This window comes from Bacillus sp. SSR7 (genome assembly GCF_055902415.1).
Genome location: NZ_JBVVXV010000022.1, coordinates 1 through 57671, shown reverse-complemented (window position 1 = coordinate 57671; position 57671 = coordinate 1). Strand labels below are relative to the sequence as shown.

58 protein-coding genes and 3 pseudogenes (1 of these 61 running past the window's edge) are annotated in these 57671 nt (G+C 37.7%); 51 read left to right on the top strand and 10 right to left on the bottom strand.

Annotated elements, in window-relative coordinates; all coding sequences use genetic code 11:
• Together AC0NJG_RS26565 and map are read right to left on the bottom strand one after the other, a co-directional pair.
• Positions 1 to 1306, bottom strand: the 5' portion of a protein-coding gene (locus AC0NJG_RS26565) for a M28 family metallopeptidase (protein WP_474063637.1). 92 nt of this gene lie to the left of the window's left edge; only the first 1306 of its 1398 coding nucleotides appear in the window; the start codon lies at positions 1304 to 1306; its stop codon lies beyond the left edge, outside the window.
• Positions 1307 to 1743: 437 nt separating this feature from the next.
• Complete coding sequence (map, locus tag AC0NJG_RS26560) at positions 1744 to 2538, bottom strand: type I methionyl aminopeptidase (protein ID WP_098857976.1); 795 nt, start codon at positions 2536 to 2538, stop codon at positions 1744 to 1746.
• Positions 2539 to 2695: 157 nt separating this feature from the next.
• On the opposite strand from map, the gene AC0NJG_RS26555 reads away from it, so the two are divergent.
• The 4 genes from AC0NJG_RS26555 to AC0NJG_RS26540 are packed head-to-tail and all read left to right on the top strand — an operon-like array spanning position 2696 to position 6059.
• A complete protein-coding gene (locus AC0NJG_RS26555) occupies positions 2696 to 3598 on the top strand; it encodes an ABC transporter ATP-binding protein (RefSeq protein WP_474063636.1) in 903 nt (300 codons plus the stop codon).
• A complete protein-coding gene (locus tag AC0NJG_RS26550; RefSeq protein WP_001202426.1) occupies positions 3595 to 4329 on the top strand; it encodes an ABC transporter permease in 735 nt (244 codons plus the stop codon). The genes AC0NJG_RS26555 and AC0NJG_RS26550 overlap by 4 nt, the downstream gene beginning before the upstream one ends.
• A complete protein-coding gene (locus tag AC0NJG_RS26545; RefSeq protein WP_048552867.1) occupies positions 4330 to 5460 on the top strand; it encodes a sensor histidine kinase in 1131 nt (376 codons plus the stop codon). It abuts the gene before it with no gap.
• The gene (locus AC0NJG_RS26540; RefSeq protein WP_000619255.1) at positions 5457 to 6059 is read left to right on the top strand and encodes a response regulator transcription factor; all 603 of its coding nucleotides are present in this window, start codon (positions 5457 to 5459) and stop codon (positions 6057 to 6059) included. Before AC0NJG_RS26545 ends, AC0NJG_RS26540 begins: the two co-directional genes overlap by 4 nt.
• 31 nt (positions 6060 to 6090) lie before the next feature.
• Here AC0NJG_RS26540 and AC0NJG_RS26535 read toward each other — a convergent pair.
• Positions 6091 to 6637 (bottom strand): annotated as a pseudogene (locus AC0NJG_RS26535) (M4 family metallopeptidase); the annotation flags it as partial.
• Positions 6638 to 6805: 168 nt separating this feature from the next.
• Here AC0NJG_RS26535 and plcR point away from each other — a divergent pair.
• Entirely contained in the window at positions 6806 to 7663 is an 858-nt protein-coding gene (gene plcR, locus AC0NJG_RS26530) for a transcriptional regulator PlcR (RefSeq protein WP_048552869.1), read from the top strand.
• An 88-nt stretch (positions 7664 to 7751) separates the two neighbouring features.
• On the top strand, positions 7752 to 7898 hold the full coding sequence (papR, locus tag AC0NJG_RS26525; RefSeq protein WP_000734741.1) for a quorum-sensing peptide PapR: 147 nt from the start codon (positions 7752 to 7754) through the stop codon (positions 7896 to 7898).
• Positions 7899 to 7915: 17 nt separating this feature from the next.
• Here papR and AC0NJG_RS26520 read toward each other — a convergent pair whose 3' ends face one another.
• The 3 genes from AC0NJG_RS26520 to cls all read right to left on the bottom strand — a co-directional run bounded on the left by AC0NJG_RS26520 (position 7916) and on the right by cls (position 12902).
• A complete protein-coding gene (locus tag AC0NJG_RS26520) occupies positions 7916 to 10594 on the bottom strand; it encodes a DUF4084 domain-containing protein (RefSeq protein WP_474063635.1) in 2679 nt (892 codons plus the stop codon).
• 128 nt (positions 10595 to 10722) lie between these two features.
• Positions 10723 to 11676 (bottom strand): UV DNA damage repair endonuclease UvsE, encoded by a 954-nt coding sequence (uvsE, locus tag AC0NJG_RS26515; protein WP_474063634.1) that lies wholly within the window; start codon positions 11674 to 11676, stop codon positions 10723 to 10725.
• A 32-nt stretch (positions 11677 to 11708) separates the two neighbouring features.
• On the bottom strand, positions 11709 to 12902 hold the full coding sequence (cls, locus tag AC0NJG_RS26510) for a cardiolipin synthase (RefSeq protein ID WP_087995306.1): 1194 nt from the start codon (positions 12900 to 12902) through the stop codon (positions 11709 to 11711).
• Positions 12903 to 13208: 306 nt separating this feature from the next.
• Here cls and AC0NJG_RS26505 point away from each other — a divergent pair, with 306 nt between their 5' ends.
• The 8 genes and pseudogenes from AC0NJG_RS26505 to pyrG all read left to right on the top strand — a co-directional run bounded on the left by AC0NJG_RS26505 (position 13209) and on the right by pyrG (position 23124).
• Positions 13209 to 15320, top strand: coding sequence for a (Fe-S)-binding protein (locus AC0NJG_RS26505; protein ID WP_001086788.1), 2112 nt, complete (start codon positions 13209 to 13211; stop codon positions 15318 to 15320).
• Positions 15321 to 15329: 9 nt separating this feature from the next.
• Positions 15330 to 16611, top strand: a pseudogene (locus tag AC0NJG_RS26500) (acetyl-CoA C-acetyltransferase).
• Positions 16612 to 16660: 49 nt separating this feature from the next.
• A complete protein-coding gene (locus AC0NJG_RS26495; RefSeq protein ID WP_474063633.1) occupies positions 16661 to 17512 on the top strand; it encodes a 3-hydroxybutyryl-CoA dehydrogenase in 852 nt (283 codons plus the stop codon).
• A 72-nt stretch (positions 17513 to 17584) separates the two neighbouring features.
• Positions 17585 to 18715 (top strand): acyl-CoA dehydrogenase, encoded by a 1131-nt coding sequence (locus tag AC0NJG_RS26490; protein WP_001011168.1) that lies wholly within the window; start codon positions 17585 to 17587, stop codon positions 18713 to 18715.
• Between the two features lie 21 nt (positions 18716 to 18736).
• The gene (acdA, locus tag AC0NJG_RS26485; protein ID WP_000545533.1) at positions 18737 to 19876 is read left to right on the top strand and encodes an acyl-CoA dehydrogenase AcdA; all 1140 of its coding nucleotides are present in this window, start codon (positions 18737 to 18739) and stop codon (positions 19874 to 19876) included.
• A 65-nt stretch (positions 19877 to 19941) separates the two neighbouring features.
• Entirely contained in the window at positions 19942 to 20571 is a 630-nt protein-coding gene (locus tag AC0NJG_RS26480; protein WP_000238599.1) for a TetR/AcrR family transcriptional regulator, read from the top strand.
• A gap of 154 nt (positions 20572 to 20725) precedes the next feature.
• A complete protein-coding gene (gene rpoE, locus AC0NJG_RS26475) occupies positions 20726 to 21259 on the top strand; it encodes a DNA-directed RNA polymerase subunit delta (RefSeq protein ID WP_087955180.1) in 534 nt (177 codons plus the stop codon).
• A 257-nt stretch (positions 21260 to 21516) separates the two neighbouring features.
• On the top strand, positions 21517 to 23124 hold the full coding sequence (pyrG, locus tag AC0NJG_RS26470) for a CTP synthase (protein ID WP_000170453.1): 1608 nt from the start codon (positions 21517 to 21519) through the stop codon (positions 23122 to 23124).
• A 31-nt stretch (positions 23125 to 23155) separates the two neighbouring features.
• Here the strand turns inward: pyrG and AC0NJG_RS26465 are convergent, their stop codons facing one another.
• A complete protein-coding gene (locus AC0NJG_RS26465) occupies positions 23156 to 23680 on the bottom strand; it encodes a DUF2529 domain-containing protein (RefSeq protein WP_474063632.1) in 525 nt (174 codons plus the stop codon).
• A gap of 201 nt (positions 23681 to 23881) precedes the next feature.
• On the opposite strand from AC0NJG_RS26465, the gene spo0F reads away from it, so the two are divergent.
• From spo0F to AC0NJG_RS26390, 15 genes are all read left to right on the top strand, one after another.
• Entirely contained in the window at positions 23882 to 24250 is a 369-nt protein-coding gene (gene spo0F / locus AC0NJG_RS26460; protein WP_000398594.1) for a sporulation initiation phosphotransferase Spo0F, read from the top strand.
• Between the two features lie 210 nt (positions 24251 to 24460).
• Positions 24461 to 25318, top strand: coding sequence for a class II fructose-bisphosphate aldolase (locus AC0NJG_RS26455; protein ID WP_001131850.1), 858 nt, complete (start codon positions 24461 to 24463; stop codon positions 25316 to 25318).
• 331 nt (positions 25319 to 25649) lie between these two features.
• Positions 25650 to 26939, top strand: coding sequence for a UDP-N-acetylglucosamine 1-carboxyvinyltransferase (gene murA, locus AC0NJG_RS26450; RefSeq protein ID WP_000413260.1), 1290 nt, complete (start codon positions 25650 to 25652; stop codon positions 26937 to 26939).
• Between the two features lie 116 nt (positions 26940 to 27055).
• The gene (gene glpX, locus AC0NJG_RS26445) at positions 27056 to 28021 is read left to right on the top strand and encodes a class II fructose-bisphosphatase (protein ID WP_000442333.1); all 966 of its coding nucleotides are present in this window, start codon (positions 27056 to 27058) and stop codon (positions 28019 to 28021) included.
• A gap of 318 nt (positions 28022 to 28339) precedes the next feature.
• On the top strand, positions 28340 to 29611 hold the full coding sequence (gene rho / locus AC0NJG_RS26440; protein WP_001053898.1) for a transcription termination factor Rho: 1272 nt from the start codon (positions 28340 to 28342) through the stop codon (positions 29609 to 29611).
• Positions 29612 to 30134: 523 nt separating this feature from the next.
• Entirely contained in the window at positions 30135 to 30380 is a 246-nt protein-coding gene (locus tag AC0NJG_RS26435; protein WP_000643437.1) for a type B 50S ribosomal protein L31, read from the top strand.
• A 108-nt stretch (positions 30381 to 30488) separates the two neighbouring features.
• A complete protein-coding gene (locus AC0NJG_RS26430) occupies positions 30489 to 31073 on the top strand; it encodes a thymidine kinase (RefSeq protein WP_000280861.1) in 585 nt (194 codons plus the stop codon).
• Between the two features lie 260 nt (positions 31074 to 31333).
• On the top strand, positions 31334 to 32401 hold the full coding sequence (gene prfA, locus AC0NJG_RS26425; RefSeq protein ID WP_029441082.1) for a peptide chain release factor 1: 1068 nt from the start codon (positions 31334 to 31336) through the stop codon (positions 32399 to 32401).
• Positions 32401 to 33252: a peptide chain release factor N(5)-glutamine methyltransferase gene (gene prmC, locus AC0NJG_RS26420; protein WP_071725956.1), complete on the top strand. Its 852-nt coding sequence runs from the start codon at positions 32401 to 32403 to the stop codon at positions 33250 to 33252. The genes prfA and prmC overlap by 1 nt, the downstream gene beginning before the upstream one ends.
• Positions 33253 to 33364: 112 nt before the next feature.
• Positions 33365 to 34231 carry a stage II sporulation protein R gene (gene spoIIR, locus AC0NJG_RS26415; RefSeq protein WP_088326497.1) on the top strand — a complete coding sequence of 289 codons (867 nt, stop codon included), beginning with the start codon at positions 33365 to 33367 and terminating at the stop codon, positions 34229 to 34231.
• A 49-nt stretch (positions 34232 to 34280) separates the two neighbouring features.
• On the top strand, positions 34281 to 34739 hold the full coding sequence (locus tag AC0NJG_RS26410; protein ID WP_474063631.1) for a GNAT family N-acetyltransferase: 459 nt from the start codon (positions 34281 to 34283) through the stop codon (positions 34737 to 34739).
• Between the two features lie 108 nt (positions 34740 to 34847).
• Positions 34848 to 35891 carry an L-threonylcarbamoyladenylate synthase gene (locus tag AC0NJG_RS26405; protein ID WP_048552893.1) on the top strand — a complete coding sequence of 348 codons (1044 nt, stop codon included), beginning with the start codon at positions 34848 to 34850 and terminating at the stop codon, positions 35889 to 35891.
• A gap of 74 nt (positions 35892 to 35965) precedes the next feature.
• Positions 35966 to 36514 carry a manganese efflux pump MntP gene (locus AC0NJG_RS26400; RefSeq protein ID WP_071725954.1) on the top strand — a complete coding sequence of 183 codons (549 nt, stop codon included), beginning with the start codon at positions 35966 to 35968 and terminating at the stop codon, positions 36512 to 36514.
• Positions 36515 to 36533: 19 nt separating this feature from the next.
• Positions 36534 to 36662 carry a hypothetical protein gene (locus AC0NJG_RS26395; RefSeq protein ID WP_001094280.1) on the top strand — a complete coding sequence of 43 codons (129 nt, stop codon included), beginning with the start codon at positions 36534 to 36536 and terminating at the stop codon, positions 36660 to 36662.
• Between the two features lie 83 nt (positions 36663 to 36745).
• The gene (locus AC0NJG_RS26390; RefSeq protein ID WP_000197486.1) at positions 36746 to 37024 is read left to right on the top strand and encodes a DUF3935 domain-containing protein; all 279 of its coding nucleotides are present in this window, start codon (positions 36746 to 36748) and stop codon (positions 37022 to 37024) included.
• Between the two features lie 317 nt (positions 37025 to 37341).
• Here AC0NJG_RS26390 and AC0NJG_RS26385 read toward each other — a convergent pair whose 3' ends face one another.
• Both AC0NJG_RS26385 and AC0NJG_RS26380 read right to left on the bottom strand, forming a co-directional pair.
• Complete coding sequence (locus tag AC0NJG_RS26385) at positions 37342 to 37953, bottom strand: flavin reductase family protein (protein ID WP_000949041.1); 612 nt, start codon at positions 37951 to 37953, stop codon at positions 37342 to 37344.
• Between the two features lie 159 nt (positions 37954 to 38112).
• Entirely contained in the window at positions 38113 to 38499 is a 387-nt protein-coding gene (locus tag AC0NJG_RS26380) for a DoxX family protein (RefSeq protein ID WP_087955177.1), read from the bottom strand.
• Between the two features lie 387 nt (positions 38500 to 38886).
• On the opposite strand from AC0NJG_RS26380, the gene AC0NJG_RS26375 reads away from it, so the two are divergent.
• The 19 genes from AC0NJG_RS26375 (at position 38887) to AC0NJG_RS26285 (ending at position 53349) form a co-directional block, all read left to right on the top strand.
• Complete coding sequence (locus AC0NJG_RS26375; protein WP_000473666.1) at positions 38887 to 39384, top strand: PTS sugar transporter subunit IIA; 498 nt, start codon at positions 38887 to 38889, stop codon at positions 39382 to 39384.
• Between the two features lie 246 nt (positions 39385 to 39630).
• Complete coding sequence (locus AC0NJG_RS26370; protein ID WP_087955176.1) at positions 39631 to 40071, top strand: low molecular weight protein arginine phosphatase; 441 nt, start codon at positions 39631 to 39633, stop codon at positions 40069 to 40071.
• Positions 40072 to 40167: 96 nt separating this feature from the next.
• Complete coding sequence (gene rpiB / locus AC0NJG_RS26365) at positions 40168 to 40611, top strand: ribose 5-phosphate isomerase B (protein ID WP_000869919.1); 444 nt, start codon at positions 40168 to 40170, stop codon at positions 40609 to 40611.
• 66 nt (positions 40612 to 40677) lie between these two features.
• Positions 40678 to 41250 (top strand): TIGR01440 family protein, encoded by a 573-nt coding sequence (locus tag AC0NJG_RS26360; protein ID WP_087955175.1) that lies wholly within the window; start codon positions 40678 to 40680, stop codon positions 41248 to 41250.
• A gap of 216 nt (positions 41251 to 41466) precedes the next feature.
• Positions 41467 to 42708 carry a serine hydroxymethyltransferase gene (gene glyA, locus AC0NJG_RS26355; protein WP_140168593.1) on the top strand — a complete coding sequence of 414 codons (1242 nt, stop codon included), beginning with the start codon at positions 41467 to 41469 and terminating at the stop codon, positions 42706 to 42708.
• Between the two features lie 271 nt (positions 42709 to 42979).
• Positions 42980 to 43609, top strand: a complete 630-nt coding sequence (gene upp, locus AC0NJG_RS26350; RefSeq protein WP_000517539.1) for a uracil phosphoribosyltransferase — start codon at positions 42980 to 42982, stop codon at positions 43607 to 43609.
• A gap of 378 nt (positions 43610 to 43987) precedes the next feature.
• Complete coding sequence (locus tag AC0NJG_RS26345) at positions 43988 to 44101, top strand: DUF4024 domain-containing protein (protein WP_000232961.1); 114 nt, start codon at positions 43988 to 43990, stop codon at positions 44099 to 44101.
• A gap of 26 nt (positions 44102 to 44127) precedes the next feature.
• Positions 44128 to 44352, top strand: coding sequence for an AtpZ/AtpI family protein (locus AC0NJG_RS26340; RefSeq protein WP_001171223.1), 225 nt, complete (start codon positions 44128 to 44130; stop codon positions 44350 to 44352).
• Positions 44352 to 44744 (top strand): ATP synthase subunit I, encoded by a 393-nt coding sequence (locus AC0NJG_RS26335; protein WP_000567600.1) that lies wholly within the window; start codon positions 44352 to 44354, stop codon positions 44742 to 44744. Before AC0NJG_RS26340 ends, AC0NJG_RS26335 begins: the two co-directional genes overlap by 1 nt.
• 7 nt (positions 44745 to 44751) lie before the next feature.
• The gene (gene atpB, locus AC0NJG_RS26330; RefSeq protein ID WP_000399870.1) at positions 44752 to 45471 is read left to right on the top strand and encodes a F0F1 ATP synthase subunit A; all 720 of its coding nucleotides are present in this window, start codon (positions 44752 to 44754) and stop codon (positions 45469 to 45471) included.
• A 56-nt stretch (positions 45472 to 45527) separates the two neighbouring features.
• Complete coding sequence (gene atpE / locus AC0NJG_RS26325) at positions 45528 to 45746, top strand: F0F1 ATP synthase subunit C (RefSeq protein WP_000052064.1); 219 nt, start codon at positions 45528 to 45530, stop codon at positions 45744 to 45746.
• A gap of 129 nt (positions 45747 to 45875) precedes the next feature.
• Positions 45876 to 46382, top strand: coding sequence for a F0F1 ATP synthase subunit B (gene atpF, locus AC0NJG_RS26320; RefSeq protein WP_001142617.1), 507 nt, complete (start codon positions 45876 to 45878; stop codon positions 46380 to 46382).
• On the top strand, positions 46379 to 46921 hold the full coding sequence (atpH, locus tag AC0NJG_RS26315) for a F0F1 ATP synthase subunit delta (protein WP_000064683.1): 543 nt from the start codon (positions 46379 to 46381) through the stop codon (positions 46919 to 46921). The genes atpF and atpH overlap by 4 nt, the downstream gene beginning before the upstream one ends.
• An 11-nt stretch (positions 46922 to 46932) precedes the next feature.
• Complete coding sequence (gene atpA, locus AC0NJG_RS26310) at positions 46933 to 48441, top strand: F0F1 ATP synthase subunit alpha (RefSeq protein ID WP_000027518.1); 1509 nt, start codon at positions 46933 to 46935, stop codon at positions 48439 to 48441.
• A gap of 223 nt (positions 48442 to 48664) precedes the next feature.
• Positions 48665 to 49525: a F0F1 ATP synthase subunit gamma gene (gene atpG / locus AC0NJG_RS26305; RefSeq protein ID WP_000157696.1), complete on the top strand. Its 861-nt coding sequence runs from the start codon at positions 48665 to 48667 to the stop codon at positions 49523 to 49525.
• Positions 49526 to 49889: 364 nt separating this feature from the next.
• Positions 49890 to 51299 (top strand): F0F1 ATP synthase subunit beta, encoded by a 1410-nt coding sequence (atpD, locus tag AC0NJG_RS26300; RefSeq protein ID WP_001032602.1) that lies wholly within the window; start codon positions 49890 to 49892, stop codon positions 51297 to 51299.
• 20 nt (positions 51300 to 51319) lie between these two features.
• Positions 51320 to 51721 (top strand): F0F1 ATP synthase subunit epsilon, encoded by a 402-nt coding sequence (gene atpC, locus AC0NJG_RS26295; protein WP_000847211.1) that lies wholly within the window; start codon positions 51320 to 51322, stop codon positions 51719 to 51721.
• Between the two features lie 130 nt (positions 51722 to 51851).
• Positions 51852 to 52646 (top strand): DUF975 family protein, encoded by a 795-nt coding sequence (locus tag AC0NJG_RS26290; RefSeq protein ID WP_000578817.1) that lies wholly within the window; start codon positions 51852 to 51854, stop codon positions 52644 to 52646.
• Between the two features lie 49 nt (positions 52647 to 52695).
• Positions 52696 to 53349, top strand: coding sequence for a DUF975 family protein (locus AC0NJG_RS26285; RefSeq protein WP_087955173.1), 654 nt, complete (start codon positions 52696 to 52698; stop codon positions 53347 to 53349).
• Positions 53350 to 53423: 74 nt separating this feature from the next.
• Here AC0NJG_RS26285 and AC0NJG_RS26280 read toward each other — a convergent pair whose 3' ends face one another.
• A complete protein-coding gene (locus AC0NJG_RS26280) occupies positions 53424 to 56153 on the bottom strand; it encodes a putative bifunctional diguanylate cyclase/phosphodiesterase (RefSeq protein WP_087955172.1) in 2730 nt (909 codons plus the stop codon).
• A 268-nt stretch (positions 56154 to 56421) separates the two neighbouring features.
• Between AC0NJG_RS26280 and nuoA the strand changes: the two genes are divergently transcribed.
• The 3 genes and pseudogenes from nuoA to AC0NJG_RS26265 all read left to right on the top strand — a co-directional run.
• Positions 56422 to 56790, top strand: a complete 369-nt coding sequence (gene nuoA, locus AC0NJG_RS26275; RefSeq protein WP_016718997.1) for an NADH-quinone oxidoreductase subunit NuoA — start codon at positions 56422 to 56424, stop codon at positions 56788 to 56790.
• Positions 56781 to 57299: an NADH-quinone oxidoreductase subunit NuoB gene (gene nuoB, locus AC0NJG_RS26270; protein WP_087955171.1), complete on the top strand. Its 519-nt coding sequence runs from the start codon at positions 56781 to 56783 to the stop codon at positions 57297 to 57299. Before nuoA ends, nuoB begins: the two co-directional genes overlap by 10 nt.
• Positions 57296 to 57671, top strand: a pseudogene (locus AC0NJG_RS26265) (NADH-quinone oxidoreductase subunit C); the annotation flags it as partial. The gene nuoB and the pseudogene AC0NJG_RS26265, both read left to right, overlap by 4 nt.

The following is a 57671-nucleotide window of genomic DNA, read 5'->3' as shown; positions in this document are numbered from 1 at the left end:
GTGAAATATTCTCAAATACGTTATCTTGAGGTGTGTGATATACCTTTTCGATATGATAGATTAATGGATTCCAACTATCGACACCCATCCAAATAAATAGAGCTGCAGGAATCCCAACTTCAGCAAACGGTACGTGATCACTAGAGCCAAATTTCCCTTGCAGTACGAGGTCATTATTTAATTGTTTGCCTGCTTGTAAGGCTGCGTCTGTTACAAGGTTTGGAGAACCGTTAGGCGTCATAGCATATAAATTTTTTGCTTTATCGTAATTTGTAGCAACCATGTCTGCGTTAAAGACACCTAAAATTCGGTCACGCTCTTTTTGGGATAGACTATTAACATAATAATCAGAGCCAAGTAAGCCAGTTTCCTCAGAACCAAAAGCAATAAAACGAATTTCTTTATCAGTTTCTACATTTTGAAAAGTACGAGCTAATTCTAATACTAATCCTGTACCAGAAGCGTTGTCGTTTGCTCCAGGTGCTCCAACGACACTATCGTAGTGTGAACTTACAACGACAGCTTTTTCATTACCTGTACTATTTTTGGGTTTCTTTTTAGCGATGACGTTTAATGATGTTAAATTAGATTCATGTCTCGCTTTGAGGGAAAGGATTGTTGCCCCTTTTTTAGCGATTTCTTCTTTAAATGCATTTCCTTGTGCATAAGCAAGACCAAAGACAGGGACAGATTGCTTTTTCGTTAGGCGAGGGTTGAAAGTTTGTCCATAGTTTCCACGACCACCAATTAAGCTATATAAAAGAACACCTTTTGCTCCTTTGCTAACAGCATTTTCAACTTGTTTATTATAGTCCGCTACTGTTGTTCCTCTTTCGAATAGGACAATTTTTCCGTTTACTTCATTTGGAATATCCTCTAATTTTGTCCCACCTTGAACAAAGATAAGAGGGGCTGTAACAGCCTCTGTAGAAATTAGTGCGTTAGGGGCAGCACCAGCTTGCCAATTACGCTTTGTGGATAATGGTGATTCAATAAATCCGACGTATTGATCCGGCACTTGGAATGGTTGATATTCTACTTCATAGCCCATTGATTTAAGCTTCATACCAACGTAGCGAGATGCCCATTCCTCAGATTTTGTTCCACCGGGGCGAGGACCAATTGTTTCGGATAAGAAACGGATGTGTTCGATAGCGCGGCTTGCATCAACTTGTTTTGTGATAGGTGAAGTCTGTGTGATTTCTGACGTGGAATCAGCTTTGACTTGTCCAATCGGAGCTAAGCTAACAGCGAGTGATACAGCAAGCAAAGAGCTTACTATTTTTTGTTTCAAAGATTTTTTCATTTTTTTCCTCTCCTATTCTTCTATTCTCTCTGACTGACAAAAGAAGACGGATAATGACTTCATTTTACCTTTACCTTTATTTAATTTCAATATTCTGACATTGAGAAATAAAAAAACGCTATATGCACATTTGCATATTTTTGACGGAGATATGTATGCTATCATTTTAAACGAAGGTTCGCTTTCTGTTTGGAAAGCTCCTACATTGCATGAATCTAGTGTACCCAAACTTTAGATTATGTAGGGAAAAGAATCCCATAGGGTTTCTTTTCTCATGTTTGAATCATGTGATGATAAATATGTTTCCGCATTTCATACTTATTATCAGTGATATATGTAAGGCATCCATATGAAAATACGAGGCTGTTCAAAGGTTTTCCGTACTTTTGGACAGCCTCACCCCGTTAAAAGGACGATACTTTATGTATCGTCCTTTTTTATACTTCTGTTAAAATAATCGGTTCGCCGCGTGTTACGACAACTGTATGTTCGCATTGTGCAACAAGGCTTTTATCAGGTGTAACGAAAGTCCAACCATCATCGCCACGTTCGATAATATGGTCAGCTTTCATAGAAATGAATGGCTCTACAGCGATAACAAGACCGTCTTTTAGAAGCGCATTATCCATTGGGTCAAAATAGCTTAAAATGTGGTTTGGTGCTTCATGTAAGCTAAGACCAATACCGTGACCAGTTAAGTTTTGAATAACATTGTATCCATTTTTATGTGCAAAGTTTGAAACGGCACGACCAATTTGGTTTTGTTTTGAACCAGCTTTCACCTTTTTCATTGCTGCCCAAAAGGCATCAACAGCTGCTTGGCAAAGCTTTTCTTTTGCTTCATCTTCTCCAAGTACAAATGAAATACCTGTATCTGCATAATAACCATCAAGTGCTGCAGATACGTCGACATTTACAAGGTCGCCTTCTTTTAATACACGATCACCTGGAATACCGTGAGCAACTTCTTCGTTTACACTGATGCAAGTTACGCCAGGGAAATCATATTCTTTTTCAGGTGCAGAAATAGCACCATGCTCATCTAATACTTTTTTACCGATCAAATCAAGCTCTTTCGTTGTCATACCTGGCTTCGCTTCTTTTTTCATTTCTTCACGTGCAAGCGCAACGATGCGGCCGATTTTTCGTAAGCCTTCTAAATCTTGTTCATTACGAATAATCATGAAAACCACTGTCCTTCCTCGAATATATATCTTATCCGATTGTATCATGTTTATTTTCATCCTGCTACTTGCTTGCAGTATGCGTATTGATTCCTCTCATAAAGAATACATGACAATTGTCATATCGATGTCATGACGCATCATACTGTTTCCTAAGTTTTCCAAGTAATACAATGTAAATATAAGAAACAGCGGGGGTGGAGAGATGGAAAAGATTATTGAAGTAAATAGTGTTTCTAAAACATTTAAATATAAAAAAGCAGTAAATAACGTTTCATTTCATGCGAATAAAGGAGAAATCGTAGCACTGCTTGGGCCGAATGGTGCAGGGAAAACGACGACGATGTCGATGATGCTTGGATTAAAGGATCCGACGGAAGGAACGGTTTCTACATTTGGAAAGAGTCCAAAGCATAGAGATGTTCGTAATAGAATCGGCGCGATGCTACAAGAAGTAAGTGTCATTGATAGCATTACAGTGGAAGAGGCAATTGAGTTATTCCGCAGCTATTATACGAATCCGATAGCGAAAGAAACGTTGCTACAGTTATCGAATTTAAAATCAGAGAGAAAGCAAAGATGCGAGAAATTATCAGGTGGTCAAAAGAGAAGGTTAAATTTTGCACTCGCACTTGCAGGAAATCCAGATTTGTTATTTTTAGATGAGCCGACAGTCGGAATGGACATTACGTCTCGAAGAACGTTTTGGGAAACGATTCGAAAGTTAGCAAGTGAAGGGAAAACGATTATTTTAACGACGCATTATTTAGAAGAAGCAGATGTATTAGCAAATCGTATTTTATTATTTGCGAATGGAAAGATTATCGCAGACGGTACGCCAGATGAGATGAAAGCGACGATTTCCCGAAAAACAATTACATTTTATTCGAAGGAAAGTATTCCTGCAAAATTACTAAAAGAATTACCAAATGTAACAGAAGTACAATCAAAAGAAGGACACTTCACTTTAGCAACAGAAGATACAGATGCAACGTTAAGAGCAATTTATGAAAAGAACTTACCTGTAACAGATGTTTCTGTTGAACGTGGAAGCCTTGATGAAGCATTTGAACAGTTTATCACAAATCAGGAGGGGGAAATCGCATGAGAGCTTTATGGATGCAATGCAAAATAGAAATCTTACGTACGTTTCGTAATAAATTGTTTATCTTTTTCTCATTATTAATGCCAGTTATGTTCTATTACATTTTCACAAATGTGGTTCAAGTGCCACAAAACGGAGATGCGTGGAAAGCACATTATTTAATCTCAATGGCAACGTTCAGTATTGTAGGGACAGCACTTTTTAGTTTTGGTGTGAGAATTTCTCAAGAAAAAGGGCAGGGTTGGACACATCTTTTAAAAATTACACCACTTCCAGAGGGAGCATATATAACAGCTAAAATCATCGCTCAAACTGTAGTGAATGCTTTTTCAATCTTAGTTATCTTTATCGCAGGAATATTAATTAATCATGTTGAGTTAACAGTAGGGCAATGGATTGGAGCTGGGTTATGGTTGTTGTTAGGTGTGACACCATTTTTAGCGTTAGGGACAGTAATAGGTTCTATTAAGAAGGCGGATGCTGCTGCGGGCTTAGCGAATATTTTAAATATGTGTTTAGCAATTCTTGGTGGTCTATGGATGCCGATCGAAGTATTTCCGAAAATATTAAGATCTATTAGTGAATGGACACCAACATATCATTTTGGAAGCGGTGCATGGGATATTGTAGCTGGAAAATCAATTGGTTGGGAAAACATCGCGGTATTAGGAGGCTATTTCCTTATATTTGTTGTAGTATCAATATATATAAGAAAAAGACAGGAAGCGGTATAAATGATAGAGAAGAAGAGGATTGAGATTTTTCCGAAACATATGGGATTCTTTCCGTATATGTTTCTTGTGTATTTATTATTTCCAATTTACCATTTAGCGCAAGTGTCAGGATGGAAGCTTGTGCTAGGGAGCGGTATGTTGATACTTTTTATTATCACATACCGTCAACTTTATTTTGTTCAGAAGACGTTTGTTTTGTGGGCATGTATACAGATGGTGCTCATCTATTTATTTGCTTTATTTTATAATCCCTTCATGATATTCTTTGGCTTTTTCACGGCAAGTGCGATGGGATTTGCACCAAGTAAGAAAGTATTTCGGATATTACTATGTTTGTTAGTTGTAATGCTTGGAGCATTTGTATTTGTAAATATGAATCAACTAACACCGACAAGTTTAGTAAATATCGTTCCGATGTTTATTTTAATGCTTCTTACACCATTTGGTATGCGCAATTTTAATCAGAAAAAGATGTTAAGAAATCAATTAAACGAAGCGAACGAGCAAATTAAGGACTTAGTAAAACGTGAAGAGAGGCAGCGTATTGCAAGGGATCTTCATGATACGTTAGGGCATACGCTATCTCTTATTACGTTGAAAAGTCAGCTTGTTGAAAAGCTAATCGTCAAAAATCCAGAGCGCGCAAGTGCGGAAGCGAAGGAGATTACACAAACATCTCGAACTGCTTTAAAACAGCTAAGGGAATTAATTTCTGATATGCGCATGATTACGGTAGAAGAAGAGCTTGAGCAAATAAAAGCGATCTTACAAGCTGCTAATGTTGAATTAGAGATCAAACAAGAAACGAGTGCAAGTTCGCTATCACCCATTGAACAAAATATTTTAGGAATGTGTTTACGTGAAGCTGTTACGAATGTTGTAAAGCATAGTAAGGCAACGCGGTGCATAGTTTCTGTACTAGAATCACAAGGTGAATTGATTTTGACAGTAGAAGATAACGGAATCGGTTTAGCGGATCAAAATCACGATGGGAATGGTATTCGTGGTATGAAGGAGCGAATCGCTCTTATTGATGGATTTGTTGAACTGGGTACGATTAATCCAGGAACACTATTAACAGTAAAAGTTCCAGTTGTTATTAGAACAGGAAAAGATGAGGTGAAGGCATGATTCGAATTATTATTGCAGAAGATCAGCGAATGCTTCGTGGTGCGTTAGGAGCCCTACTTGATCTAGAAGATGATATTGAAGTAATTGGGCAAGCAGCGAACGGAGAAGAGGCGCTGAAACTAATCGAATCGTTAAAACCTGATGTAAGCATTATGGATATTGAAATGCCAATTCAAAGCGGATTAGATGTTGCAGAAACGTTGAAGAAAGAAAAATCGGCATGTAAAGTAATGATTTTAACAACATTTGCGCGCCCTGGATATTTTGAACGAGCAATGAAAGCTGGTGTGCACGGATATTTATTAAAAGATAGCCCAAGCGAGGATTTAGCTGCATCGATTCGCAACGTAATGAAAGGTAAACGAGAGATCTCTCAAGATTTAATGTTCGGTTTATGGCAGGAGCAAAATCCGTTATCAGATCGTGAAAAAGAAGTATTGCTACTTGCGAAAGAAGGAAAGACAGCAAATGAAATTGCAAAGACACTTTATCTTTCACCTGGTACAGTACGTAATTATATTTCTGAAGTATTAACGAAGCTTGATGCGAAAAATAGAATTGAGGCAATTACAATTGCGGAAGAAAAGGGATGGATATGAAAAGAAGTTTACCTATGAATGGTAAACTTCTTTTTTTCTTGTACACAACAGTTTCATTAGAGAATTCCGTCTCGGTTGAATGGCTTGGAAGTTGAAGTGTAGTACGTAATGAAGATTTTACTTCATTTTTCGACAAAAAATTTGTTATAGTTAGATTAAGTTGTTGGTCTAAATTTTGGACCACTTTGCCACTAATAGTTGTAATTACTCCATTTTTATCTACTTTTACAATGAAATCTTGACTATATATTTTATAGTTTTTGTAAGTTTGTGCAAGGCGAACTTCGCTTTGATTTTCTTTTGTATCTTTATTGGTAGGTTGGGAATCTACATTCATTTCAGCTGTCACTCACTCTTGTTGAGCTTTAGCCTCGTTTATCTCACCTTTTAACTACTTTTTCGTTATATTTTTTCATATTATTTTGAGGTTGTGTTAATTTTTAAATTGTTAAACTAGGCTGAGCAATGTCGATTTTTACTTTATTTTTGTCTAATTCTTGGGTGTGAATGGCTTCTGCTAATAAAGGATAAAGAAGAGCGAATGTAACGAAAGCATAGGTAAGTTATCTATAATTTATCTATAAAACTCCGAATCTATTACTATAAGTGAGATGAATTGTATGGAAAATTTGCCGAATCTTATATATATTATGCATTATTTCATATCAAAAATTGTCGAATTCACATTATTGTAGTGGTATGACAACTTAACAAATTAGATTGTTCTAATGGGATGGTGAGTAAGTATGCACGCAGAAAAATTAGGAAGTGAAATTAAGAAAATTAGGGTAATGAGGGGATTAACACAAAAACAGTTATCCGAGAACATATGTCATCAATCGGAAGTGAGCCGAATTGAATCGGGTGCAGTGTACCCAAGTATGGATATATTGCAAGGTATCGCAGCGAAATTACAAGTTCCCATTATTCACTTTTATGAGGTACTTGTTTATTCTGATATTGAAAGAAAAAAGCAGTTTAAAGATCAAGTCATTACGCTATGTAAGCAAAAAAAATATAAAGAGATTTATAATAGAGTATGGAATGAGCTGAAAAAGGAAGAATATCATCCCGAATTCCAGCAGTTTCTTCAATGGCAATATCATGTAGCAGCTTACATATTGAAGAAGATTGATTACGAATATTGTATTTTAGAATTGAAAAAATTGTTAAACCAACAATTAGCTGGAATAGATGTATACCAAAACCTCTATATAGAAAATGCAATCGCAAATATTTATGCTGAAAATGGCTATTTTAAGAAGAGTATTGAGTTATTTGAAGGTATATTGAAACAATTAGAGTCATTGCATGATAATGAAGAATTCGACGTGAAGGTAAGATATAATCATGCAAAAGCATTATACTTAGATAATCAATATGAACAAGCCTTATATCAAGTGAATAAGGCGATTGAAATATCTTGCCGAATTAATAGTATGGCATTAATTGGGCAGCTGTACTATCAAAGAGGTGAATGTCTAGAAAAGTTGGAGTATGATGAGGCAGAGATTGAAGATACATATAAGAAAGCAAGTTTCTTTTTTGATATATTAGAAATGCATGCATATAAAGAGGCAATTGTAAATAAAATCAATCAATGAATAACCCCAAAAAATGGATATGCATAATTGCATACGGCATGGATAAATTTTCATGATATATTAAAAGAAAAAATGTGGGTGATGGAATATGAAAAAATTACTTATTGGTAGTTTATTAACGTTAGCAATGGCATGGGGTATTTCATTAACAGATACAGCTTTAGAGAAAAGCCAAGTAATTTCTCATAATGATCAAGAGGTACAATTAGCTTCGGACCTACCTTTTGAATATTAAAAAAACAACCGTCTTACTTAGACGGTTGTTTTTTTGTGGAGTAACCTCCAAACGTCTTTACTAGAAACAGGCTTGCTAATAAAGAATCCTTGAATGTGGTCACAGTTTTGTTCATATAAAAACTTCCATTGTTCTTCGGTCTCTACACCTTCTGCAATAACTTCTAAATTTAGTTCTTTTGATAGTGTAATAATGGAAGAAATAATCGCTTCTTCTAAAGGGCTAGTTGTAATTCCGCAAATAAATTCCCGAGCAATTTTTAATGTATTGATTGGATATTTTGTTAAATAAGCTAAAGAACTATAACCAGTTCCAAAATCATCAATTGAAATTTGAATACCGAGATTTTGAAGCTGTTCTAATTTTGTAACTACAGATTGATTTTGATTAATAGCGATACTTTCTGTAATTTCAATATCTAGTGCTTCTGGTTTTAACTCTGTTTCCTCTAAAACCTTTGAAATAGTTGGTATTAAATTTGCATGGTTAAATTGAACAACAGATAAATTTACACCGACTTTTAAGTGAGAAAAACCTTGATTATGCCATCTTTTTGCTTCTAAGCAAGCGGTACGCAAAATCCAATTTCCAAGTTCAATAATGAATCCAGTTTCCTCTGCTAGCGGAATAAATTGGGCCGGGGATACGATACCAAGCTTTGGATGTTTCCAACGAAGTAATGCTTCAAAACCGATAATTTGTTTTGTTTTTGTGCTTACTTGCGGCTGGTATTCAAGGAAAAATTCATTTTGTTGTAATGCTTTTGCAAGTTCGCCTTCTAAAAATTGGATTTCATTTTGAGCAATACTTATTTCTTTTGAGAAGAAAACAAATCGATTTTTTCCATTTGCCTTCGCGCGATACATAGCCATATCAGCATTTTTCATTAATTCTGTTACATCTGTTCCATAATCAGGGTACATTGCAATTCCGATACTCGGTGTAATAGACAGTTCTTCGCCTTGAATGAAGAATGGTTTGTTTAAAATATTTAAAATCTGTTCAGCAATAAAAGCCGCACTTTTTTCTGAGTACATATCTGGTAATAGAATTGTAAACTCATCTCCGCCTTGGCGAGCAACGACATCCTTTGAACGTAAGCAACTGCGTAATCGTTTTGCTACTTCAATTAATAATAAGTCTCCGACGTCGTGTCCAAGTCTATCGTTAATTTTTTTGAATCGATCTAAATCAAGGAACATGACGGCAACATCATTGACGCTAGTTTGAGCTGTATTTAAAATGTTTTTTAAATCTTTTTCAAACTTTCGGCGATTTGGTAATCCAGTAAGTGCATCATGAAAGGCTAAATGTTCTACTTGTTTTTGTTTTTCATATAAAGTTGTAATATCACGTGCTATGCCGAACATCCCAACAACTTCTTTGTTTATGAAAGTAGGAATGAGGGTAATGTGAAGGTAATAGTAATAGCCTTCTTTTTCTTTTGTGCGAACTTCTAAAGTTTGTGGTCTACCTTCTGTTGTTATTTGTAAAGCTTTCTTTAGTAGATCATGGTCTTTTGAGTCAATAAAGTGTAGAAGAGAATAGCTTTCTACTTCACAATAGTAGGCGGTAAATAGGCTTTCACAAGCTGTATTAGATTGTTGGAAAATACCATGCATATTTAAAGAGAAAACGGCATCAGGATGATCTTCGAATAAAGATTTATAGCGTTGTTCACTCTTTGATAACGCAGATGCACCCTCTTCTACTTTACCTTCTAGTTGTGTAGTCAACTGCTCGTATGTATCGATTAGTGCCTGATTATCTTTCCACATATAAAGTTGTCGTAAAAATAATAAGATGAGAGATAATACTAGACCGATCAACATGAACTTATCATCCCAAGGTTGAAAGATAATAAAAGAAAAAGTAATGATTACACTAAAATAAGGTAATATAAAGCGTACATAATCAAACCGGTAATATTTTGCTTTCGTTTCATGCTGTATTGGTTTATTTAAAATATATAGTATGGATGACAAACCAATTAATAAAATCGAAGCAGTATGTATTAAGTAAGAGACTTCAGAAGAAGTTTCCATCCCTGCGTTTAATTGAAAGAGATGTATATATCCGTATACAAGTATGATAGTAAAGCCGATAATTAATGAGATTCTACTAGCAGAATATTGTTCTCGTCTATATAGACTAATAACGGCGTAAATGACTAATGATTGTGCAATAAAGTATCCAATTAAAACCCAATGATCTATTGTTAACATACGAAAGCTTGAACGGTCCAAAATAAAAGTTAAGGTAAAATAAATATTCATAATAATGATAAAGATGCTATCGAATGAAAATTGAGCTAGGCCTCTAATGGAGTAATGTTTTATGAACTTTATAGCAAAGCCAGAAAAGAGCAAAATATATTGTACGATAAAAAAGGGTAATGCCGTATATGAGAATATGACTTGGTCATATATAGAAAGTGAATGAAGAAATAAAGTTATCTCCATTGTCAATCCACATAGGCAAGTGCATAGTAATAAAACCCAAAATAATTTATCACCGCGCTTCATTTTCTTAATAGCTTTATATAAACAATAGCAAGAAAAGAGTGCAGCAAAACAAAATAAGAAGAGAATTCCAATTTCTTTTATATTCAAGTTCTTAGGAATAAGAAATATCCAAAGAGAAAATATAATTATATATATCATAACAAAGTGTACATATTTTTTTTGATTGATCATATTATGACTCCGTTTCAATAAAGTTGAATCACAGGTGGAAAATGCTAATTCCAATCATAGCATATAAAATAGGGTGTTTTTTACTAAAAAAATTACTTTTTTTGAAAAAAATAGCTCAACATTACAATTTACCATTGTAATGTTGAGCTATTTATTCTTTTTATTCCTCTTATAGCGGATAATTCATGTATGAATTGCAGCATCGCTAAATCTTTCTGTTTACTTTCAATCATAATATCGAAATTATGATTGATTTTTTTTGCAACGTGTAAGAAAGGTTTAATAAACTCTAAATCAATATATTCCGCGTGAGCCCTAAATTCTTTTTTTGATTTAGGGGAGGAAATATGAACTTTAGGAAGGATATTTGTATGTGCCCAAGTTTCAAAAATTGCAGGAAGTAACTCTTCTAACGGTTCTTCGCAAAGATTTGCCATGTGATGATGATAATCAAATACAAATGGAACCTTTTCTTTTTGGCAAATAGATAAAGTTTCAGCAGTTGTATATGTTTTATCATCATTTTCAAGTGTCATTTGCCTCTTTATATGTGCAGGAAGTTTTTTTATGTTTTCATGGAAACGTTCAACCGCTTTTTCTTTATTTCCGTAGGCACCACCTACGTGGATGTTAATATAAGAAGAATCTGCAATTCCTATTGCATCTAATACTTTATAGTGATAAGTCATATCTGTAATAGCGTTAGTTGTAATGTGTGGCTTATCGCTTGTAAATAGTGTAAATTGATTTGGATGAAAACTTACTCGTAAATTATGTTCTTTAATTAATGCCCCAATTTTACGCCAAAGCGGTGTGAACAAACCGATGTAATCAAACTCGACTTCGGGATGTGTTGCAAGTGGGACGATGGAAGAAGATAAGCGATATAATGGAATTTCATGCGCTATATTGTAATGAAGAATACGTATTGTATGCTCAAGATTCTGCCGCGTAACATCGTATAATTTATCTTCTCGTTCTTGTTTACTAAGCTTTTGAAAGCTTGTAAATGTCATCGTTTTAGCCGGAGAACAGTCCCAGAGTGCCATTGCATGTGAGACATATCCGAAACGTATAATCATAATGAATACATCTCCTTTATGCATTATCTTTCCTATAGAAAGAAAGCAAGTATTGTTCCTATCCATTCTTTGCCTCTATTAATGAGGGAATTCGGACTAACATCTTTCAAGGAAAGTAATGACGCATTTTCTAAATCTTCGTGGAATTTATTTTTTACTGTTTGTATAAAATGTTCATCATATAAAAGGCAGTTGATTTCATGGTTAATATATAAACTTCTCATATCAAAGTTTGCAGTTCCGATATCACAGATGTAGTCATCAACTATAATAACTTTAGCGTGAAAAAAACCTTGTTGAAATGCGTAAATATTACAGCCAGCTTGTATTAACTTTCGGCAATATGGGAATTTTGCTTCTCGAACAAGGGGGTGATCCGCTTTTTCTGGAACGAGAATCGTGATTTGAACCCCGCGTTGTCGCGCTTTTAATAATGCATTCATAATTTTTCTTCCAGGAATGAAATATGGTGTACCGATAAAGAGTTCTTTTTCTGCGCTTTCAATTAAATATAAAAATGTATTTTGCAAGTAGGCCCCATCAGTAGGGATAAAACGATGCAGAATGGTTCCTGGTTGTTGCTTAGGAAAATAAAGAGATGCCTCTAATAAATTTTGATCTGTATCGTCCAGCCAATCATGTAAAAATTGCTTTTGTAAATCTTGTATTCCTTCTCCTGTAAGACGTAAGTGATAATCGCGCCATAATCCTAATTTTTGATTATGCCCTAAATATTCTTCTCCAATATTAAATCCACCAATATAACCAATTTTCCCGTCGATAACTGTAATTTTTCTATGGTTTCTTTGATTTGCAGAAAAGAAAGGAAAAGGAAACTTTACTTTGTGACAAAATGAAAAAGAGACACCATGTTTTTGTAGGGATCGAATGGCCTCATTTGATAAATGATGGCTTCCCAATCGATCGAGTAGAAGTCTTACTTCAATTCCTTCCTTTGCCTTATCAATAAGTAACTTTAAAAATTCCCGGCTGATTTTATCGTTTTTTACAATGAAGAACAAAACGTGCACATGGTGTTTCGCCTGTTTTATATCAGTAAATAGAGCGTCATACAAATCTTTTCCGTATGTATAAAGGTGAAAATCACTTTGACGTAAAGGGAAAGAACGAGAACGTACACGCTTTAAATGAATAATTCTCCCATAAGAAAGATCAATTACAATCCAGAGAGTGCTACCTACTAATAAGAGAGATAAGAAGAACATGAGTAAATTCCCTCCTTCACGGTCTTTTCACCATTTGTTTTTTATAAATCAAACATTCATTTTATCCTGTTATTTGTGGCCTAATAATTAGTAAGGAGTAAATAACTTCTACTGATTAAAGTTTCACTTTATAGTTTCACCGAAATAAACAGCTTTATTAAAAAATATGTTGTTGTATAACAAAAAACTGTTGACTGAATGCTCACTCATTATATAATGAAGGTAGGGGATAAAATTCAGAAAATTATATGTTTTTGAAGATTCTAAAAAAGAAAGAGGGCTTACAAAGAGAGGGGTAGCATAAAAATGAATAGCTTACTGATCATGAATTGGCTGGCTGCCATTGCTGTTATTGCTTATGCGGGATATTTGTTTGTGTATCTTATACGAACGAGGATGGCCTACATACAGTTAGGAAAAAAGATTGAATTTGACCGTCGTTTTAAAGAGCGTTGGGATCTCCTTAAGGTCAATGTTTTCGGTCAAAAAAAGCTGCTGAAAGATAAAAAGAGCGGCATTATTCACGTTATGTTCTTTTATGGATTTATTCTTGTCCAATTTGGAGCAATTGACTTCGTTTGGAAAGGACTCGCACCAGGATCACATCTTCCACTTGGACCACTATACCCTGCATTTACATTCTTCCAGGAAATTGTCACACTTGTTATTTTAATTGCAGTCTTTTGGGCTTTTCATCGACGTTATGTTGAGAAGCTAGTTCGTTTAAAACGTAATTTCAAATCAGGCCTTGTTCTTATCTTTATCGGTGGCTTAATGATTTCTGTGCTACTCGGTAATGGGATGGGAATTATATGGCATGGCGAGGAGCTTTCATGGAGTGAGCCAATCGCTTCTGCAATCGCTTACGTTTTCTCAGGGATAAATGAAACCGCAGCCATTTCTGTGTTCTATTTCTCTTGGTGGGTGCATTTACTAATTTTGTTAACGTTTTTAGTTTATGTTCCACAATCGAAACACGCGCATTTAATTGCGGGACCAGCTAACGTTTTCTTCGGCCGTCTTTCAAATCCAGGGAAACTTGAAAAGATTGACTTTGAAGATGAAACACAAGAAACATTTGGTGTTGGTAAAATCGAAGACTTTAGACAAAATCAGCTTATTGATTTATACGCTTGCGTAGAGTGTGGTCGTTGTACAAATATGTGTCCGGCAACAGGAACAGGGAAAATGTTATCGCCGATGGATTTGATTTTAAAACTTCGCGATCATTTGACTGATAAAGGAGCTGCAGTGACATCAAAAGCACCGTGGGTTCCGGTAGTTGCTTTTAATAATACACAAGGAAATCAGTTAGCGATGATGGCAGCTGGGAAAGGACAACAAGAATCTGCAGCCACAACACTCGCTTACGATCCGAGTTTAATCGGAGATGTTATTACAGAAGAAGAGATTTGGGCTTGTACAACGTGTCGTAACTGTGAGGATCAGTGTCCGGTTATGAATGAGCATGTTGATAAAATTATTGATTTACGCCGCTATCTTGTTTTAACAGAAGGAAAGATGGATGCGGAAGCGCAGCGTGCGATGACAAACATCGAGCGTCAAGGGAATCCGTGGGGTCTAAACCGTAAAGAGCGTGAAACTTGGCGCCAAGGTGATGATGAAGTAACGGTTCCAACTGTAAAAGAAAAATCGAAAGCTGGAGAGGAGTTCGAATATTTATTCTGGGTTGGTTCAATGGGGTCATATGATAATCGTAGTCAGAAGATTGCGATTTCGTTCGCGAAGTTGATGAACGAAGCAGGCATTTCATTTGCGATACTCGGTAATAAGGAAAAGAACTCTGGAGATACACCGCGCCGCCTTGGAAATGAATTTGTCTTCCAAGAGATGGCGACAAAAAATATCGAGGAATTTGAAAAAGCAGGAGTGAAGAAAATCGTTACGATTGACCCTCATGCTTATAACACATTTAAAAATGAGTATCCGGACTTTGGCTTGCAAGCAGAAGTCTATCATCATACAGAACTGCTAGCTCAGTGGGTGAAAGAAGGACGCTTAAAACCGGTTCACGCTATTGAGGAAACAGTTACGTACCATGATTCCTGTTACTTAGGAAGATACAACGAAGTATACGAAGCGCCACGAGACATTTTGAAAGCGATTCCTGGTGTGAACCTTGTAGAAATGGCACGTAACCGTGAAACGGGAATGTGCTGTGGAGCAGGTGGTGGCTTAATGTGGATGGAGGAAACAACAGGTTCTCGCATTAACGTTGCTCGTACAGAACAAGCATTAGCTGTACAGCCATCCATTATCGGTACAGGATGTCCTTATTGCTTAACGATGATTAGTGATGGGACGAAAGCGAAAGAAGTTGAAGAGAAAGTTCAAACTCTCGATGTAACAGAGATTTTAGAACGCTCAGTGATTGGACAGAAGAAAGAAGCAATCTAGTTTGTAGGAATGCATACAACTTTAGAAAGAGGTGCAATTATTGCACCTCTTCTCAACGTAGGAACACCGAGCGCACGCTCAGTGATAAAAAGAAATGGGGGAAAGAAATATGAGTAAAACAGTTATTTTAAGTGCTGCAAGAACACCGGTTGGGAAATTTGGTGGATCTTTAAAAGATGTAAAAGCAACAGAACTTGGAGGGATTGCAATTAAAGCGGCGCTTGAAAGAGCAAATGTTGCTGCTAGTGATGTTGAGGAAGTTATATTCGGAACGGTTATTCAAGGTGGGCAGGGACAAATTCCATCGCGCCAAGCGGCGAGGGCTGCTGGAATCCCTTGGGAAGTGCAGACGGAAACAGTGAATAAAGTTTGTGCATCGGGGCTTCGTGCGGTTACGTTAGCGGATCAAATTATTCGTACTGGTGATCAATCATTGATTGTAGCTGGTGGTATGGAGTCGATGAGTAACAGTCCTTACATTTTAAGAGGAGCAAGATGGGGATACAGAATGGGCAACAACGAAGTCGTTGATTTAAACGTTGCTGACGGTTTAACATGCGCATTTTCAGGTATACACATGGGTGTTTATGGCGGAGAAGTTGCGAAGGAAGATGGAATTTCTCGCGAAGCGCAAGATGAATGGGCATATCGTAGCCACCAGCGTGCGGTTTCAGCACATAAAGAAGGACGGTTTGAAGAGGAAATCGTGCCAGTAACGATTCCGCAAAGAAAAGGCGATCCTATTGTCGTTGCAAAAGATGAGGCGCCACGCGCGGATACAACAATTGAAAAGTTAGCAAAATTAAAACCTGTATTTGATAAAACAGCGACAGTGACAGCTGGTAATGCACCAGGCTTAAACGATGGTGGTGCTGCACTTGTATTAATGAGCGAAGAGAGAGCGAAGCAAGAAGGAAGAAAGCCGTTAGCGACAATTTTGGCACATACAGCAATTGCAGTGGAGTCTAAAGATTTCCCGAGAACGCCAGGTTATGCAATTAACGCATTGCTTGAAAAAACAGGAAAGACAATTGAAGACATCGATTTATTCGAGATTAATGAAGCATTTGCAGCAGTAGCAATTGCAAGTACAGAGATTGCGGGAATTGACCCAGAAAAATTGAATATAAATGGCGGCGCAGTGGCGATGGGGCATCCGATTGGAGCAAGCGGAGCGCGCATTATCGTTACACTAATCCATGCACTGAAGCAACGCGGCGGCGGAATTGGTATTGCTTCGATCTGTAGCGGTGGTGGCCAAGGTGATGCAGTGATGATTGAAGTTCACTAATTAAAGTTCGAGGGTATAAAATTTATTAACAATTAAGGGGGAAGAAAAAATGGGTGTACAAAACATTGTTGTAATTGGTGCAGGGCAAATGGGATCAGGAATTGCACAAGTATGTGCAATGGCAGGATATGACGTGAAGGTACAAGATTTAAAGCAAGAGCAATTAGATAGAGGATTGGCTATCATTACGAAAAACTTAGCGCGCCAAGTAGAAAAAGGACGCATGAAGGAAAAAAAAAAGAAACCGACATTAAATCGTCTTACAGTAACGCTTGATTTAGATTGTGTGAAAGAAGCGGATCTTATTATTGAAGCAGCTGTTGAGAAAATGGATATTAAAAAGAAAATCTTTGCGAATCTAGATGAAATTGCTCCAGAACACGCAATTTTAGCGACGAATACGTCATCTCTGCCAATTACAGAAATTGCAGCGGTAACGAAGCGTCCGGAAAAAGTAATCGGTATGCACTTTATGAATCCAGTTCCAGTTATGAAGCTTGTTGAGATTATTCGTGGTTTGGCTACCGATGATGCGGTATATGAAGCAATTGAAGATATTACGAAAAAAATTGGGAAAGTACCAGTTGAAGTGAATGATTTCCCAGGTTTTGTATCAAACCGCATTTTGCTACCGATGATTAACGAAGCAATTTATACGTTATATGAAGGTGTAGCGACGAAAGAAGCAATTGATGAAGTCATGAAGCTTGGTATGAACCATCCGATGGGGCCTTTGACACTCGCTGATTTTATCGGTTTAGATACGTGTTTATACATTATGGAAGTGTTGCATGAAGGATTAGGAGATAGTAAATATCGCCCATGTCCGTTATTACGTAAGTATGTGAATGCAGGATGGTTAGGGCGTAAAACAGGTCGTGGATTCTACGTTTACGAATAAATGCCCCTTTGTTACAAAATAGTGGTCTTACCAAATTATTTAAAGGATATATAGCAAATGGAGGCGGAATATATGAACTTTCGTTTTAATGAAGAGCAGCAAATGATGAGGAAAATGGTTCGGGATTTTGCACAGAAGGAAATAGCTCCCTTTGTTCCTAGTATGGAACAAGGGGTATTCCCAAAAGAGATTTTGCAGAAGATGGGTGAGCTTGGGTTAATGGGAATTCCAGCGCCTGCAAAATACGGTGGGGCAGAAATGGATTTTATTTCTTACATTTTAGCCATTGAAGAAATTTCAAAGGTAAGCGCAACGGTTGGTGTAATTTTAGCTGTACATACGTCAGTTGGAATGAACCCGATTTTATATTTCGGAACAGAAGAACAGAAAGAGAAATACGTTTCTAAACTTGCGACTGGTGAATATTTAGGTGCATTTGCATTAACAGAACCAAATGCAGGATCGGATGCAGGAAGTTTGAAATCAAGAGCTGTGAAGAAAGGCGATCATTACATCATTAATGGATCGAAGGTGTTCATTACAAATGGTGGTGAAGCAAGTACATATATTGTATTCGCTTCTACAAATCCAGAGGCAGGAAAGAGTGGGATTTCTGCATTCATAGTAGAGAAAGATACACCAGGCTTAATTATCGGTAAAGATGAGCATAAAATGGGACTACTCGGTTCTCGCACTGTACAACTTACGTTCGAGGATATGAAGGTACCGGCTGAGAATTTACTTGGTGAAGAAGGACAAGGATTTAAGGTAGCGATGGCGAATTTAGATGTTGGACGAATTGGAATTGGGGCGCAAGCATTAGGGATTGCTGAAGCGGCGCTTGCATGTGCGATTGATTATGCGAAAGAACGTGAGCAATTCGGAAAGCCAATTGCGGCGCAGCAAGGGATTGGCTTCAAACTTGCAGATATGGCAACTAGCGTAGAAGCGGCGCGATTACTTGTATATAGGGCGGCATCGCTAAGAGCGCAAGGATTACCATGTGGTAAAGAAGCATCTATTGCGAAATTATTCGCTTCTAAAACAGCTGTTGAAGTTGCAATTGAAGCAGTACAAGTATTTGGTGGTTACGGTTATACGAAAGATTATCCAGTAGAAAGATTTTTCCGTGATGCGAAAATCACGCAAATATATGAAGGAACGAGTGAAATACAGAAACTTGTTATTAGCCGGGCTTTATAAAAGCACAAGGGGGAGACGGGCATGCATTTTAAACTATCAGAAGAACATGAAATGATAAGAAAAATGGTTCGGGACTTTGCTAAGAACGAAGTAGCACCGACAGCAGCTGAACGTGATGAAGAAGAGAGGTTTGATCGTGCGCTATTTGATCAAATGGCAGAGCTTGGTTTAACCGGAATTCCGTGGCCTGAAGAATACGGCGGAATTGGAAGCGATTACTTGGCGTATGTAATTGCTATTGAAGAATTATCACGCGTATGTGCTTCTACAGGTGTAACATTGTCTGCACATACTTCACTTGCTGGTTGGCCAATTTTTAAATTTGGAACAGAAGAGCAAAAGCAAACGTTTTTACGACCGATGGCTGAAGGAAAGAAAATTGGTGCATACGGCTTAACGGAGCCAGGGTCTGGATCGGATGCTGGTGGAATGAAGACAATCGCCAAAAGAGACGGAGACCATTATGTTTTAAATGGATCGAAAATATTTATTACAAATGGCGGTATTGCCGACATTTATGTTGTATTCGCGTTAACTGATCCTGAATCAAAGCAGCGTGGTACGAGCGCGTTTATTGTGGAAAGTGATACACCAGGATTCTCAGTTGGGAAGAAGGAAAGCAAGTTAGGGATTCGCTCTTCACCAACAACTGAAATTATGTTCGAAGATTGCCGTATTCCTGTAGAAAATTTACTAGGGGAAGAAGGACAAGGGTTTAAGATAGCGATGCAAACATTAGATGGTGGCCGTAACGGTATTGCGGCGCAAGCGGTTGGCATTGCACAAGGGGCTTTAGATGCTTCAGTAGAATATGCAAGAGAGCGTCATCAGTTTGGGAAGCCGATAGCGGCGCAGCAAGGGATTGGCTTTAAACTTGCAGATATGGCAACGGATGTGGAGGCGGCGCGTCTTCTAACATATCAAGCAGCTTGGCTGGAATCAGAAGGACTTCCTTATGGTAAAGAGTCGGCGATGTCAAAAGTATTTGCAGGTGATGCAGCGATGAAGGTGACGACTGAAGCGGTACAAGTATTTGGTGGTTACGGTTATACGAAAGATTATCCAGTAGAGCGATACATGCGAGATGCAAAGATTACACAGATATATGAAGGAACACAAGAGATTCAAAGGCTCGTAATTTCTCGTATGTTAACGAAGTAGGATCAAAGGCGTAGGTATTTTCCTACGCTTTTTCCTTCCAATAAAATAATAGAGAGGTGAAGGGGATGGTTAAACATAATGTGCACGCATCAGTGAAAGATGAGAAATTAGTTGCGTTAAGACGTGAACAAATGATTAAAGGTGCAGTGCAATTGTTTAAGCAAAAAGGATTTCCGCGTACAACAACGAGAGAGATTGCAAAGGCAGCTGGATTTAGTATTGGAACGCTTTATGAATACATTCGTACAAAAGATGATGTTTTGTATTTAGTTTGTGATAGTATTTATGAACATGTAAAAGAAAGATTAGAGGAAGTAGTTTGTACAGAAAAAGGAAGTATAGAAAGTTTAAAGATAGCAATAACGAATTATTTTAAAGTGATGGACGAATTGCAAGAAGAAGTATTAATAATGTATCAAGAGGTACGCTTTTTACCGAAAGAATCACTCCCGTATGTATTAGAAAAGGAGTTTCAAATGGTAGGAATGTTTGAGAATATTTTAGAACAGTGTACGGAAAATGGAACATTTACATTAAATAAAAAAGAAATACAGCTTCTTGCGCATAATATTTTTATACAAGGACAGATGTGGGGATTTCGACGTTGGGCGTTGCAAAAGCTATATACGCTCGAAGAATATACAGAAATGCAAATTAGGTATGTATTACAAGGGGCCCATATGCTTCCGAAATAAGGAATGCACAAATTATAATTTTACTGCCCTATAAAAGTTTCCCGTTTTTTTTGTAGCATATTTGTGCGACTTTTGTTTATAATGAATAGTATGGATTTTTTTAAGCAGGCCGTTATATATAAGGTTATATTTGATGAAAGGAAGTGCCGCATAAGTGGATTTTAAGCAATATTCACCAGAAGAGCTAAAAGAATGTTCAATGATTGAAGTTGTACATAGCGTTTTAGGGGATAAAAAACAAGCAACGACATTCAACGAGTTGGTTCAAGAAATCGCTCAAGTGCTGGGACTATCTCAAGAGCAAGTTAATGCGAAAATCGCACAATTTTATACAGACTTAAACATCGATGGACGTTTCATTAATTTAGGAGAAAATCGTTGGGGGCTACGCAGCTGGTACCCATACGAGCAAATTGATGAAGAAATCTTGCCTCAACCAAAACCGAAGAAGAAACGTAAAGTTGAAGAAGACGGTTTTGACGACTACATTGAAGAAGATGAAGATGACTTTGATGATGTAGACGGAAATGAAGACGAAGATGAAGATGTAGAAGATTTGGACAAGGTTCTTGAAGACGAAGACGGAGACGACGATGATCTTGATGATTTAGACGAAGATGAAGATGACTTCGCTGAAGAAGAACTTGAGTATGATGAAACTGAAGAAGAAGAAGAGGAAGAACTGTAGTTCTTGACTTTTCATTATCGTCCATGTAGAATCATTTTTGGGCTCTTTAAAAAAGGACGATAATACTTTTAAAGTGTAAATATAAAAGAAAATTGCTCCCTACTTATTACTTTATGTGATGAGGGGAGCAATTTTCTTTTTTGTTTTTTGTTTAGAAAATAAAAAGAGTCTAACAATAAGATGGATACAGTGTTATCTACATACGTTGCGCTTTGCAACGGTGATTATATAACAGCAAAATAGAAGGGAGCTTTTTCATGACTAAGTATATTTTTGTAACAGGCGGTGTAGTATCGTCTCTAGGAAAAGGTATTACAGCAGCATCTCTTGGAAGACTTTTAAAAAATCGTGGTTTAAACGTAACGATTCAAAAGTTTGATCCATACATTAACGTAGACCCAGGGACTATGAGCCCATACCAACACGGTGAGGTATTCGTAACAGATGATGGTGCAGAAACTGACTTAGACCTTGGTCACTATGAGCGTTTCATCGACATCAATTTAAATAAATACAGCAACGTAACAACAGGTAAAATTTACTCTTCAGTTCTTCAAAAAGAGCGTCGTGGTGAATACCTAGGAGGAACAGTTCAAGTTATTCCTCACATTACTAACGAAATTAAAGAGCGCGTATACCGTTCTGGTCGCGAAACAAACGCGGACGTTGTTATTACAGAAATTGGTGGAACTGTTGGTGACATCGAGTCTCTACCATTCTTAGAAGCAATCCGTCAAATTAAGAGCGACATCGGTCGTGACAATGTAATGTACATTCACTGTACGTTAATCCCGTACTTAAAAGCAGCGGGTGAAATGAAAACAAAACCAACGCAACATAGCGTTAAAGAGCTTCGCAGCTTAGGTATTCAACCAAATATTATCGTTGTTCGTACAGAAATGCCTGTTTCTCAAGATATGAAAGACAAGCTTGCATTATTCTGCGACATTGATACAAAAGCAGTTATTGAAGCACGCGATGCAGATACTTTATATGCAGTTCCATTATCTCTTCAAGAGCAAAATATGGACCAAATCGTTTGCGATCACTTAAAATTAGACAATCCAGCTGCAGATATGACAGAGTGGACTGCGCTAGTTGAAAAAGTGCGTAACCTTTCTAAGAAAACAAAAATCGCTCTTGTTGGTAAATACGTAGAGCTTCAAGATGCATACATTTCTGTTGTAGAAGCACTTCGTCATGCAGGTTACTCTTTCGACACAGATGTAGAAGTGAAATGGGTAAATGCTGAGCACGTAACAGCAGAGAACGTACAAGAATTAGTAGGAGACACAGATGGTATCCTTGTACCAGGTGGCTTCGGTGATCGTGGTGTAGAAGGTAAAATCGTTGCAATTCAATATGCTCGTGAAAACAAAGTTCCATTCCTAGGAATTTGCTTAGGTATGCAACTTGCATCAATCGAATTCGCACGTAACGTATTAGGATTAGAAGGAGCTAACTCTTCTGAAATTAATCCTGACACACCTTATGCAATCATCGACTTATTACCAGAACAAAAAGATGTAGAAGACTTAGGTGGTACACTTCGTCTTGGCCTATACCCATGTAAGCTTGCTGAAGAAACAAATGCTTACAATGCTTACAATGAGCCGGTTGTATATGAGCGTCATCGTCATCGTTATGAGTTCAACAATCAATTCCGTCCGGATATGGAAAAAGCAGGATTTGTATTCTCTGGTACAAGCCCAGACGGCCGTTTAGTTGAAATCGTTGAATTAAAAGATCACCCTTGGTTCGTAGCAGCACAGTTCCACCCAGAACTTGTTTCTCGTCCAAACCGTCCACAACCATTGTTCCATGACTTCGTAAGAGCATCTATTACGAATAAAGAGAGCAAGTAATAAAAAAAGCGCCTGAAATAGGGCGCTTTTTTTAATATTCATTTAACATTTCATCGATTGTAAATTTGATCCCGTGATATGCAAATAAAGCTATCATTAAGCTGGGGAATCCGTAGCGATTACCTTCATCGTCTGGAATAAGCCCTTTTAACAATTTTGTATCAATATGTACATCTGTATATTGTTCTAGTGATTCAGTACCTTCTTGAATAGCAGAAATGCCGACAATAGAGTGTCCATCTGCTTGAAGTTTTTTTGCTATTGCTACAACTTCTTCATCTGTTGAAAAACGGCTGATAAGAAGTACACGATCTGCAGAAGTTACTTCTACTTCTTTATTATTTTCAAATAATCGTTTTGCTTGCTTCATTGGTTCAGCACCGAATAGCGCTTCAGCAATAACGCCCTCCATTTCATTTGTACCATGTAAATAAATGAAACCTTCGCCAACTAATGCTTGAGCAAGTAGACGGGCGCTATCTTCTATATTCATTTCCTCTTTTTGAGAAACTCTGGAGAAATAACCGCTTAATTGGGTTGAAAAAATTTTTAACATAATGTTACTCCCTTCGTACGTGTTTACCGGCTTTCATTATAGTTTATTTTTTTAGAAAGGTGAAATCGAAGGTGGCATAACAAAATGGGAAACGGTAAAATAAGAAAGAAATAGGAAGGAATTTGGTAAAGAATAGCGAAAATTAATCGTTAAGATATAAGAAGCTTTAAATCTTGTACTTACACAGAAAGGTTGGGAGTTATGGAAGGGAAAATTTTAATCGTTGATGATCAATATGGCATTCGTGTGTTATTACATGAAGTGTTCCAAAAAGAAGGTTATCAGACATTCCAAGCAGCGAATGGATTTCAAGCTTTAGATATCGTGAAAAAGGATAATCCAGATTTAGTTGTGTTAGATATGAAAATTCCAGGTATGGACGGTATAGAGATTTTAAAGCATGTAAAAGAAATTGATGAGAGTATTAAAGTGATTTTAATGACTGCTTATGGAGAGCTTGATATGATCCAAGAAGCAAAAGATTTAGGTGCTTTAATGCATTTTGCTAAACCATTTGATATTGATGAAATTCGTCAAGCGGTGAGAAATGAGCTCGCTGTAGAGGCTTAAAAATGAATTTTTTATAAAAAATATGGAAAAAAGCGTTTACATGGACTATTGTGCAGGTGAATACGGTTGAGTTTTTGAGTACAAGTTGTTATCCTATTGAGTGTAGAAAAAAGTCCGGTATGTAGATATACATATTTTACCTTATTCTGGTCATACTACCAGCGATAAGAACTTATCGGATACAAAAAACGTTTTTTAGGAGGATTCACCATGCCTTTAGTTTCTATGAAAGAAATGCTAAACAAAGCACTAGAAGGAAAATACGCAGTTGGTCAATTCAACATGAACAACTTAGAGTGGACTCAAGCTATCTTAGCTGCTGCGGAAGAAGAAAAATCTCCTGTAATCCTAGGTGTATCTGAGGGTGCAGCTCGTCATATGACTGGTTTCAAAACAGTTGTAGCTATGGTTAAAGCTTTAATCGAAGAAATGAACATCACTGTTCCTGTAGCGATTCACCTTGACCACGGTTCAAGCTTCGAAAAATGTAAAGAAGCAATCGATGCAGGTTTCACATCTGTAATGATCGACGCTTCTCACCACCCATTCGAAGAAAACGTAGAAACTACTAAAAAAGTAGTAGAATACGCACACGCTCGTAACGTATCTGTTGAAGCTGAGCTTGGAACAGTTGGCGGACAAGAAGACGACGTAATCGCTGAAGGCGTAATTTACGCTGACCCAGCTGAGTGTAAGCACCTTGTTGAAGCAACAGGTATCGATTGCCTAGCTCCAGCTTTAGGTTCTGTACACGGTCCTTACAAAGGTGAGCCTAACTTAGGATTCGCTGAAATGGAACAAGTTCGTGACTTCACTGGCGTACCTTTAGTATTACACGGTGGTACTGGTATCCCAACTGCTGATATCGAAAAAGCTATCTCTTTAGGTACTTCAAAAATCAACGTAAACACTGAGAACCAAATCGAGTTTACAAAAGCTGTTCGTGAAGTATTAAACAAAGACCAAGAAGTTTACGATCCTCGTAAATTTATCGGACCTGGCCGCGACGCTATCAAAGCAACTGTTATTGGTAAAATTCGCGAATTCGGTTCTAACGGTAAAGCGTAAGAATAAAATTCCGTTTTGGAAACCGTCTACTCTTTTAGACGGTTTCCTTTCGTTGTATAATGAAAGCGTGAACAAGTCTAAAGATTTTATCATTTTGTTTTTGAAATAGAAAATAATGTGCATAGTCCTATTAATAAATGTGATAACGTATCTAAATTGATAAAGTAAATTCGATAAATAGTTAATCTTTATCTTTTTGTATTACAGGAGAAATGAAGATAATGGTTTCCTATTTATTGAGTTTTGGGATGGAAAAGTAATTGAGATTCTTAAGGGGGAGCTTTCTATAAAAATATAGAAAGTAAATACATTCACAAGAAGGGAGCTCAATATGGAAAAATTGCTAATTGAAGGCGGAAGAGCTTTAAATGGAACAATTCGCGTGAGTGGTGCAAAGAACAGCGCCGTTGCACTAATTCCAGCGACAATTTTAGCAGATACTCCAGTAACTATTGGTGGTGTCCCTAATATTTCGGACGTGAAAATGTTAGGAGACTTACTAGAGGAAATTGGAGGGAGAGTGACTTATGGGCAGGAGGAAGAGATGGTAGTCGATCCTTCTAACATGGTTGCAATGCCTTTACCAAATGGAAAAGTGAAAAAATTGCGTGCTTCTTATTATTTAATGGGTGCGATGCTTGGCCGTTTTAAAAAAGCTGTTATTGGGCTTCCAGGTGGATGTCACTTAGGACCGAGGCCGATTGATCAGCATATTAAAGGGTTTGAAGCGTTAGGTGCACATGTTACGAATGAACAAGGTGCTATCTATTTAAGAGCAGATGAACTACGAGGGGCACGTATTTATTTAGATGTTGTTAGTGTAGGAGCTACGATTAATATTATGCTAGCAGCCGTACGAGCGAAAGGTAGAACTGTTATTGAAAACGCAGCGAAAGAACCAGAGATTATTGATGTAGCTACACTGTTAACTAGCATGGGAGCACGTATTAAAGGTGCTGGTACAGATGTAATCCGAATTGATGGTGTGGATTCACTGCACGGTTGTCATCATACGATCATTCCAGATCGTATTGAAGCGGGTACGTATATGATTTTAGGTGCTGCGTCAGGAGGAGAAGTAACAGTTGATAATGTTATTCCTCAGCATTTGGAGTCAGTTACCGCAAAATTAAGAGAAGCTGGTGTCCAAGTTGAAACGAATGATGACCAGATTACAGTGAACGGTGATAGAAGATTAAAAGTAGTTGATATAAAAACGCTTGTATATCCAGGTTTCCCAACCGATTTACAACAGCCGTTTACAACACTTTTAACAAAGGCGCATGGAACGGGGGTTGTAACGGATACGATTTATGGCGCACGTTTTAAACATATTGATGAATTACGTCGTATGAATGCGCAAATTAAAGTAGAAGGTCGGTCAGCTATCGTAACTGGTCCTGTTTTATTACAAGGTGCAAAAGTGAAAGCGAGTGATTTGCGAGCTGGAGCAGCCCTTGTTATTGCAGGATTAATGGCGGATGGAATTACAGAAGTAACCGGACTTGAGCATATCGATCGTGGTTATGAAAATATAGTAGACAAGCTTAAAGGGCTTGGTGCAAACATTTGGCGAGAACAAATGACAAAGCAAGAAATTGAAGAAATGAAGAACGCATAAGTGATACTTCCGCGAGGGGGAAGCGAAGCATCACTACTTGCGGAAGTACACTTTATAGAAAAACACGGTTCACAAAATACGGCAGAAATATAAAGGCTTAAAGGAGAGGGATTATCGTGGAAAGAAGTTTATCTATGGAGTTAGTACGTGTAACAGAGGCTGCAGCTTTATCATCAGCGCGTTGGATGGGACGCGGGAAAAAGGATGAGGCAGACGGTGCAGCAACATCAGCTATGCGTGATGTATTTGATACAATTCCGATGAAAGGTACAGTTGTAATTGGTGAAGGTGAAATGGATGAAGCACCAATGTTATATATCGGAGAAAAATTAGGTACAGGATATGGTCCGCGTGTAGACGTTGCAGTTGATCCTTTAGAAGGGACAAACATTGTAGCAGCTGGTGGATGGAATGCTCTTGCTGTTATTGCAATTGCAGATCACGGTAATTTGTTACATGCTCCTGACATGTACATGGATAAAATCGCGGTTGGCCCAGAAGCGGTTGGGGCGGTCGATATTGATGCGCCTATTATCGATAACTTACGTGCAGTTGCGAAAGCGAAAAACAAAGATATTGAAGATGTTGTAGCGACAGTTTTAAACCGTCCACGTCATCAAGCAATTATTGAAGAAATTCGTAAAGCTGGTGCTCGCATTAAATTGATTAATGATGGAGACGTAGCTGGCGCAATCAACACCGCATTTGATCGTACAGGTGTAGATATTTTATTCGGCTCTGGTGGTGCGCCTGAGGGTGTGTTAGCAGCAGTTGCATTAAAATGTTTAGGTGGAGAAATTCACGGGAAATTATTACCACAAAACGACGCTGAATTGGCGCGTTGCAAAAAGATGGGCATAGACGACATCAACCGCATCCTTCGCATGGAGGACTTAGTAAAAGGTGACGATGCAATCTTCGCAGCAACAGGCGTAACAGACGGAGAACTATTACGCGGCGTTCAATTTAAAGGTAGCGTAGGAACAACACAATCTCTTGTTATGCGTGCGAAATCAGGCACAGTACGCTTCGTAGACGGACGTCACAGCTTGAATAAAAAACCGAACTTGGTTATTAAATAAAAAGTGTAAGCGGCTCGTTCAGAATCGCAGGCTATTTGGAGCTCTCGACCTTGAAGCGCTCTTTACTTCGAGTGAGAGATTGAAATGACCGGAGATTCTAGCTGATGAAACTAGATTAAATAAAAAGCGAAGACAAATTTTCTTGTCTTCGCTTCTTGTATTTGTGTTTCAACGTATTGATTAAAACTAGATAAAAGGGTTACAATAGTGAATATTACCCTACTTGAACTTATTGCCTTTCATTATTAATTATTTGCCTTCCGTATTTTTTCCCTTTACCCATGTGAAAAGAGAATAACGTTAAAGTGTGGTGTCTGAATGAATTTGTCAATTGCAGCATTAGAAAACATGAAATTAAAAGAGTTATACGAGCTTGCGAAAGAATTTAAAATTTCGTATTATAGCAAATTAACGAAAAAAGAGTTAATCTTCGCCATTTTAAAAGCTCGAGCAGAAAAAGAAGGTTTCTTCTTCATGGAAGGCGTATTAGAAATTATTCAATCAGAAGGATTTGGATTCCTACGTCCTATCAACTACTCTCCAAGCTCAGAAGATATTTATATCTCAGCTTCGCAAATTCGTCGTTTCGATTTACGTAATGGAGACAAAGTTTCTGGTAAAGTACGACCTCCGAAAGAAAATGAACGCTATTTTGGATTATTACAAGTTGAAGCTGTAAACGGAGATGATCCAGAGTCAGCAAAAGAGCGTGTGCATTTCCCTGCATTAACACCATTATACCCAGATCGCCAAATGAAATTGGAAACGGAACCGAAAAAGTTACCGACACGCATCATGGATTTAATTGCACCAGTTGGATTTGGACAACGTGGTTTAATTGTCGCGCCTCCAAAGGCTGGTAAAACTAGTCTATTAAAAGAAATCGCACACAGTGTTACAACAAATCATCCGGAAGCTGAATTAATTGTCCTTTTAATTGATGAGCGTCCAGAGGAAGTAACAGATATTGAACGTTCTGTTAAAGGAGATGTTGTAAGCTCTACTTTTGATGAAGTACCAGAAAATCATATTAAAGTAGCGGAACTTGTGTTAGAACGTGCAATGCGTCTTGTAGAGCACAAAAAAGATGTTATCATTTTAATGGATAGTATTACCCGTTTAGCGCGAGCTTACAATCTTGTTATTCCGCCAAGTGGTAGAACATTATCGGGTGGTATCGACCCAGCTGCCTTCCATAGACCGAAGCGTTTCTTTGGAGCTGCACGTAATATTGAAGAAGGCGGTAGCTTAACAATTTTAGCAACAGCTCTTGTTGATACAGGATCTCGTATGGACGATGTAATTTACGAAGAATTTAAAGGAACTGGAAATATGGAACTTCACTTAGATCGTTCATTAGCTGAGCGTCGTATCTTCCCGGCAATTGATATTCGCCGTTCTGGTACACGTAAAGAGGATCTATTAATTCCGAAAGAACATTTAGACAAGCTGTGGGGTATTCGTAAAACAATGCGTGATACACCAGACTTTGTTGAAGGTTTCTTACGTAAACTTCGTCAAACAAAGACAAATGAAGAATTTTTACAAAATATTGTTGCAGATTCGAAAAGATATGTAACAACGAAGTAAAGGGAAAAGATTGGGACTCGCTTATTTTATGGTAAGCGAGTTTTTTTATGTTTTTTAGGTGATGTTAAAGAAAGATGAGTGGAAGGGCATTAGTTGGTTCTAGCTGGATGAGTTGCCTCCACTTTAAGATAATATCCAGCTCCAGCGGCTAGAATCTCCGGTCATTTCACTCTCTCGCTCGAAGCAAAAAGCGCATCAAGGTCGAGAGTTCTAAATAGCCTGCGATTCTGAGCGAGCCGCTTCTGCTTTTAAATTGTATCTAGTTCCGACGGCTAGCTCTTCGTGTCTAAGAACCTCCCGCACTAAAGGTAAAAAGCACCTTTTGTGCGAGAGAACCTTAGCCAGTCAGAGCTGAACGAGCCGTCTCCACTTTTAATTTAAAAAGACAAAAACAGGTAGTTGCAAAATGAAGTTAGCCTTGTTATAATTTCATCATATGTGTTTCATCAATATAGTTGTGTATGCAGCTGAAGATGAAAAACTCTGTTTCGAAAATGATTCAGGGCGGAAGGAGATGAAAAGAATGAAAGCAGGAATTCACCCAGATTACAAGAAAGTTGTATTCATGGACACAAACACAGGCTTCAAATTCTTAAGCGGATCTACTAGAGGATCTAACGAAACTGTTGAGTGGGAAGATGGTAACACTTATCCATTACTAAAAGTTGAGATCAGTTCTGATTCTCACCCATTCTACACTGGACGTCAGAAGTTTGCTACTGCAGACGGACGCGTTGACCGCTTCAATAAGAAATACGGTCTTAAGTAATAAAAACATAAAACAGGCAAGTGTATCTATTCGCTTGTCTGTTTTTTTTGCGAAAATATTATACCTTTACCCTACTTTTAATTAAAAAGTAGATGAAAGGAGAGCTTCATGTACTTAATAAATCAGAACGGTTGGATTGAAGTGATTTGCGGTAGTATGTTTTCTGGTAAATCAGAAGAGCTTATCCGCCGTGTGCGTCGTACGCAATTTGCGAAACAACATGCAATTGTATTTAAACCATGTATTGATAATCGCTATAGTGAAGAAGATGTTGTATCACATAACGGATTAAAGGTAAAAGCAGTTCCTGTTTCAGCTTCAAAAGATATATTTGAACATATCACTGAAGAAATGGATGTAATTGCAATCGATGAGGTGCAATTCTTTGATGGGGACATTGTGGAAGTGGTGCAAGTATTGGCAAATCGTGGCTATCGTGTCATTGTAGCTGGTTTAGACCAAGATTTCCGTGGTCTACCATTTGGACAAGTTCCTCAGCTGATGGCGATTGCTGAACATGTAACAAAATTACAAGCAGTATGTTCTGCATGTGGATCTCCGGCAAGTCGTACACAACGATTAATTGATGGAGAACCAGCGGCATTTGATGATCCAATTATTTTAGTTGGTGCTTCAGAATCGTATGAACCACGCTGTCGTCATTGTCATGCAGTTCCTACAAAACAAAGATAAGTAAACTCGCTGTGCAAGGCGGGTTTTTTTCAGAATAGAGAGTGTGAGCCGCTTACGCTTTTAAATATATCTAGTTCCGGTGGCTAGCTCTTCGCATCTAAGAACCTCCCGCACGAAAGGTAAAAAGTACCTTTTGTGCGAGAGAACCTTAGCTGGTCAGAGCTGGACGAGCCACCTCCACTTTTAAATATAATTTGCGTTTTTTTGAGTAAGTACCATATACTATTTGTATTAGATACTAGGATGTAGAGGTGAATGATGTGTTAGATCGTTTGCAAGCTGTAGAAAATCGTTATGAAAAGTTAAATGAATTGTTAAGTGACCCAGAAGTTATTAGCGATACAAATAAGCTTCGTGAATATTCAAAGGAACAGTCTGATATACAGGAAACGGTAGAGGTGTATCGTGAGTATAAAGATGTTCGTGAGCAATTAAAAGATGCGAAAGCAATGTTAGAAGATAAGTTAGACGCAGAAATGCGTGAAATGGTAAAAGAAGAGGTTTCTGAGTTAGAATCACAAGAAAAAACATTATCAGAGCGTCTGAAAATTTTACTTGTACCAAAAGACCCTAACGATGATAAGAACGTTATCGTTGAGGTTCGTGGAGCTGCTGGTGGCGACGAGGCCGCTTTATTTGCTGGTGACTTATACCGTATGTATAGCCGTTACGCTGAGGTGCAAGGTTGGAAAACGGAGATTATCGAGGCTAGCTATACAGAGTTAGGTGGATATAAAGAGATTATCTTTATGATTAACGGTAAAGGTGCTTTCGCGAAGCTGAAATTCGAGAATGGCGCTCACCGTGTACAACGTGTTCCTGAAACGGAATCTGGTGGACGTATCCATACATCTACAGCAACTGTAGCTGTATTACCAGAGGCAGAAGAAGTAGAAATTGATATTCATGAGAAAGATGTTCGTGTTGATACATTCGCTTCTAGTGGACCTGGTGGACAGAGCGTTAATACAACGATGTCAGCGGTACGTTTAACGCATTTACCGACTGGTGTAGTTGTATCATGTCAGGATGAGAAATCACAAATTAAGAATAAAGAAAAAGCGATGAAAGTATTACGCGCACGTGTTTATGATAAGTTTAGACAAGAAGCACAAGCTGAGTATGATCAAAACCGTAAACAAGCTGTTGGTACGGGTGATCGTTCAGAGCGTATTCGTACGTATAACTTCCCGCAAAACCGTGTTACAGACCATCGAATCGGTTTAACGATTCAAAAGTTAGATCAAATCTTACAAGGTAAGTTAGATGATTTCATCAATGCCTTAGTAATGGAAGATCAGGCTCAAAGGATGGAGGCAGCTGAGTAATGCGTGTCTATGAAGCCCTGAAATGGGCTTCTTCTTTTTTACAGGAAAATGGACGAGATGAAAATGCGGGAGAAATTGTCCTTTGTCATGTATTAAAGACGAACAGAACCGGAATGCTCATGAATATGCGTGAAGAAATAACTGCGGAACAAGAAAAAAGTTTTACAGAGTTTATCCACAAGCATGTAGAAGGTACTCCAATTCAATATATGATTGGTCATGAAATGTTTTATGGAAGATCGTTCTTTGTGAATGAAGAAGTATTAATACCAAGACCGGAAACCGAAGAGCTTATAGTAGGAGTGTTAGAAAGAATCGAGCGTCATTTTGGTGATGAGAAACTACATGTAGCAGATATCGGTACAGGTAGCGGAGCGATTTCGATTACGCTTGCTTTAGAAAATAAAAATATTCATGTGTATACGGTAGATATTGCGCGGGAGTCGATTGAAGTTGCAAAAGAAAATGCGAAAACTTTGGGCGCAGAAGTAACGTTCTATCATGGTGATTTATTATCACCATTTTATGAAACGGGTCAAAAGTTAGATGTTGTTGTTTCAAATCCTCCATATATACCGGAAGAAGATTGGCGTGGTCTTTCTCCCGTGGTGAAAGAGCATGAGCCAAAGAGAGCGCTTGTTGGTGGTGAAGACGGATTAGATTTCTATCGCCGCTTTATGGAAGAGTTGCCGAATGTGTTGCAGAAGAAAGCAATTGTCGCATTTGAAATTGGAGTAGGGCAAGGCGAGGACGTGAAAGGGCTGTTACAACAAGCATTTCCACATGCTCATGTTGAGGTTGTTTTTGATATTAATGGAAAAGATCGTATGGTATTTGCGGAGATGGAGTAAGGTTCACACCTTACTCTATTTTTTTGTGGAAAAATTCATATAGATTTTGAATTTAATAGTTTAGAAAGATGAAAGTCTGTCCACACTGTTTGTAGAAGGGACGGTGGAGGAAATGAAAAAACAAGTTATTGCTTATCTTCTTCTATTATTAATTGGTGCACAGTTACTTGTGCAGTTTGGATATATGAAAGCTGATGCAAAAGGGCCTTCAGTTATTCCGAAAGAGGCCGTTCGATTACGGATTTTAGCAAATAGTGATTCAGATAAAGACCAGGCGTTAAAGCGCAAAGTGCGTGATGAGGTAAAAGCACAAATTGATGGATGGGTAGCTGATTTAACTTCATTTGAAGAGGCACGCAAGGTCATTCAAAGTCATATTCCAGAAATCGAAAAAACAGTAGCAAATACGTTGAAAAAAGAAGGAAGTAAAGATTCATTTCAAGTGAAATTCAGTAAAAATGTAAAGTTTCCTACAAAGGTATATGGGAATTTTATTTATCCGGCAGGGGAATATGAAGCAGTCTTAATTACAATTGGGGAAGGTGAAGGGGCAAACTGGTGGTGTGTATTATTTCCACCGATGTGTTTCTTAGATTTTTCAAGTGGTACAGCTGTAAGGAAAGAAGAACATGTTGTGAAGGCTGAATCTCCTGAAGAGGAGCAAGTGAAACAAATAGATGATGAAGAAGTAGTAAATGCAGAAGAGAAAAAAGGGGATGAGGTGAAGGGAAAGAAAGTTGTAAAGCAGGAAGTTGCAAAAAAAGTAACAGCTTCTGAAAAGAAAGTAGTAAAAAATGAAACGAAAGTAGAAGAACAACCTGTAAGTAAAGAGGAAACAAAAGCTGTGGAAAAAGTGGAGAAAACTGTGGAACAAAAACAAGAAAAGCGAAATGAGTATGTAAAAGTAGAGGAGGAAGAAGAAAAGCCAGAAGTTAAGTTATTTATTGTAGAAGCTTTTACATCTTTATTCTCTAAATAGTACTATTCGTAAATCCCTTCTCATATATAAAAAAGAGGAGGGATTTATTATGAAGAAGGTATATTTTGCGACGAAGGCAGATGTGGAAAGATTGCATTCTTTTTTCGGACAAGCTAATAAAAAAGATGATAAAATAAATGAGTTGTACGCACAGTTTATGATTTTGGAAGAGGCGGAAGAAATACGGGCAGTCATCGGATATGAACAAAGTGAAGAAAACGCACTTATTCGTTCTTGTTTATTCACACCTAATGTGGATAAACAGACTTTCTTATATTTTTTTGAAATGTTTTTGCAGTATATGAAAGAAAAAAATATTCTACAATTGTACTTACTAACAAATCATCCACAATCTATAACAATCTTTCAGTTTTTTGACTTTGTTACTATAGAGAAAGAGGACGTACCAGAGGGAATTCAACAGTTAGAACACTTTTGTAAAAATATAAAAGAGCCAAATGCAATAATACTAAATTGTCAGCTATTCACAAAGTTATCCACGGATTAATTAGGTTTATCCACATTTTGTGGATAAACCTTGTTTGTCTTTTGGATAAATCTCATAGTAAACTAAAAATAGACAAGTATTTCAGGGTAGAAAAGGACGTGGGAAAAAATGCATACAAATATGTGGGTTGTGGATAATGTTGTGGAAAGAAAAAAATATTATCCACAGTTACAAGAAGCAGCAAAATTATTAAGGGAAAATGAGGCGATTGCCTTCCCTACAGAAACGGTATATGGACTAGGTGCAAACGCGATGAATGATGAAGCGATTGCGAAAATTTTTGAGGCGAAAGGAAGGCCGAGTGATAATCCACTTATTGTCCACATCGGTACAAAATCGCAGTTAGATGGGATTGTGAAGGAAATTCCGCCAGTTGCAGAAACGTTAATGGAGCATTTTTGGCCGGGCCCTTTAACAATCATTTTACCTAGAAAAGAAGGAATTTCAGAGAAGGTAACGGCAGGACTTAATACGGTTGGAGTAAGAATGCCTGATCATCCAGTAGCTCTTGCTCTTATTGAAGAGGCAAATGTACCTGTTGCAGCACCAAGTGCGAATCGTTCAGGTCGTCCAAGCCCGACGTTAGCATCTCACGTATATGAAGATTTAAATGAGAAAATCGCAGGTATTGTAGATGGTGGTGCAACAGGAGTCGGTGTTGAATCGACTGTAATTGATTGTACGAGCGCTGTTCCAACGATATTACGCCCAGGTGGGATTACGAAAGAACAATTGGAAGCGGTGATTGGCACGGTTTCTTTAGATCCGGCTCTAAAGGATGAGAAGGAAAAACCTAAATCACCTGGAATGAAATATACACATTATGCACCGAAAGCTCCACTGAGTATTGTTGAAGGTTCACGTGAATTTATTCAGCTTATTGTGGATAAGAAAAAGGAAGAAGGATTCAAAGTCGGTGTATTAACGACAGAAGAGTATCAGCATGTATATAGCGCGGATGTTGTATTATCTTGTGGTGTTCGAAGTGATTTAGCTAGCGTTGCGACTAAATTATATGATGTACTTAGAACATTTGATGCAAGTGAAGTGGATGTTATTTTTAGTGAATCATTCCCGAATGAAGGGATAGGGAATGCCATTATGAATCGTTTAACAAAAGCGGCAGGACATCAAATTATTACTGAATCATAAGGTATGATTAGCAAACAGAATATTTCTCCTCGGATAAGCATATTTTGAAGTAGCACGTCCGAGGAGGGACATGAATGACGCTTGAACAGATAATACCTTTAATAATTATGGCGTTCGCCTTAGGGATGGATGCGTTCTCGGTGAGTCTTGGTATGGGAATGATGACCTTAAAGATAAGACAAATCCTGTATATCGGTGTGACGATAGGGATATTTCATATTATCATGCCATTTATAGGGATGGTATTAGGTCGTTTTTTATCAGAGCAGTATGGAGACATTGCACATTTTGCTGGTGCTATTTTATTAATAGGATTAGGATTTTATATTGTGTATTCCTCTATTTTAGAGAATGAAGAAACTAGAACAGCCCCTATTGGAATTAGTTTATTTGTATTTGCATTTGGTGTTAGTATAGATAGTTTTTCAGTAGGGCTTAGTCTTGGTATTTACGGTGCACAGACAATTATTACGATATTACTCTTTGGATTTGTTAGTATGTTATTAGCGTGGGTTGGTTTATTCATTGGTAGGCATGCGAAAGGTATGCTCGGTACATATGGTGAGATAGTAGGTGGTATCATTTTGGTTGGATTTGGGTTATATCTCCTTTTTCCTATATAATTTTAAGGGGGAGGGCGTTATGAACACGTTATTGGAATGGTATATTCGATTTGTAACTTTTTTTCCGAGATGGTTACGGCTGCTTATTATTTGGGGTGTTATTTTACAAATTTCAATTTTAGGTTGGATTAAATTAATTCGCGAATGATAAGATAGTTCCTTTCTGTGCATAGTTTTGTTTGTACTATACTGATTGCGCTAAAAAATTACAATATAGAAAGGATGAGATGGATGACGAGGTTGAAGCAAGTTTTTGGTGTTATTATTAGTTTTTTTGTTTTTTGGTTTAGTATGCTCGGTGTACAAATGTTTGCTGAGTTTTTAGATATTGAGTCATTGAAGTTTGTTGCGGGGAAAACGGAGGCAGCGCGTGCTTTTTATTCTCCATACCCGTTTTTAATTGTTTTTCTTATTACATTGCTTTCCCTTTACTTCTTCGTAATTAAGCTTGGGAAACCGAAAAAAGAGAAATTCCCGAATTTAGAGGAAAAAAAGGAAGAATTACAATGATAAAATCCCCTGCTATTTAGCAGGGGATTTTTATGTTTAAGTGATGGAAGGAATCGAGCCGCCTTTACTTTTAGATATTATCTAGCTCCAGCGGCTAGAATGGTCGGTGGCTTCGCGTCTTCCTGCGAGGCAAAAAGCGCCTCTACGTCAGAAGCTCCATCCTCCTTCCATTCTGAACGAGCCGCTTCCGCTTTTAGATATTATCCAGTTCCAGTGGCCAGCTCTTCGCATCTAAGAACCTCCCGCACTAAAGGTAAAAAGCACCTTTTGTGCGAGAGAACCTTAGCTGGTCAGAGCTAAACGAGCCCCTTCCACTTTTAAACTGGCCTCACTAATTCAAATTGTTCTCCTAGTTTTGCGTAGTTGTGTCCTGCTAGGCGGCTTACTGGTTTTAGTCCTTCTGCATGAATGCGTCCATTTTCGTATAGGTGTTCTGCGACGTGGAAACGAACGACGCGTCCGATTAGTAGATCGCAAGCCGGTGAGTCTTCTGTTCCGCCGAGAGGGATTGCACGTTCTAGTACGCATTCCATTCGAATATTTGCTTCTTTTACACCTGGAACGGAGATGACATCACTTTCAATTGGTGTTAATTTTGCTAGTTCAATTTCACTTTCATTTGGAGGGAGATTAGCTGCTGTTTCGTTAATTGCCGCTACGTATGATTCATCAGAGATATGTACGACAAATTCCCCTTTTTCAATTGCGTTTCGGGAAGTGTCTTTTCTTTCTCCAGCTTTTCGTTGTACAGAAACTGAAATCAGTGGTGGATTAGCAGCGACAATATTGAAATAACTATATGGTGCGCCGTTTAATACGCCGTCTTTTGTTACAGAAGTAACGAATGCGACAGGGCGTGGGATGATACTTCCCGTTAATAATTTGTAATTCTCTTTTTCCGATTGTTCATTTGGATTAATGGATAACATGATTGAAATCCCCTTTCTAAATATGACGACTTATTGTTTGTTTACAAGATGTTAGTGGAAAACTCCTGCTGAAAATAATATTTTTATTACATAAAAAGAACTTACTTCAACCATAATGAAGTAAGTTCCACCTAAATAATCTCGAATTCAAGATAAAAATTATAGTAAAACGTATGCGCCAGGACCGATTAAAGCTACACCGATAGCAACGGCGATTAACATTAAGTTATATTCATATCCGTTTTGTGTTACCCAGTAACCATTTTTTCCGTGAACAGTGAAGATCGCCATTAACATTGTTCCAACGATAAATAATGAACCAACTACAATGAAAATACCTGATGCGAATAAGAAACCACCTAATAATTCAGTTGCGCCAGCCATAAATGCCATAAATACACCAGGGCGTAAACCAATTGATTCCATCCAGCCACCTGTTCCTTTTAAACCGTAACCGCCGAACCAACCAAATAATTTTTGAGCACCATGACCCATGAATGTAATACCTATAATAAGACGAATAATAAGAAGACCGAAATCCATCATTTTTGAAAACCTCCTAAAAGTTATTAACTTACCTTACGTAAGTAATAATAAAATAGTTACTTACTTTAGTCAAGTGGATTTCGAAAAAAGTTTGAAAAAAATTTTACAAATTAACAACAAAAAATAAAATGTAGTAAAGACCTCTAGACAAGTTAGGTAAAAAAAGAGAAAATATAAGTAGAAGTTAACTTCTTATTGTTATTCAGACAATCAGAATTGACTGGAATTTTGTGAGACGCTACAATAAGAGTCTAGTAGTAATGACGTAATTTATTTCGAAAGCGTTTTTACAGTATAATATTCGAAGTATGAGGTCTTACGTTTATTCTGATCTTTAATAGAGATTGCCCTATAAACTTTTAGGTAAATTATAAGGAGGACTATCCTATGTTTAAAAAATTATTCGGTCTTGGTTCAAAAACAAATGAAGAAACAATCGTAGCTCCATTAACTGGAGCAGTGAAAAATATTGAAGAAGTACCAGATCCAGTATTCGCTGGTCGTATGATGGGTGACGGTGTTGCAATCGATCCTACTGAAGGTGTAGTTGTATCTCCAGTTGATGGCGAAATCGTACAATTATTCCACACGAAACATGCAATTGGAATTAAAGCGAAAAACGGTACAGAAATTTTAATCCACGTTGGATTAGAAACTGTAAAAATGGAAGGTGAAGGTTTCGAAGCTCACGTTTCTGAAGGACAAGCTGTAAAAGCTGGAGATAAATTAATCTCATTCGACTTAGAATTAATTCGTGAAAAAGCGAAAAGCACAATTACTCCAATCGTTATTACAAACACAGATGCAGCTGAGTCTATTAAGACAACTGTAGGTGTAACTGCTACAAAAGGTTCAACAGAAGTAATGAAAGTTACAATGAAATAATTATCACATGAAAGGAATCCGTTTCGTATGAAATGGATTCCTTATTTTGTTTTGTAGTCTGTTCCTTATATATGGTAAAATACTTTGGGCACTTGGAAATAGGGTTTCACATATATGTGGATAAGGCGCATTTTTCTTAGAAAAAATATAAGAGAAATGCGCCTTTCGTATATTCACATTTCTTTTGTTCTATTGTAATGTACGATATGATAAATGGTAGGAAATAGAGAAAAGGGGTGGGTTTAGATGAAACGAGTATTATTTGTTTGCACTGGAAATACATGCCGTAGTCCGATGGCTGAGGCGTTACTGCGCCATTATGGGGAAGGTAAGTTTGAAGTGCAATCTGCTGGTGTTTTCGCCTATCCTGGAAGTGATGCGTCGGTACATGCAAAGGAAGCTTTAGCTGAAAAGGGAATTGCAATCGATCATGCTTCGCAGCAGGTAAACGAAGCCTTAATTGATTGGGCAGATATTGTAGTAACAATGACGGAAAACCATAAGCAAATTATCCTTGGGCATTATCCGAGTGTTGAAGGGAAAGTAGATACATTATATGGAGTAACTGAGGGGATGGGTAAGGATATTTCAGATCCATTCGGCGGCTCTCTTTCTATTTATAAAGAAACGTTAGAAGAGATGGAAAAACTTGTACAAACTTTACTGAAAAAACATTCAGAAGGTTGATGTTTCGTGTATAATACGATATTGGAGATCACTTCGTCCCATTAAAGGATCAAGTGAGAAATGAAGATAATGGATTGAAACTTTGGAGGGGTAAAAATGAAAGTAGTAGTAGCATCTGATCACGGCGGTATGAATATCCGTAAAGAACTTGTAAGCTTATTAGAAGAGTTAAATATTGAATATATTGATTTAGGTTGTGAATGTGAAGCTGGTTCTGTTGATTACCCTGATTTTGCGTTTCCAGCGGCTGAAATGGTAGCGAATGGCGAAGTAGACCGTGGTATTTTAGTTTGTGGGACAGGCATCGGTATGTCAATTGCTGCAAACAAAGTAAATGGTATTCGTTGTGCGTTAGTTCATGATACTTTCAGTGCGAGAGCAACGAGAGAGCATAACGATACAAACATGTTAGCAATGGGTGAGCGTGTAATTGGTGCTGGTCTAGCACGTGACATCGCAAAAATTTGGTTAACAACTGAATTTGAAGGTGGCCGTCATGAAAACCGCGTAGGAAAAATTAAAACATACGAAGCAAAGTAATAGATTCTAACTAGAAGCAGTAGGAAATATAATTTGGTGAACCAACCTGTGAAAGGAAGAGGCGTAATGACAGAAATCGTAAAGGTAAGAGAACAGCTACAAATTTCGCTTTCTGATTTCCAAGAACAAGCTTCATTACAAAGTGGTCAAATTTTTGTAGTGGGATGTAGTACGAGCGAAGTGCTAGGAGAAAGAATTGGGACATCAGGAACGATGGAAGTAGCAGAGGCGATTTTTTCTGAGTTAAAACAATTTCAAGAGCAAACAGGTATTGAGTTGGCGTTTCAATGTTGTGAGCATTTAAACCGTGCTTTAGTAGTTGAGAAAGAGTTGGCGATGAAATATCAATTTGAAATTGTAACAGTTACGCCTGTTAGATCAGCAGGTGGTGCATTAGCAACATATGCTTATCACAATTTGAAAGATCCGGTAGTAATTGAGTTTATTAAAGCAGATGCGGGAATGGATATTGGTGATACATTTATCGGTATGCATTTAAAGCACGTAGCTGTTCCGGTTCGTACTAGTGTGAAGGAAATTGGAAGTGCACATGTAACGATGGCAACAACACGTGGAAAACTAATTGGTGGAGCACGTGCTGTTTATGTGGCGAAGGAAGAGACTATCACTTGCCGTTAAAGTTACGAATAAGGTATGTTGTCTGACTTTATCATAGAAGAAAGAAAAGACCGATTTTCGGTCTTTTTTTTCTTTTATGATATAGAAAGTCATGTTAGAATGTAGTTGAAAACATGAAGGTTCGAAAGAATTACAACCTGAATTTTCGTTTTTTCTGAATAAATAAGAAAAAACTGTTGGGAATCGATGTAATTCGTTCAGAAAAGGGGGATTTTGGTGGATCATTTAAAACGTCAAGATGAAAAGGTATTTGCTGCAATTGAGGCAGAACTAGGAAGACAGCGTTCGAAGATTGAGTTAATTGCTTCGGAAAACTTCGTAAGTGAAGCAGTAATGGAGGCGCAAGGTTCTGTTTTAACGAATAAGTATGCTGAAGGGTATCCTGGGAAACGTTACTATGGTGGTTGTGAACACGTAGACGTAGTAGAAGATATCGCACGTGATCGCGTGAAAGAAATTTTCGGCGCAGAGCACGTAAATGTTCAACCGCATTCTGGTGCACAAGCGAACATGGCAGTATACTTCACGATTTTAGAGCAAGGCGATACAGTACTTGGTATGAATTTATCTCATGGTGGTCACTTAACACACGGAAGCCCTGTTAACTTCAGTGGAGTACAATATAATTTCGTAGAATATGGCGTGGATGCTGAATCTCACCGTATTAATTATGATGATGTATTAGCAAAAGCGAAAGAACATAAACCAAAATTAATCGTTGCAGGTGCAAGTGCATACCCTCGTGTTATCGATTTCAAACGATTCCGTGAGATTGCAGATGAAGTGGGCGCATACTTAATGGTTGATATGGCACATATCGCAGGTTTAGTAGCGGCTGGTTTACATCCAAATCCAGTGCCACATGCACATTTCGTTACAACAACAACACATAAAACATTACGTGGTCCACGTGGTGGTATGATTTTATGTGAAGAGCAATTTGCAAAACAAATTGATAAATCAATCTTCCCTGGTATTCAAGGTGGTCCACTTATGCACGTAATCGCTGCAAAAGCTGTTGCGTTTGGTGAGGCACTTCAAGATGATTTCAAAACATATGCACAAAATATCATTAACAATGCGAACCGCTTAGCTGAAGGTCTTCAAAAAGAAGGACTAACACTTGTTTCTGGCGGAACAGACAATCACTTAATCTTAATTGATGTTCGTAACCTAGAAATCACAGGTAAAGTAGCAGAGCACGTATTAGACGAAGTTGGTATTACAGTGAACAAAAATACAATTCCATTTGAAACAGCAAGCCCATTTGTAACAAGTGGTGTACGTATCGGTACAGCAGCTGTAACATCTCGTGGTTTCGGTTTAGAAGAAATGGATGAAATTGCGTCACTTATTGCTTACACATTAAAAAATCATGAAAATGAAGCTGCATTAGAAGAAGCACGTAAGCGTGTAGAAGCGTTAACGAGCAAATTCCCAATGTACACAGGTCTATAATAGATTGAAGAAGGCTGCTGAGACGTAATTGTTTTAGCAGTCTTTTTTGTGGACATATATTGTTCTTTAAGTATGTATACAAATGATGAATAAATTTTGGCGATATAATGAAGGATACAGCTCCCATAATTGGTAAAGATACTAGATAGATTCATCGGAAATCATGACTTTCCCAAATTTGCCCTTGAATATTAGTAGCGTTTTCTTTACAATCGTAAATAGTGTAAAAAAGCGTGCAAACGCATGAATATCATCTAAAGGAGAGATTCACATGGGAAAACTGTATGTATTTGATCACCCGTTAATTCAACATAAGATTACATATATTCGCGACAAGAATACAGGTACGAAAGATTTTCGTGAATTAGTGGACGAAGTAGCAAGCTTAATGGCTTTTGAAATTACTCGCGACCTTCCACTTAAAGACATTGAAATTGAGACGCCTGTAAGCAAAGCGACAACAAAAGTGATCGCTGGTAAAAAACTTGGTTTAATTCCGATTTTACGTGCAGGTTTAGGAATGGTTGATGGAATTCTGAAATTAATTCCAGCAGCAAAAGTAGGACACGTTGGCTTATACCGCGACCCTAAAACATTGCAACCGGTAGAATACTATGTGAAACTTCCAACGGATGTAGAAGAGCGTGACTTTATCGTACTAGATCCGATGCTAGCAACAGGTGGTTCTGCAGCTGAAGCAATTAACTCTCTGAAAAAGCGCGGCGCAAAACAAATTAAATTAATGTGTATCGTTGCAGCTCCAGAAGGAGTAAAAGTAGTACAAGAAGAACATCCTGATGTTGATATTTATGTAGCAGCATTAGATGAGAAATTAAATGACCACGGATATGTAGTACCAGGTCTTGGTGATGCTGGTGACCGTTTATTCGGAACGAAGTAAGACAACTGACGAGCAGGGGGATTCCTCGGCTCGTCTTTTTTTGATGTAAGCAAGTAGGGGAGGGGAGAGGATAAATATACATAGTATATACAACATAAGTTGCATACACATCACATATAATATAGAAGTCTTACGTCTAAAGAGCACTATATTATGGAAGGAAAGCGTTATATCGTAAAAATATAATAGTGACAAACTTGTGAACATTTCCTTCTATTATAAAGAGAAAACTGTTAGAAATTGCATATCTCTAACCAGTATTTAGAAGGGGAACGTTTTCATTTTTGGGAGGAAATGACTAATACTCAAATTTTTTGATTTTTTACGATTTCTCGTTGACACTGTTAATACCCTATTGTATGCTAACAACGGGGATAGATGGTAGGGCTTTCAGTGACAAAAATACATCTATTCCGTGACGAAAATGTAAACTTTTTATTTTGTATAGGATTTATGCAAAAAAATGAGTTATTATTAACACATCGTGAATGAGGGTTACATATTGGAGGGATGAATCCTTGCAAAAAAACGATCGCAGCCATATAAAAGCTTATGCTTTAATGTCAGGTATTCTTGCTCAGTTAGTCGGTTCTATTCTTGTTGGGATCTTTGGTGGGCAGTGGATTGATAATAAGGTTGGAACGTTTCCATTGTTTCTTATTATAGGGTTATTACTCGGATTAGGAACAGGGGTATACGCAATGATTCGACTCATTCGACATTACTATTCGGGAGAGCAATGATGATAGACGTACATGGACTTGTCCAAAGACAAAAGAAATATATGTACTACTTGCTTGCGCTTCTAGTGCTAGGATGGGGATTCACCTCTTACAAGGATGTATTTCTTGGACTGATTATCGGGACGATTTTCAGTTTTCTTAGTTTGCGCATCATTGCACGTAGAACAGACAAGCTGTTGGATCGCGTGACAAATGGAGAAAACGTGAAGTTTAAGGCGACAGCGGTAAGTACATATTCAAGATTCGCCACGATAGGGTTATTAATTTTATTTGCAGCCAAATATCAAGAGTTAATTGCGATGTGGGGCTTAGGTGTAGGATTGCTGACAGGATACCTTGTCATGATCATAGATTTTCTTTATTTAGAGTATAAGAGCAGGGAAGAGAGGTGAATTACTAGTGGAACACGGTAAATTAGTTGAATTTCTAGGTTTAACGTTCGATTTGTCATCAGTTATGATGGTTACTGTAGCAGCAGTTATTGTTTTCTTAATCGCTGTTATCGGAACTCGCAGCTTAGCTCTTCGCCCAACAGGAATGCAAAACTTCATGGAATGGGTGTTTGACTTCGTGAAAGGGATTATCAATAGTACGATGGACTGGAAAACAGGTGGACGTTTCTTAACGCTTGGCGTTACGCTTATCATGTTTATCATCGTATCGAACTTCCTTGGTTTACCATTCATGTATTCAGCAACTGAAGCTGGCGAACATATTGCATGGTGGAGATCACCAACGTCTGATCCAGCAGTTACATTAACATTAGCCGTGATGGTAGTTACCCTCACCCATTATTATGGAATTAAGATGAAGGGTACGAAAGAATACGTAAAAGGTTATTTCCAACCTATGAAATTCTTATTCCCATTAAAGGTTATTGAGGAGTTTGCTAACACATTAACGTTAGGTCTTCGTTTATTTGGTAACATTTATGCAGGTGAGATCTTATTAGGATTACTTGCTAAGCTGGGCGGAGCATCATTCCTTGGAGCATTAGGTGCACTTGTGCCGATGTTAGCATGGATGGGATTCAGTGTATTCGTTGGATCAATCCAAGCATTTATTTTTGTTATGTTAACGATGGTTTATATGGCTCATAAAGTAAGTCATGACCATTAATATAATTTAAGTAAGAAAAAATTTATTTTTTTATAATACAAAGGAGGACAAATTAAATGAGTTTAGGTGTAATCGCAGCTGCAATTGCAATTGGTTTATCAGCATTAGGTGCAGGTATTGGTAACGGTCTTATCGTATCACGTACAATCGAAGGTGTTGCTCGTCAACCAGAATTAAAAGGCGCACTTCAAACAATTATGTTCATCGGGGTTGCTTTAGTTGAGGCACTTCCAATCATCGGTGTAGTTATTGCATTCATCGTAATGAACAAATAAGGGAGACTCCCCTTACATAGATGGCGAAGAGTGTTTTTCCGAACTTTCTTCGCCATTGCTTTATGAACGAAACGTATGTCTTTTTTTTTCATATGATCAATTTAGATATTTTGAAGGGAGTGAATCCTTGTGCCAACTTTATTATTAGGGGCTGCCATTCCATTTGGAACGATTGCTTATACATTGTTCATTTTCTTACTTCTATTAGTAATGCTACGCAAATTCGCGTGGGGTCCTTTAATGGGGATTATGAAAGAACGTGAAGAGCATGTTACTAATGAAATCGACGCTGCAGAAAGAAGTAACGCTGAAGCGAAGAAGTTAGTAGAAGAACAACGTGAAATGTTAAAACAATCACGTGTTGAAGCACAAGAGTTAATCGAAAGAGCGAAAAAACAAGCTGTAGATCAAAAGGATGCTATTGTTGCTGCTGCGAAAGAAGAAGCAGAATCAATTAAAGCATCTGCTGTACAAGAAATTCAACGCGAAAAAGAGCAAGCGATTGCTGCTTTACAAGAACAAGTTGCTTCTTTATCTGTTCAAATTGCTTCTAAAGTAATTGAAAAAGAATTAAAAGAAGAAGATCAAGTGAAGTTAATTCGCGATTATATTAAAGAAGTAGGAGAAGCGCGATGAGCAATGGGATTGTAGCAAAACGTTATGCTGTCGCTCTTTTTAAAATTGCTAAAGAAAAACACGTATTAGAAATGTTTGAAGAGGAATTACGCCTTGTACAAAACGTTTATGTAAAGAACGGAGAACTACATAGCTTTTTAACGCAACCGAACATTTCAAAGGAACAAAAGAAGACGTTTCTTGCAAACGTATTCGGGTCTGTTTCTGAATCTATTTTAAATACGTTATATATTTTAATTGATAACAAGCGCATTGATATCTTACCTGAAATTGCAGATGAATATGTTGTTCTTGCTAATGAAGAACGTAACGTAGCGGACGCAACTGTATATTCTACTCGTCTTCTATCAGAAGAAGAGAAGCTTAACATTGCAGAAGCATTTGCAAAGAGAACAGGAAAAGATGCAATTCGCGTAAAAAATGTTGTAGATGAAGATTTACTAGGCGGCATTAAAGTACGTATTGGAAATCGCATTTATGACGGAAGTTTACAAGGAAAATTAGCACGTATTCAGCGTGAATTAATGAAGAATAGATAGGGGTGAAGCACATGAGCATCAGAGCTGAAGAAATTAGCGCACTGATAAAGCAACAAATCGAGAACTATCAGTCTGAAATCGAAGTTAGTGATGTTGGTACAGTTATCCAAGTTGGTGACGGTATCGCGCGTGCTCATGGTCTTGATAACGTTATGGCTGGTGAACTTGTAGAGTTCTCTAACGGCGTTATGGGACTAGCACAAAATTTAGAGGAAAACAACGTAGGTATTATCATTTTAGGACCTTACACAGAAATCCGTGAAGGTGACGAAGTTCGTCGTACTGGTCGCATCATGCAAGTACCAGTAGGAAAAGAACTAATTGGTCGTGTTGTAAACCCATTAGGTCAACCAGTTGATGGTTTAGGCCCAATCAATACAACAAACACTCGTCCAATCGAAAGTCCAGCACCAGGTGTAATGGATCGTAAATCTGTTCATGAGCCACTTCAAACAGGTATTAAAGCGATCGACGCTCTTGTACCAATTGGCCGTGGTCAACGTGAGTTAATCATCGGTGACCGTCAAACAGGTAAAACAGCAGTTGCACTAGATACAATCATTAACCAAAAAGATGAAGATATGATTTGTATTTACGTAGCTATCGGACAAAAAGAATCAACTGTACGTAACGTAGTAGAAACACTACGTAAGCATGGTGCATTAGAGTACACAATCGTTGTAACTGCATCTGCTTCTCAACCAGCTCCATTATTATACCTAGCTCCTTACGCTGGTGTAACAATGGGTGAAGAGTTCATGTACAATGGTAAACACGTATTAGTAGTATATGATGACTTATCAAAACAAGCAGCAGCTTACCGTGAGCTGTCATTACTATTACGTCGTCCTCCAGGTCGTGAAGCTTACCCAGGGGATGTATTCTACTTACATTCTCGCTTATTAGAGCGTGCAGCAAAATTAAGTGATGCAAAAGGCGGCGGTTCTTTAACTGCACTACCTTTCATCGAAACACAAGCAGGGGACGTATCAGCTTACATCCCAACAAACGTAATCTCGATTACGGATGGACAAATCTTCTTACAATCTGACCTATTCTTCTCTGGCGTACGTCCAGCGATCGATGCGGGTACTTCTGTATCTCGTGTAGGTGGATCTGCTCAGATTAAAGCAATGAGTAAAGTATCAGGTACACTTCGTCTTGACCTTGCATCTTACCGTGAGTTAGAAGCGTTCGCTCAGTTCGGTTCTGACTTAGATAAAGCAACTCAAGCGAAACTAAACCGTGGTGCTCGTACTGTTGAGGTATTAAAACAAGGATTACACAAACCGTTACGTGTAGAGAAACAAGTTATCATTCTTTACGCTTTAACACGTGGATTCCTAGATGATATCCCAGTAGTAGATATCACTCGTTTCGAAGAAGAATTCCATGCTTGGTTAGATTCTAATGCGACTGACTTATTAGAAGAAATCCGCACAACTAAGAAACTTGCGGATGACGATAAATTTGCAGCAGCAATTAATGGATTTAAAAAAGTATTCGTAGCTTCTGAATAATAAAAAGTGAAGCCGACTGTTCAGCCCCATCGGCTAAGAGGCGGAGCTAGATAATATATATAAAGGCATCTCGGGCTTTGGGATTGCCGACGGTTGTGAAAGGAAAAGAGTAGGTGCACCTATTCTTTTCCTTCAATCATGAGCAAGAATATCTTGCAACGTAGATTAGGAAGAGGATTCTTACTAATCGTGCCAACTTCCGGAAAAAAGGTGGTGAAAACCTGTGGCATCTTTACGCGATATAAAAGCGAAGATTAACTCGACAAAGAAAACGAGTCAAATTACGAAAGCGATGGAGATGGTATCTGCATCTAAGTTAAACCGTGCAGAGCAAAATGCTAAATCTTTCGTTCCGTATATGGAAAAGATTCAAGAAGTAGTAGCGAGCATTGCGCAAGGAAGTAAAGGAATTAATCATCCAATGCTAAATGCGCGTCCTGTAAAGCGTACAGGATACATCGTTATTACATCTGATCGCGGACTAGCAGGTGGTTATAACAGTAACGTATTACGTACAGTAAGTAACGTAATTCGTGAACGTCATAATATGGATTCAAACCAATATTCAATTATTGTGCTTGGACGACTAGGACGTGATTATTTAAAACGTCGCGGCTTTAACATTATTGATGAAGTAGTTGGATTATCTGATCACCCATCATTCACTGATATTAAAGACCTTGCTTCTCGAGCAATTGCGATGTTCGCAGATGGTGCTTATGATGAGCTGTATATTTACTACAACCATTACGTAAGTAAAATTTCACAAGAAGTAACGGAAAATAAAATTTTACCGCTTACTGATGTGGCGTCTGATAAACCGACGACAGCTTATGAATTCGAACCTTCTGAAGAAGAAATTTTAAAAGTACTATTGCCACAATACGCAGAAAGCTTAGTGTACGGTGCATTACTAGATGGTAAAGCAAGTGAGCACGCAGCGCGTATGACAGCAATGAAGAGTGCTACAGACAACGCAATGGAAGTTATCGATTCACTTACACTTTCATTCAACCGTGCGCGTCAGGCAGCGATTACGCAAGAAATTACGGAAATCGTTGGTGGAGCAGCAGCGTTAGAGTAGTAATAAAAAGTGGAAGCGGCTCGTCCAGAACAGAAGGGCATTGGAGCTCCTGACGAAGAGGCGTAGTTTGCCTCGCAGGAAGGCGCGAAATGACCGACTGTTCTAGCCGCTGGAACTAGATTCAATAAAAAGCGTAGGTGGCTTGCCCAGAAGGGGAGGGCATTGGAACTCCTGACAAAGAGGCGTTCTTTGCCTCGTAGGAAGGGGTGAAATGACCGACCCTTCTAGCCACCGGAGCTAGATTCAATAAAAAGCGGAAGCGGCTCATTCAAAAGAGCCGCGTAAGCTTATAAACCAATAAAAAATTAAAAGCTAACTGCTCGTAGAAAGTTGGCTAATTAAAAGAAAGCTAGGAGGGAACCCGATGAATAAAGGGCGCGTTACGCAAATCATGGGTCCGGTTGTAGACGTTAAGTTTGATGGCGGAAAGCTACCAGAAATCTACAACGCCCTTACGGTAAAACAGAGCAACGAAAACGGAACAAGCATTAACTTAACATTTGAAGTTGCACTTCATTTAGGTGATGACACAGTTCGTACAGTTGCAATGTCTTCCACAGATGGACTTGTTCGTGGCACAGAAGTAGAAGATACTGGTAAAGCAATCTCTGTACCAGTTGGTGATGCAACACTTGGTCGTGTATTTAACGTATTAGGTGATGCAATTGACTTAGATGGTGAGGTTCCTGCGGATGTACGCCGTGATCCAATTCACCGTCAAGCACCTGCATTCGAAGAATTATCTACTAAAGTAGAAATTCTTGAAACTGGTATTAAAGTAGTAGACTTACTTGCTCCTTACATTAAGGGTGGTAAGATCGGTCTATTCGGTGGTGCCGGTGTAGGTAAAACAGTATTAATTCAGGAATTAATCAACAACATCGCACAAGAACACGGTGGTATCTCTGTATTCGCTGGTGTAGGTGAGCGTACTCGTGAGGGTAATGACTTATACCACGAAATGAGCGATTCTGGCGTAATTAAGAAAACTGCGATGGTATTCGGACAAATGAACGAGCCACCTGGAGCACGTCAACGTGTTGCGTTAACAGGTTTAACAATGGCTGAGCATTTCCGTGATGAGCAAGGACAAGACGTTCTTCTGTTCATCGATAATATCTTCCGTTTCACGCAAGCAGGTTCTGAAGTATCTGCCCTTCTTGGTCGTATGCCATCTGCGGTAGGTTACCAACCAACACTTGCAACAGAAATGGGTCAATTACAAGAGCGTATTACATCTACAAATAAAGGGTCTATCACGTCTATCCAAGCGGTATATGTACCAGCCGATGACTATACTGACCCAGCACCAGCTACAACGTTCGCTCACTTAGATGCAACAACAAACTTAGAGCGTCGTTTAACACAAATGGGTATTTACCCAGCCGTAGATCCATTAGCATCTACATCTCGTGCACTTTCTCCAGAAATCGTAGGAGAAGAGCATTATGAAGTGGCTCGTCAAGTACAGCAAACTTTACAACGTTACAAAGAGCTTCAAGATATCATCGCTATCTTAGGTATGGATGAGTTATCTGAAGAAGATAAGTTAGTTGTACATCGTGCTCGTCGTATTCAATTCTTCTTATCTCAAAACTTCCACGTAGCGGAGCAGTTTACAGGTCAAAAAGGTTCTTACGTACCTGTAAAAGAAACAGTTCGTGGTTTCAAAGAAATTCTAGAAGGAAAATATGATGACCTTCCAGAAGATGCATTCCGCTTAGTTGGTAGCATTGAAGAAGTTATTGAAAACGCGAAGAAAATGATGGCGTAAGGCCTTAGGAGGGACGAAGTATGAAGACATTTCCAGTCAGTATTGTAACTCCTGATGGACCGGTTTACGAAAAAGAAGTAGAAATGGTAAGTGTAAAAGCAGAGAGTGGGGAAATGGGGATTTTACCAGGTCACATTCCAACTGTTGCACCATTAAAAATTAGTGCAGTTCGTCTGAAAAATGGTGGACACACTGATTATGTAGCAGTAAGTGGTGGCTTTATCGAAGTTCGTCCAGATAAAGTAACTGTATTATCATCATCTGCTGAAGAAGCAAACCATATCGATATCCATCGTGCAAATGAAGCGAAGCGTCGTGCGGAGCAACGTCTGCAAGATAAACAAGCACATGTTGACTTTAAACGTGCAGAAATGGCATTACAACGTGCTGTGAACCGTTTAAACGTTTCCGATATGAAATAAAAAATTCGTAAAGGCTTTGCCTTTACGGATTTTTTTATGGATTTTATGGATAATTTTACAAAAATGGTATAATTATATCAGTGCTCGTATAAGTAGAAAATGTACAACAATTTATAAAGGAGATGAATAAATGATTGGTGAAATGAAACGAGAAGCATTGCAATCTTTAAAAGGAAAATGGGGACTAGGTGTTGGATCAACGATTTTATATCATATTATAAGTTATGTCGTTTCAATGGCTGTAATGCTTATACTATTAATTCCAGTAGTTATAATAGTTCTTTTATTGTCTATTTCAACTGGTTCCATTGAAGAAGACACGATGGCAATTGGAGCTGCTATTACGTTTGGGCTTTTTTACTGCCTTATGATAATTTTAAGTTATGCGGCTTATGGCATTACCTCATACGGTTATACAAATTTGTTTCTACAAATAAGTAAACGAGAAGATGCTAGAGTAGATTATTTATTTGAAGGATTTCGTGGTTTTAAAAGAATGATGAAAACAATGTGGGCTATGCTTGCAATTTTGTTATATACAGGTACATGGGTTCCAATGCTAGGAACGATTGTATGTGGGATATTAGGATTCTTTGATGAGAGTGCAAACCCATCATTCATAATCGTTTTCTTTGTTTTATTAGCTATTTCGTTTGTTGTAATGGCTATTTTGTATTTTTCATATTCGATGACATATTATGTGATGGTTGAAAAACCAGAATATAGTGTTTCGCAGGCAATGAAAGAAAGTAAGAATCTGATGAAGGGGCACAAATTAGATCTATTTCTTTTATGGCTAAGCTTTATAGGTTGGGCAATTTTAGCGATTTTTACACTTGGAATAGGTTTTCTATGGCTTAGTCCGTATGTGAGTACAACGACAGCGCATTTTTATCGCTACATTTCAAAGGGTGAATTGCAGTAGGAGTATGCTATACTAATAGAATTATTGTGTATAGGAGGCGAGGCTAAACATGATTAGTGATTTAAAAGGAGAAGCGCTGGATTCATTAGAAGGGAAATGGGGCTTAGCTGTCGGGGCAACATTACTGATTTCGATTCTTCTTACGACCTTTAGTTTTAGTATTGAGTGGGTATTTTCTTCAATTTTTGATTGGAAAGAAACGAAAAATTCAATTTCAATAAATATCATGACGTTTTTTGTTACTGGTCCTTTAACTTTAGGTGGATATTATCTTGCTTTAAATATCCTTCGTGAAAAGCAAGCTAGTATCGGTAATGTGTTCATTTGGTTTTCAGAGGGAAAGAGATTTTTAAAATCATTTTTATTATATTTATTAGTAAATTTTTATCTTTTCTTATGGACGTTACTGTTCATTATCCCAGGCATTATTAAATCATTTTCTTATGCGATGACGTACTTTATAATAAATGATCACCCTGAGTATTCCATAAATCAAGCGATTACAGAAAGCCGTCGTATGATGGATGGGCATAAGATGGAGTATTTCATTTTATGTTTGAGCTTTATTGGTTGGTTTATATTAAGTTGTATTACACTGGGGATTGGATTCTTATGGCTAATTCCATATTTTTATACGACGTCAGCAGCCTTTTATGAAGAGATTGCAGAGGAATATTACGAGAAAAAAATTCCGACATTGTAAAGTGAGCGGGACACCCTGCGTCGATGAATCGTTTTACTGTCCGCAAATAGCATGATAAAAACACCCAGTATGAGCTATTGGTTCATACTGGGTGTTTTTTGTAGAAATTTTATAAATTGATGACTAGTAAGTGGTTTACTGAAATAGTAACCTTGCATATATTTACAGTTGTTCTTTTGTAGAAACTTAAGTTGTTTTTCTGTTTCAATTCCTTCAGCAACGACAGATAGGTTTAAAGTATTTGCAAGAGAAAGGATAGTGGAAACGATGGCCCTTTCTTCAGGGCGATGATCGGCCAGTTGTGTAAATTCTCTCGGTACTTTTAATGTATCAATAGGGAAAATGGATAAATAAGCAAGAGAAGAATAGCCGGTTCCGAAGTCATCAATGGACGTTTGAATACCATATTCCTTTAATTGTTTTAGCTTGGATAACGTTTCCTTTTCATCGATCATTGCAATTCGTTCGGTTAATTCAAGTGTTACATCTTTTGGATCGACTTTAACGTCTGTTATTATTTGTAAAATTTTCTCAATTAAATTATTTTGCTGGAACTCTTTAGCTGATAAGTTAACACTTATTTTTAAATCTTTGTAGCCAAAAGTATGCCATATTTTTAGCTGACGACAAGATTCATTTAATACCCAATGACCGAGTGGAATGACTTGGGGAGTTTCCTCTACAATTGGAATGAACTCACATGGCGGAATGTCACCTAGGAGTGGGTGTTTCCAGCGTAGCAATGCTTCGGCACCAATGATCTTTTTCTTCGTAATATCAATTTGTGGTTGATAGACGAGATAAAATTCTTCGTTTACTAAAGCGAGTGGTAAATCTTTTTCAATTCGAGCTTTTCGTTCCATTTTTTTATACAATTCTTTCGTGTACAGAGAGCTACCATTTTTTCCTTTATTTTTTGCTTCGTACATGGCCATATCAGCATGTTGTAAAATTGATAACGGATCTTCACCTGCTTCAGGGTATATTGCTATCCCAATGCTCGGTGAGATTTGTAAATGTTGATTTTCAATTTCAAATGGTTCGTTCATGGCTGCTACAATTGTATCAGCTATTTTTTTTACATCTGGCCTCTTTTTATAATTTTCGATAAGGAGTGTGAACTCATCTCCAGCTAATCGGGCAAGCTTCATATTGGGTGTCGCTATACTTTCGAGTCTTTTTGCTACTGCAATTAATAGAAGGTCTCCTACCCTGTGACCGAGGGTATCGTTAATAACTTTAAAGCGATCTAGGTCAAGAAACATAACAGCAAAAGGCATTTTTGATATTTTGGATCGCGCAATTGCTTGTTCTACATATTGATGAAATGCACGTCGATTTGCAAGCTCTGTTAGCGTATCATGATATGCTAGAAAATTAATTTGTTCCTGTTGTTGTTTGCTTTCCGTAATATCTTTAATCATTAAATAAACTCCAGAAATATGATCCTTTAAAAAGATAGGAACAGCTGTCACATGCAAGTAGTAAATATCTCTATTTTTATGATATGCCCGTATTTCTAAAGAAATAGATTTCCCCTTTTTTACGCGATGAAAGGCATTAATGATTTCTTCCAAATCTTCTTCATACGTAAGTGAATAGTAAGGCTGATTTAATAATTCATTCGTTTGATAACCGAGTAAAGTCGTACCAGCGTTATTCACTTTAAGAAAATTACCGTATAAATCTAATGTGAAAATGGGATCTGGATGATGCTCGTATAAAGATTTAAACATTTGTTGGTTATGATATAGTTCATTTTTTTGTTCTACTAAATCTTCTGTACGCAGTTCAATTTGTTTTTCGAGTTCTGAGTTGAATTGCATTTGGGCTAATAATAATATTTTATTTTGCTTGCGAACTAAACTATGGCGAATGAGAACGAAGGAGAAAGTTATCATAAGCCCGATTACTACAATAGGCGCAAAAACGTATTCGACTAATATGAAAACAATAAGCATTATGACAGAAATATAAGGTAACGATAATCTGATTGATTCCCCAAGTTTAGGTGTTAATAGCACTTGTTCTTGTTTTTCAGGTTCTTTTGTATGAAGAATACAGGCGATTGCTACTAGCACTAAAGTTACTTGATAGAGTGGAGTAATTGTAAACATAGAATATTCGGGCGTGAAGTATTTAATATAAGCATAAATCGCATCTGTAGTCGCATACAAAATTAAAGCACTACCAAGGAGCGCACCGACTTTTTTCGGTAATAAGGAAAGTGGTTTGAATAAAAGGTTAATTCCTATGAGAAAAAAGAGTAAATCGGTCATTGGATAGGTAAGTTGAACAAATATGTCGATATAGGATGTTGAAGAAATGTAAATGGTTCGTTCAATAAGTAAGTAGTAACTTAAAGTGAACTGTGCTGTAACAATAATACAAATATCACATATCATAAAAAGCTTTTCTAATAAATCTCGGTTATAAATGATTTCATATAGAAAGGCAAATGCAAAGCTAATTAAAAAAAGTAGATAAAAAAAATCAGACGGATCAACGAATGTATAGTAGTCCTTTAAAATTAAACGTTGATAGGCAACGATGATATCACCAATGAAATAAGAGAGGGTTCCAACACATAAAATGGTCCAAAATAAACGAGGTAACCCTTCTTTCATGTTTGAAAAATAAAGTATATAACTACAAGCGATAATATCAATGAATAATGTACTCATACCAATTAATATTTGAAAAGGAAATGAGTATTCATATAGAAAAGGCATTGTCACGTAATGAATCATTATAGACAACAATAGAATGCTTATAAGAATGCTTACATGTGTTTGTTTTTTCATTTATCTCACCCACAATATATACATATAGATTCCTCTTTTTATTTTTTATAGTTTCTATACTTATTTTGTACAGGTATGGCCAGTTATAAAAATAGATTTTAATAATTCTCGTTTCTGTCCCCAACATATCGACATAGGAATTTGAAGTTTGCTATAATGATTAAAATAGTTGCATTATTTAGAAAAATTTAAAAATAATAATTACTGCAACTAGGACATATTGTTTACTAAGTGAACTTGTTCTTAATTTAGGGGGGAGGGTTTCACAATGGCAAGTGTATATGAAAATAGTTATATGATTGTTTTGATTTTCTTGCTATTAGGCATATTGCTTCCGGTAGTGGCTCTTACATTAGGACGGATGCTGCGCCCAAATAAACCAAGTGCAGCGAAAGCGACGACGTATGAGAGTGGGATTGAGCCTTTTCATGATGCAAATATTCGGTTTCATGCTCGTTATTATATTTTTGCTTTATTGTTTGTCATCTTTGATGTAGAAACTTTATTTTTATATCCATGGGCTGTTGCATATGACAAGCTCGGTTTATTTGCACTGATTGAAATGTTCATTTTTGTTGTAATGTTGCTAGTTGGGTTAGCGTATGCTTGGAAAAAGAAGGTGTTACAATGGTTATAAATTTTGAGGAATTACATCCAAATGAGCGAGCGGAATTAGAACGAAATATCTTTTTTTCTACATTGGAACAGTTAAAGGGATGGGCGCGAAGTAATTCTTTATGGCCAATGACATTTGGACTGGCATGTTGCGCAATTGAAATGATGGGAGTAGGTTCATCACATTATGATTTAGATCGATTTGGGTCATTTTTTCGGACTTCACCAAGGCAATCGGACGTTATGATTGTGTCGGGAACGGTAACGAAGAAGATGGCTCCTATTGTTCGGCGCTTATATGATCAAATGCCTGAACCAAAATGGGTTATTGCAATGGGATCTTGTGCGACAGCAGGTGGTCCATACGTAAATTCGTACGCTGTTGTAAAAGGTGTAGATCAAATTATACCAGTTGACGTGTATATCCCTGGTTGCCCACCCAATCCCGCTGCTTTAATTTATGGAATTAATAAATTAAAAGAAAAAATTCGTTACGAGGCAAAGACGGGGAAGCAGGTGACGAATAAATGAGTGATCCAAACAAAGATTTAGAGGATTTGAAAAGAGAAGCGGCTAGGCGTGCGAAAGAAGAGGCGAGAAAGCGTCTCGTTGCGAAACATGATGCGGAAATAAGTAAACTTGAGGAAGAAAATCAAGAAAAAGAGAAAGCGCTACCAAAAAATAATGGTATGACTGTGGAAGAAGCGAAACGTCGTGCAGCAGCAGCCGCAAAAGCGAAAGCGGCGGCGCTAGCAAAACAAAAAAGAGAAGGAATGGAAGAAGTAACAGAAGAAGAAAAGGCCAAAGCAAAGGCGAAGGCAGCAGCAGCCGCAAAAGCGAAAGCGGCGGCGCTAGCAAAACAAAAAAGAGAAGGAATGGAAGAAGTAACAGAAGAAGAAAAGG

Coding starts and splice junctions, on each gene's coding strand:
- AC0NJG_RS26435 (WP_000643437.1), top strand. CDS start 30,135: ATGAAAGCAGGAATTCACCCAGATTACAAGAAAGTTGTATTCATGGAC.
- AC0NJG_RS26345 (WP_000232961.1), top strand. CDS start 43,988: ATGGTAGGGCTTTCAGTGACAAAAATACATCTATTCCGTGACGAAAAT.
- uvsE (WP_474063634.1), bottom strand. CDS start 11,676: ATGATTATACGTTTCGGATATGTCTCACATGCAATGGCACTCTGGGAC.
- AC0NJG_RS26505 (WP_001086788.1), top strand. CDS start 13,209: ATGAATAGCTTACTGATCATGAATTGGCTGGCTGCCATTGCTGTTATT.
- atpE (WP_000052064.1), top strand. CDS start 45,528: ATGAGTTTAGGTGTAATCGCAGCTGCAATTGCAATTGGTTTATCAGCA.
- pyrG (WP_000170453.1), top strand. CDS start 21,517: ATGACTAAGTATATTTTTGTAACAGGCGGTGTAGTATCGTCTCTAGGA.
- AC0NJG_RS26495 (WP_474063633.1), top strand. CDS start 16,661: ATGGGTGTACAAAACATTGTTGTAATTGGTGCAGGGCAAATGGGATCA.
- atpH (WP_000064683.1), top strand. CDS start 46,379: ATGAGCAATGGGATTGTAGCAAAACGTTATGCTGTCGCTCTTTTTAAA.
- acdA (WP_000545533.1), top strand. CDS start 18,737: ATGCATTTTAAACTATCAGAAGAACATGAAATGATAAGAAAAATGGTT.
- AC0NJG_RS26410 (WP_474063631.1), top strand. CDS start 34,281: ATGAAGAAGGTATATTTTGCGACGAAGGCAGATGTGGAAAGATTGCAT.
- AC0NJG_RS26455 (WP_001131850.1), top strand. CDS start 24,461: ATGCCTTTAGTTTCTATGAAAGAAATGCTAAACAAAGCACTAGAAGGA.
- plcR (WP_048552869.1), top strand. CDS start 6,806: ATGCACGCAGAAAAATTAGGAAGTGAAATTAAGAAAATTAGGGTAATG.
- AC0NJG_RS26430 (WP_000280861.1), top strand. CDS start 30,489: ATGTACTTAATAAATCAGAACGGTTGGATTGAAGTGATTTGCGGTAGT.
- AC0NJG_RS26380 (WP_087955177.1), bottom strand. CDS start 38,499: ATGATGGATTTCGGTCTTCTTATTATTCGTCTTATTATAGGTATTACA.
- AC0NJG_RS26285 (WP_087955173.1), top strand. CDS start 52,696: ATGATTAGTGATTTAAAAGGAGAAGCGCTGGATTCATTAGAAGGGAAA.
- cls (WP_087995306.1), bottom strand. CDS start 12,902: ATGTTCTTCTTATCTCTCTTATTAGTAGGTAGCACTCTCTGGATTGTA.
- AC0NJG_RS26555 (WP_474063636.1), top strand. CDS start 2,696: ATGGAAAAGATTATTGAAGTAAATAGTGTTTCTAAAACATTTAAATAT.
- murA (WP_000413260.1), top strand. CDS start 25,650: ATGGAAAAATTGCTAATTGAAGGCGGAAGAGCTTTAAATGGAACAATT.
- AC0NJG_RS26385 (WP_000949041.1), bottom strand. CDS start 37,953: ATGTTATCCATTAATCCAAATGAACAATCGGAAAAAGAGAATTACAAA.
- AC0NJG_RS26480 (WP_000238599.1), top strand. CDS start 19,942: ATGGTTAAACATAATGTGCACGCATCAGTGAAAGATGAGAAATTAGTT.
- spoIIR (WP_088326497.1), top strand. CDS start 33,365: ATGAAAAAACAAGTTATTGCTTATCTTCTTCTATTATTAATTGGTGCA.
- AC0NJG_RS26405 (WP_048552893.1), top strand. CDS start 34,848: ATGCATACAAATATGTGGGTTGTGGATAATGTTGTGGAAAGAAAAAAA.
- AC0NJG_RS26395 (WP_001094280.1), top strand. CDS start 36,534: ATGAACACGTTATTGGAATGGTATATTCGATTTGTAACTTTTTTTCCG.
- atpC (WP_000847211.1), top strand. CDS start 51,320: ATGAAGACATTTCCAGTCAGTATTGTAACTCCTGATGGACCGGTTTAC.
- AC0NJG_RS26390 (WP_000197486.1), top strand. CDS start 36,746: ATGACGAGGTTGAAGCAAGTTTTTGGTGTTATTATTAGTTTTTTTGTT.
- prmC (WP_071725956.1), top strand. CDS start 32,401: ATGCGTGTCTATGAAGCCCTGAAATGGGCTTCTTCTTTTTTACAGGAA.
- AC0NJG_RS26520 (WP_474063635.1), bottom strand. CDS start 10,594: ATGATCAATCAAAAAAAATATGTACACTTTGTTATGATATATATAATT.
- map (WP_098857976.1), bottom strand. CDS start 2,538: ATGATACAATCGGATAAGATATATATTCGAGGAAGGACAGTGGTTTTC.
- nuoA (WP_016718997.1), top strand. CDS start 56,422: ATGGCAAGTGTATATGAAAATAGTTATATGATTGTTTTGATTTTCTTG.
- AC0NJG_RS26375 (WP_000473666.1), top strand. CDS start 38,887: ATGTTTAAAAAATTATTCGGTCTTGGTTCAAAAACAAATGAAGAAACA.
- AC0NJG_RS26545 (WP_048552867.1), top strand. CDS start 4,330: ATGATAGAGAAGAAGAGGATTGAGATTTTTCCGAAACATATGGGATTC.
- rpiB (WP_000869919.1), top strand. CDS start 40,168: ATGAAAGTAGTAGTAGCATCTGATCACGGCGGTATGAATATCCGTAAA.
- AC0NJG_RS26335 (WP_000567600.1), top strand. CDS start 44,352: ATGATAGACGTACATGGACTTGTCCAAAGACAAAAGAAATATATGTAC.
- AC0NJG_RS26360 (WP_087955175.1), top strand. CDS start 40,678: ATGACAGAAATCGTAAAGGTAAGAGAACAGCTACAAATTTCGCTTTCT.
- papR (WP_000734741.1), top strand. CDS start 7,752: ATGAAAAAATTACTTATTGGTAGTTTATTAACGTTAGCAATGGCATGG.
- AC0NJG_RS26280 (WP_087955172.1), bottom strand. CDS start 56,153: ATGAAAAAACAAACACATGTAAGCATTCTTATAAGCATTCTATTGTTG.
- AC0NJG_RS26370 (WP_087955176.1), top strand. CDS start 39,631: ATGAAACGAGTATTATTTGTTTGCACTGGAAATACATGCCGTAGTCCG.
- AC0NJG_RS26550 (WP_001202426.1), top strand. CDS start 3,595: ATGAGAGCTTTATGGATGCAATGCAAAATAGAAATCTTACGTACGTTT.
- spo0F (WP_000398594.1), top strand. CDS start 23,882: ATGGAAGGGAAAATTTTAATCGTTGATGATCAATATGGCATTCGTGTG.
- rho (WP_001053898.1), top strand. CDS start 28,340: ATGAATTTGTCAATTGCAGCATTAGAAAACATGAAATTAAAAGAGTTA.
- AC0NJG_RS26400 (WP_071725954.1), top strand. CDS start 35,966: ATGACGCTTGAACAGATAATACCTTTAATAATTATGGCGTTCGCCTTA.
- atpD (WP_001032602.1), top strand. CDS start 49,890: ATGAATAAAGGGCGCGTTACGCAAATCATGGGTCCGGTTGTAGACGTT.
- nuoB (WP_087955171.1), top strand. CDS start 56,781: ATGGTTATAAATTTTGAGGAATTACATCCAAATGAGCGAGCGGAATTA.
- AC0NJG_RS26290 (WP_000578817.1), top strand. CDS start 51,852: ATGATTGGTGAAATGAAACGAGAAGCATTGCAATCTTTAAAAGGAAAA.
- atpA (WP_000027518.1), top strand. CDS start 46,933: ATGAGCATCAGAGCTGAAGAAATTAGCGCACTGATAAAGCAACAAATC.
- AC0NJG_RS26540 (WP_000619255.1), top strand. CDS start 5,457: ATGATTCGAATTATTATTGCAGAAGATCAGCGAATGCTTCGTGGTGCG.
- AC0NJG_RS26490 (WP_001011168.1), top strand. CDS start 17,585: ATGAACTTTCGTTTTAATGAAGAGCAGCAAATGATGAGGAAAATGGTT.
- upp (WP_000517539.1), top strand. CDS start 42,980: ATGGGAAAACTGTATGTATTTGATCACCCGTTAATTCAACATAAGATT.
- AC0NJG_RS26465 (WP_474063632.1), bottom strand. CDS start 23,680: ATGTTAAAAATTTTTTCAACCCAATTAAGCGGTTATTTCTCCAGAGTT.